The sequence below is a fragment of the Mycolicibacterium gilvum genome (assembly GCF_900454025.1).
Taxonomy (GTDB): Bacteria; Actinomycetota; Actinomycetes; order Mycobacteriales; family Mycobacteriaceae; genus Mycobacterium; species Mycobacterium gilvum.
The window spans coordinates 1-47,649 of sequence record NZ_UGQM01000007.1 but is presented as its reverse complement, the minus strand read 5'-3'; the positions used below and the strand labels follow the sequence as shown (position 1 = coordinate 47,649).

Below are 47,649 nucleotides of genomic sequence, written 5' to 3'. Positions count from 1 at the left end.
GCGGTGTTTTGCGATGCGGGCGCGGAATTCGTCTTGGAGGTCGGTGTGCCGGTGGGTGAGCAGCCATCGTTTGACGCGGGCCTCCTCCGCGAGCGACTTGATGGTGAGTTTGCCGTCGGAGTGCAGCGGCTTGCCGGCGATGAGTCGGTCCATGGCGTCGCGGATCGCGCGGCGCACCCGTTCGTCAGCCTGGTCGGTCATCACGGCTTCTCGTTGTTTGATGCTCGTCGACGATGGTTTGGAGGGTAGTGATGCGTTGTTCGAGTCGGCCGCGTAGCGGTATCGGCGTTGCGGGAGAGGCAATTTCGGCCTGGTGTTGAGCGATGGCGTCCCGGATTTGGTTGATGTTCTGGTCGGTTCGGGCGATGTTGCCGCATCCGGGTTGGCAGTGGGAGACATCAGGTGAGCGGTGCTGGCTTGTCGTGACCTGTCGGTCGGGGTGACATAGCGCCTTGGACTGGTCATAGCAGCAGGTGACGAACTGTTGCGGGTTGTCGTAAATGCGCAGTTGGGGGTTGGTGCGGAGGGCGGCCGCTTGCTTGGTGCTCATGTAGCGGCCGCGGAATTGCCGGTCGAAGAGGTGGATGGCCTGGGTGTATCGAACAGCGGCCGGGCCGCTGACCTGTTCACCGTTTTCGAGGCGTTGATGTGCGTCTTCGAGGTAGTCGGCTCGGGCGAGGGCTTCCTCCATCGGGAAGACGTCTCGGAGGCCGCTGGCGACCCGTGATCCGTAGCCGTCTGTGGTGTAGCCGCGCAGGTGTCCGTACTGCACGCCGAGGGCCACGCGGCCGCCAGGCTTGCGGTAGATGAACCAGGCCAGTGTTCGTCTGAACCGCTTGACGGTCACAGCTTCCTCGGGATCGGCGGGGATCACCTCGTGAGGGCGTTCGAGTCTCACAGCGGCGCGATTGCTCCAATCGATCAAGTCTTGGACACGGTCCCGAACCATCCGGGGATGCACGGCCTTTCCCGCGTTGACACCGCAGGGTGAACCGCCCCGGGGAGTCCGGAGACTTTCTGATTTGAGGACTCAGCCGGCGGCTGGCCTCGCTTGTTGAGCGTAGTAGGCAGCCTCAAGCTCAGCCGGCGGGACGTCGCCGCAGTACTCGTAGAGCCGACGGTGGTTGAACCAGTCGACCCACCGGGCGGTCGCCAACTCGACGTCCTCAACGGTGCGCCAGGGCTTGCCCGGTCTGATCACCTCGGTCTTGTACAAACCGTTGATCGTCTCGGCGAGCGCGTTGTCATAGGAACTGCCGACCGCCCCGACCGACGGTTGGATACCGGCTTCGGCGAGACGTTCCGTGAACCGAATCGACGTGTATTGCGAGCCTCTATCCGTATGGTGGACAACATCTTTCAAATCGTGGACGCCGTCTCGCTGACGTGTCCAGATGGCTTGCTCGATGGAGTCGAGCACCATCGTGGTCGCCATCGTTGATGCCACCCGCCAGCCCAGAATCCGCCGAGCGTAGGCGTCGGTGACAAACGCGACGTAGGCGAACCCCGACCAGGTCGACACATAGGTCAGATCGGCCACCCAGAGCCGATTCGGTGCGACCGGACCGAAGCGCCGCCCGACCAAATCGGCCGGACGCACTGCGGCCGGATCAGCGATCGTGGTCGGTTTGGCCTTGCCGCGTACCGCACCGGACAGGCCGAGTTCAGACATCAGCCGCTCCACCGTGCAGCGGGCCACCCCGATGCCCTCCCGGTTGAGCGCCAGCCACACCTTGCGCGCCCCGTACACGCGATAGTTCGCGGCGTGAACACGATTGACGTGGGCTTTGAGCTCCTCGTCGCGAACCTCGCGACGGCTGGGCTCACTCGCGAGATGCTCGTAATAGGTCGACGGGGCGATCTGCACACCGAGCCGGACGAGCTCATCACAGATCGACTGGACACCCCACCGCAGACCATCAGGACCCTCCCGGTGGCCCTGATGCTCAGCGATGAATCGACAGACTAGTGGTGTGGCCGGTCCAGTTCGGCCGCGAAGAAAGCCGACGCCGTCTTCAAGATCGCGTTGGCCCGCTTGAGCTCGGCGTTCTCCCGGCGCAGCTTCTTAAGCTCGGCGGACTCCTCGGTCGTGGTTCCCGACCGGGCGCCGGCATCGACCTGGGCCTGGCGCACCCACTTGCGCACAGTCTCAGCCGTGCCAATCCCCAGCAACCGGGCGACTTCACCCATCGCCGCCCACTCCGACTCGTGCTGATCGCTGATCTCAGCGACCATGCGCACCGCCCGCTCACGAAGCTCCGGCGGATACCTCCTCGACGAACCACCTGACATGACCCCATCCTTCCCAACAAATGGAGTCTCCGGACATGCCGGGGCGGTTCAGGGCCATAGGGAGAACGCGTCGATCGGAAACAGAAGTTGGGAAGTGGGGTTCAGTGCTTCCATTACGGCGACGGCTTTCGCCACGGGCGCGATGGCCAGCCAGGGTTGTTCTCGTTCAACGCCGGCGGGTATTGCATTGCCCGACTTATCAAGTGCGCCTTTGAAGGTTCTTCCGTGGATGCGGTAGTGGAGTTGCCCGGGCGCGGGGTCAGTGTGGGTTCGGCAGCAGCCGCGCTCCAGTGCGCGGCACTCTTCCCCGCGCATCCCGGTCAGGTACGCGACGACGACGAACGCGGCGGTCGCCAGATGGCGGCACAGCTCCTCGACCTCGTAGAAGTTGATCGCCGTTGTCCAGGCTTTCCCGTCGATGGAGCCTGTGATCTGCATGGGCAATTGCGCTTCGTCGCTCGGTGCCAGGTCGGCTGCCAAGTAATGCGGGCCGATCGACTTGGCTTCTTCGGGAGAGAGACCGAGCTGCCAGCCGATGAATCCCTTTGCCAGAGAGCGCATGTGTGGCCGATTGGGAGCCACCCACCCAGGTACCGTCTGCGACTCCTGACGACGCTTTTCGGCATAGTCACGGAACCGTTGGTAGTACGTGAGCCCTTGGAGTCTCGGCGGGACATCGCAAGGCGTCGCTTTCAGTGCCTTCGCGGCGAGGATGTCGTCGCTGAAGTCGGTGACGAAGCGCATCGCCCAGACGACAAGGCCGGCCATCGTCTGCGGATGAATGGGGTCGTCTTGTTCTCGCTGGACCAGTTCGCGGGGCCAAGAACCGATGCCCGGCCCATCTGGCTGTTCTCCCATGGTGGGCGTGCGAGGCGGTCGGCTTCGGGAAGGTATGGAGCGTAAAGCCAGGCACGGGTGACGGCGAAGAGCATGTTGCCCACGTTCTCGCGTGAGCCGCGGTGTCGTTTGAGGTGCTCGGCATATTCGTCGTAGGTGGCATCGGTGACGGCGCTGAACTCGTGAATGTCCCTCTCTGCCAGCCACGTCATCCATTGCCGCAGGAATCGCGCGAAGATGCACACTGTGGCCGGCGCGAGTTGGCTACGCGCTGCCGAGGAGCGCTCCAGATCCTCGACCGGTGTCGGCTTGTTGATGCTCGCCCAGATCAGTCGCTTGGCGGTGGCGACATAGTGCGGTGGGAAGGTGTCGAAGACGATGCTCAACGTGCCCGACACGGTGTGTTTCTGCACCAGCGGTGTGAGATCCCAACGGTTGTCGCCCACGGTGGAGAAGTTTCCTCGCCGTGCTTCAGGTACGCGCTCGATGTCAGCGATGACCGGATCTGTGTCGTCAAGTTCGAGCTGACTGGTCTGCTGTGGCCATGGGTTGGCTGCTGCGGTGCTCACGCGTCGAGGTTCCTTCCGATGAGCGCAGTGACGACTTCGCGGTCAGCGTCGGTGACGTGGCGGCGGGCATCGCCGATCTCGGCGTTGGTTGCGTTCTGGTCGAGAATCGCTCGCAGCCTGACGTAGTGGTCGCGGTAGTTCGTCTCCCACCGGGCCGGGGCAACGAGGGTGGCGACGTTGTCGAGGGCATCAAGCAGTGTGACCAGGCGCGGTAGATGCGCGGGAGTGATGACAGCGTTCGTGCAGGTAAAGCAGGCGAAGAATGAGGCCGGGCACGGTTCGCCGGCGGTGGCGGCGAACGGGCTGTTCAAGAAGTCGGTGCACGCGGTGGTGGCGGTGTCGAGGTCTCCGGCAAGCAGCAGCTTCAGTGTCGGCACCGGGATACCCAGTTGCGTCGCGGCAGTTTCCGGATCTCTGCGGGCCGCAATCACTTCGGCGGCACTCAGCGAGCGGATCGCAATCGTCGCTCTGGCGTGGGCGACGGCATCGTCCTGTCCATCAATGATGGTGTCGGCGGCCCCTTCTGCGGTGGCCGGGTCTGGGCTGCGGTAGGTGTCTTCGCTGACGGATTCGCTGTTCTGCCGGGCATGTTGGTTCAACACCTGCTCGGACAACCGCAGCCGTCGCAGACTCACACGCAACGGGGTGCCGTCGTCTGCCAGCAGGCCGGCATCGGACATGTAGTGATCGCCGATGCCCGCGGTCAACCATTCCTGCCGGAACGGGCCCTCGTTGGTAAGGTTCTTGTGCCGGTGGGCGATGAGCAACTTCTCCGACGGGGTTCCGAGTGCAGCGAGTGCGGTGCGGCATGGCTCGGTCAAGCGGACGGCGTTCTCCCAGAGCTTTCCGGCCTCGCCGGCGAGGATTTCGGCGCTGTAGCGCTTGGTTCCTCGTCTCGGTTTGTCGGTGTTGACGGTGTATACCGAGTCTTCACCGGCGCCGTCAGATGCCCTAAACGAGGTCACGGTGAGGTTATCCATGACGGAGAGATTGAATCCTCGCTCGCACACGAGAAGGACCATTAAGCAATAGATTTCCCTTATCGATGGGAACAGCGCCTGCGCCGGATTCGACACGCCAGCCAGGTCGAAGCAGCCCTTCAGGACCACACGATTCGCGAGATACTGCGAGGGAAGCATCCCGTTTCGTGACAGATACTCCAGCAGGGATCCGGTGCTCCACCGCGACCCGCCGACCTTGAACGTGATTCCGTCACCGACATCACCAACCTCGCGGTACTGGTGCAACCTCTCGGTGTTGGTCCGGATTCGTCGGAGCGCTTGACGGACCTCACCCTTGGCGGCACTGCGGATCCGTCCGAACTCATCGCGACTGTAGGAATCATTCTCCGGCAGTCGTTTCCGAGGCTTCACGGCCTTCGCGCGCATCGCCTTCCGTGTGGTATCGGGAAGTCGAGGTGACTCCGATAGCACGGTCCGCATAAGGTTCACTTGCCCCGGCCACCGAGACTGGCTCTCCTTGGCGGCTCGCCACGCCCACCACACCTCCGGCCCGAAATCGGCGATCGAGTGGACCTCAGGGAACTCCGTACCCAGGTAGGTGATGAGTTGACGCGCGGCGCTCACCGCCGCGTCGACGGTCGCCAGTGTGCGCCAACGGCCACCGGATTGGGATCCGTTCGCGAGTGCGGTCACCAGGTCATCGATCAGTTCAGCGGGCCCGTGGACGTCCTCGAATGAGAATGTCCGTGTGCGTCCCGCCTCGTCGGTGAAACAGAGTTGCCGAAGCTCAGGGTCCACCGGGTTGGGTCGGGCGTACTTGCCAGCGGGGAGTGCCGCTGCCCTACGCGAGGCCACCGCTCATCGCTCCTCGGTGTCGACGATTCCGGGAGCCGCCGCTGCGATATGCGTGATGAAATCGGCGATCGATGCGTCCTCGGCCATGTCGTCATTGAGGAACAGGTCTACCTGCAGTCCCGACACGGGTTCGAGATAGCAGTTGCGAGTGGTTTCCAAGCTTGCGTGGCCCAGCAATGTTTGAACCAAAACCCAAGGGTCACCAAAGATGTGGCGATACTCGCGCCGTTCGGCAGGGCTGATGCCCATCTTGCGTTCGTGTGCGTAGATCAACGTGACCAACATCCTCAGGGCGAACGAGTGGCGCAGCATATGCGGGTGACAATGGATGTCTACCCCAAGGGTCCGACACCGATCGTTAGCCGTGGAGAAGATCGCCTCCCAGGTGCGATACGGCAACGGCAAACCGGCTTCGGACAGCCACACCATCCACGGCTCAAGCCCGCAATCAGTGGTGATGTAGAAGTTGAGCCGATCATCCGCGTCGAGACTGTCCAGCGGTACCGTCCCCTTGCTGCCATCCCGGTTGGTGAAGTGGACACGGCGGTGATGGTCCACCGCGTCGACGACCTTGATGTCGGTCAATGCGTCGTAACGACCTTCAGAACGGGCCCGGTGAACGGCGGCCGCGCGGGTTGAAATACGGTAATTGTCAATGTGTTTCAGTGCTGCAGTACTGATCCAGAAATCACGGCCGCGGCCTTTCGCGACGGCTTGACCGACTCGGGCCTTGGCGTAACGCACTTGGCTGTCAGCACTGGGGATCTCGCCCAGGACCAGTGTTCCGGCTTCACGCAGTCGCAGCCCGCTCGACCACAGCGCTTCGGCGAACGCCAGGTTGCGACCGTCGTTGCGTCCTCGCCAGGTCGCATCCCGTCGCCCGTCGCCGCGGTAGCCGCCGAGGCCGACGTCGCGCCAGCGTTTATACGCTCGGGGCGTCAGCCATTTCAATTGGACCGAGCGGACAGCACTCGGTTGCAACCGCGTGGAGTCCGAGTCCCCAGTGGAGCTGGATTTGTGCCGGCTGACAGGAGAAACAGCCACGTTGCCCCGCCACTGCTGCCAGTCGTAGAACTTCTTGATCGCCGCCAGATCCCGTGAAAACGTCGCTGCACCAACACGATCCGGGTTCTCCTGGTCGCGTCGCCGCCAGAACTCATAGTCGGCAAGATGCTCGAACGTCGCTGTTTTCCAGTCGATGCCTTGAACGGACAGGAAGGAGAGAAACAGCTGGATGTCCGGAGCGTAGGACTCCTGCGACCCGGCCGCCAACGATTGGAACGCTGCTGACCGGAAGAATTCCAGGACCTCAACGTCCGGTCGACCATCGGCCATCAGGAGGAACGGCTGCCCGGGGCGAATTCCGAGCGCAGCCTCACGCTCGGCTAGGTCCGGGAAGTCTGCAAGGACATCGGACCTCGCCGTGTACGGCCGGCTAGGCTGCCGCGCCCAACACAGCCTCCAGCGGGAGCCGTCGTCGTGTTGTTCCATAGCAACAGAACCTGCCACAACACACCGACATTTTACGGAAAGGCGGATTCCCGACGATCACACGGATGGGTTGGCTCTGCTGGGCGATGATCCGATCGTTGTTCTGAGGGAATAGTTCGGCATCCATGGTGTCGCCGACCTCGGCGATTTGAAAGGTGTCGGTAAGGACAATGCCGTTGAATGGCTGGTACTCACCACCAACGGCACCGTGGTAGGCGGCCTCTATGTTGATGGCGGCGATGTAGTAAGCCAGCAATACGATCTCGTTGGCATGCAATTCGTTGGCATACTTGCGGGCGAGGTCTTCGGTCCTGATGAGTCCGGTCTGGATCAGGCGCACGATGAAGGTGCCAGTCCCGGTGAATGGATCGAGGATGTGCACGCCGGGCTCAGTCAATGTCGTTCCAAATTCGGCGCGCAGTGTGTCATTGGCCGAGCGCAGGATGAAGTCAACGACTTGTGTTGGCGTATAGACGATCCCTAGAGCTTTAGCGGTTCGCGGGAAACCGATCCGAAAGAACTTCTCGTAGAGTTCGACGACGATGCGCTGCTTGCCCTCGGCATTGTCAACCCCGGCCGCGCGCATACGCACTGATTCGTAAAAGCCCTCTAGGCGTTGGGTTTCTGTGTCGAGCGCTTGGTCATGCAGGGTAGCGACCATCGCCTGCATGACCTGTGAAACCGGGTTGTGGTCCGCAAAATCGTAGTCTTCGAAGAGGGCGTCGAACACGGGCTTGGTGATCAGGTGCTGGGAAAGCATCTCCACGGCTTGATCCCGGTTGATCGAATCGTTGAGATGGGCGCGCAGCGCTCCGACGAACTTATCGAATGCTGCTGCGATGTCGGGAGTGCTCTCGTTAAGCAGCGCCTTGATGCGTGTCTGCTGGGCCGTGGCGATTACGGCGACGTCCTTGGCCCAGTCCTCCCAGTAGGTGCGCGTGCCGACCTTATCGACAATCTTGGCGTACACAGCGTCCCGCCACTGGTCGGGGGAGAACATAGACAGCTGTTGGGCGACCTGCGCCGACTCGGCAGCCGCGGTATCGGCAGAGGCTGTTGTACCGTCGCCGGAAGATGTTGAGTCGGTGAGATTCTCGGCGGCGTTCGGTACGTGGCCGACGAGGATTGAGTCCGTGGCGTTCTTGTTGAGTTCGAGTTTGTTGACTGTGGCGTTGAAGCGGTCGTCGTGAGCCCTCAGCGCCTGTAGCACTTGCCACACCACCTTGAAGCGGCGGTTGTCGGCGAGTGCTTGGCTAGGTGCTACGCCCGCCGGTACCCCGACGGGCAGGATGATGTACCCGTATTGCTTGCCTTCGGCTCGGCGCATGACCCGGCCGACAGATTGCACGACGTCAACCACGGAGCTGCGCGGGTTGAGGAAGAGGACCGCGTCGAGGCTGGGGACGTCCACCCCTTCGGAAAGGCAGCGGGCGTTGGCCAGAATGCGGCATTGATTGTCGGGTAGTGGCGCCTTGAGCCATTGCAGGCGGTGGTTGCGTTCCAGGGCGTTGTAGGTTCCGTCGACGTGTTCGACGTCGCAGCGCAGTAGGTGGTCGTCGGCCTGGTCATAGGCGTCGATGACGGTGGCGAACTTCCCTGCGAGCTTCTTAGAGGACTTGATGTCTCGAAGGAAGGCCACGGCGCGTTGCATGGGGCGGGTGTCACCGCCGAAGTCAGCACCGCCGGCGGCTTTGCCAGTTCGTTTGGCGAGGCCGTTCCAACAACCGACGATTTTGGTCGCGTCGTCGAGGTTGAGTTCGCTGTTGACGTCGGCAAGCTGCTGCTGCAGTGGGCCGGCGATGTACTTCTCGTCGACGGTGAGCACGAGCACCTTGTAGTCGGTGAGCAGTCCGCGCTCCACGGCTTCGCCGAATCCGAGTCGGTGAAAAGTGGGGCCGTAGAGGGCTTCGTCGTCCATCGACGCGAGGACCGCGGAGTGTTCGGCGGCCTTGGTCTTGGTTTCCTCCGCGAAAAGCCTTGGCGTTGCTGTCATGTAGAGCCGCTTGGTTCCGGCGAGGAAGGCTGCGTCGTGCACCTTGACGAAGTTGGATTCGTCTCCGTCGACGAGTGTGACGCCGGTGGTTCGGTGCGCTTCATCACACACAATGAGGTCGAAGTCGTCGAGCCCGACCGCCTGTGCTTCAGCGATTACGTTGATGGACTGGTAGGTGCTGAACACCACGGTCAGTCCTTTAGCGCGTTTGCGGTGCGCCATTTGTGCGACCAGCGTGACCGGATCGGTGGTGGCAGGAAGTGGCACGTCGTAGGGGTTAATGTCTTCCACCGCGCGGGAGACCTTGGTGTCCGAGCACACGGCAAAGGACCGCAGGTCCACCTGGCACTGAGCGGTCCATTCGCGCAGCGTTTGGGACAGCAGGGATATTGAGGGCACCAGGAACAGGATCTTGGCTGTTCCGCCGAGGTCGTCGGCGATCTGCTCGCAGATCTTGAGCGCGGTGAAGGTCTTTCCCGTGCCACACGCCATGATGAGCTTGCCGCGGTCGTTTTCGGTGAAGCCGACGATCACTTTGTCGATGGCTTCACGCTGATGAGGCCAGGGGTCCCGTTTGGGGGCGGGGGCCAGCTCAAGGTTCAGTCCGTCGGCGGGGCCGGCGAAGGCCCAGTCGATCGGGGCCTCGGCGATGTCAGCCAGTCCAATGCGCTGAACGGGAATCTGCTGGTTGTCGACCGCGTCTTCAGCATTTTTCCCCCACTTATCCGTTGTGGAGATGATTAGCCGGTGGGCGAAGGGATGCTTTCCTGACGCGGACAGGAACGAGTCGACGTCCGGTTTTCCCAGCACGTGATCGGGTTCGTAGAACTTGCATTGGATGGCCCATAGGTCACCGGTGTCGATCTCCTCAGCAACGAGGTCAATTCCGGTGTCGATCTTGCCGCCCCGCCCAGGCCAGTCCTTCCATAACCAGACCTGCTTAAAGAGTCGGCCGTAGACGGAATCCAGCGGCAGGTACTGCGCCATGAGCTGCTCGAATTTCAAGCCGCGTTCGTAATTGCTAGGGGCACGCCGAAAAGCCTCGAACACCTCATGCACCGACGTCGCCACCCGTCTAACTCCTTTCGCTGAAGCTCGAAGTCACCCTAAACGCGGAACGCAATATCGCAGGGAAGTCGGGCCGGGGCGGGTAACAGGGCTCGTTAGTTCCGCATGTTGGCGAAGGGGCGCCGTCCGTGGTGGGCGTGAAACTGGGCGATCAACGCTGTTTCGGTGGCGGCCGCGGCGGTGTCGTCGGTTACCTGCCAGCCGACGCGCAGTTGGGCGTGGTCGCTGAGTTGCCAGATCCGCCGCCCGCCGCTGTGGCCCACGGGTTGGCCGGCGCCCGAGCGGCGGAACTCATCGAGCCGTTTGCGTAGACCACGGCGACCGGTGCGCCCGGCGTTGGCTTTCCCGATGTAGATGATGCGGGTTCCCGGCACCCAGAGCGCGTGGAGCTCGTCGACCGGCACGGTGGGGTCTTTGCCTTTGAAGTGGCCGGCCGGGGAGGTGTCCAGGAACGTGGGCGGGTCGTCGGTCGGCCGTACGACCACATACACGCCGGGGAGGTCGGCACGTCGGTGTTGGGCAGCTCTGCGAACGGCACCCAGCCCGTGAAGCCACTGAGGTCGATCGGCTCGGTGATCATGGGTCCATACTGGCGCGCCACCGTGCGGGACTCTGTGGCGCTTGCCGCCAGCGCGCCGCTGTTGCCCCGCGAAGGGCCTGTTGTGTCCGGGGGCTGTCGCGGCGCGCCCATAGGCTGGCAACTATGGCTCTGGACTTCGATACGTCGGCTCCGCTGCGGTCACCGCAGAGCGTGACCGCTTTGGTGGAGGCGATTCATCGCGCCGACCCGGGAAGCCAGGAAACCCATTGGCTGGAGTGCAAGAGCACGCTGGATTTCGGGTCCAAGGCTGATCGGTTCGCCGCGGCGCGCGCCATCATCGCGTTCGCCAACCGCGATCCGGTCAGCGCGGGCCGTGACTGCGGTGGGGAAGCCTATCTTGTGGTCGGCGTCGCGCCGGGGCAACTCGTCGGCGTCACCGAGGTCCTTGATGCTGCCGCGCTGCACGACAAGCTGCGGCCCTACGTGGATGGTCCGCAGTGGTCGGTGGACTATTTCAAGGTCGAGGGCCATGACGTCGCGGTGTTCACCGTCGCCGCGCCGCGCCCCGGCGACCGAATCCACTCGCTGGTCACCACCTATGAGAACAACCGGTCGGGCACGGTGTTTCACCGCGGCGTGGCCAGCTCACCCCCGGCCACGCACCGTGAGCTGATCATGCTGCAGGATCGGCTGCTCAAAGATCCGCCCCGCCCGCTGGGCGAGCAGTTCCGTGACGCGGTGGAGCAGGGCAACCCGCTGGTGGTTGCCCGGCTGATGCGCGCCACGGTCCAGCAGCTGCAGGCGGCCCGTGCTGACCCGCAGGTGTTCCCGAACACGTTCGCCAGCCGCCAACCGGTAGAGCAGTTGCGCCAGTATCTGGCGATGGCGCAGAGCTACGAGGAGCTCACCGCCCCGCTGCTGGATCAGCTCATCACCGCATGCGCATGGCCCAACGCCGATCACGAGCGCATCTGGGCGGACACGATGGCTGCGCTGGCCCAACCGGCACCGTTGAGCGACACGGTGACCGGACAGATGCGGGTCGGCGCCACCCAAGCGTTGATCGTGGAAGGCCGTGACGACCGTCTTCAGGCGTTGGCGTTGCTACCGGCCACACTGGCGCTCTACGCGGGCTCGATCTCTGCGGTCCAGGGACGAAACTTCGGTGCCCTGCGGGCGCTGACCACCGACGCCACCGTGCCGTGGTCGATCACGCACCCCAATTTGCGGGTGACGGTGATCGAGAGGGTGGGCCCGTGGGAGGCGCTGTCGCGCGAGGACAGCTTGGCGTTGACGCTGCGGGCGGCCCAAGTCGCCAGCGACGACGCGGAATTGGAGCACCTGCTGGGCGAGATCGCCCAGCATCGACGGCGTAAGCCGCCGTTTGTCGCCTCGTCGTATCTGTTCGACGCGCTGCAACCGCACTTCGCCGGCCTCTACGGCCTGCCGCGCTACGGCGAGCTGTTCGACGAGACCGAGATCATGTTTTCCCTCGTCGTGGCCGACCAGATGGCGCAGGACCGCGTATTCACCGAGCCGTGGCTGGGTTTGTTCGTCACCGACGCCAGCCACACCGCCCGCCTGGAGGACAGCCGCTACGGCGCGGTGCTGGCTGAGGTGAACGCCGCCGGTGACGACTGGCCGCCGCTGCAGGCGGGCTTGTTCGGCGGGTCAATACACCGCCTGTCGGCCGCCCTGCAGCGCGTCACCGAATACACCGAACAGATGCGCCACCGCGTCTTCTGACCGATCAGGGCATCGGTACCGGCGTGGTGGTGACGGGCGCCGCCGGCGTTGCCGCACCGGCGGCCGGGGCTACCTCGGGCGCGGGCAGGGGGGTGCCGGCGCTACCCGCGGGCGTCGCGGTCGGCGCGGGAGCGGCGGCGGGGGCGGGGGTCTCGGCCGGCAGCGGGGTTCCTGTGCTGATGTCGGGGGTTGTCGTGACCGATGGGCTACCCGCTGGGGCTGGGGTGCCGCCGGGCGCGACGGCGTCGCCGGTCGGCAGGGGAGTTCCCGCGCTGCCGGTGGGCAGGGGCGTACCGACACTGCCGGGGGTCAGTGGTGTGCCCACGCTGGCGGGTGCGGGCGTCATAGGCGTTTCGGCTGCCGGCGGGACCGCTGCCGGGGCGGCTTCGGTATCTTGCGCTGGCGAGCTGGCACTGGGGGTTCCCCGGTAGGGGGCCGAGCCGCCGGCCGCGGGGGCTGGCGGTGCGGGCGGCGGGGTCAGCCAGACCGCGAGGTCGCGGGCACCGTCGTTGTAGACGACGCTGTCGGGCTGGGCGCCGGTCACGTCGAAGTAGATTTTTCCTGAGGTCTGCTGCCCTTGGGCGAGCGCGGCCGGGTTGACTCCCTGGGGGGTGGCGACCAGGAACAACGTTCGGTAGGTGTCGCCGTTGCGGGCCCGCGCGTTGAGGTCGGACACGATGGGCTGAACGGTGCCCGCGACCGCCGTGTTGGTGGCGGTGGCTTCCCACAGCGCTCCGCGAACATGCCAGGGGATGACGTCGCTGCTGGGCTTGAGCCCGCTGATTGTCCAGGCCTGCACCACCGACCCGTTGATCAGTTCGGCTGGCTGCCCCAACGTCACCAGGTTCGGAGTGGGGTTGTCGGCCAGCGCGATTGGTGCGCTCAAGACACCGATCCCGGCGGCCGCTGCGGTTGTCGCCAACACGGTCGTGATCTTCACCTGGTGCACTCCTTGCGTCGTTGGCCGCTGGCTCCCCGCAGCAACCGGTCAGGTTCTGACGCTATCGCGCGTTGGTGGCACTGTGCGTCAGCAGATCAGAGTTCGAGGCCGTCGATGTCGCGCCCCCGGTCACGGTCGCGTTCGGCGACGGTCTCGGCGACGGTGGCCATCCGCTGGTAGGCCGCGGCCGCGGCCCGGCCGGCGGCGCTGTGTTCGCGCCATACCGCGCTGCGGGCGCTGCGGCGCTGCTCTTGGGCGATCAGCAGGTCGCTGACGGGTTGGGGGAGTAGGTCACGTTCGGTGCGTTCAGCTTCGGCGTGCATGGTGCGGGGCCGGTCGTCGTTGGCCAGGATGGTGCGGAAGTGGTGGGCGGCAGCCCATTTGTTGCCGCGCCGCAGGACGTGAATGTCAGCCCCGGCGACCAGGCGTGAGTGTTCGTGGTCGGCTTCGCCGCTGATCCGTTGGTAGACGTAGGCATGGTTTTCGTCTTTGGCGCGGGTCATGCCGACATAGGCCATGGCTCGGCTGGAGGTGTCGGCCAGGATGGAGTGGCACACACCGGGAGTGGTTTTGTTGCCCACGGTGACTCCCTGGGCGGAGTGCACGGTCACCGCGTAGCCGAGGGTGACGTTCTGGCGCAGGTAGTCGCCGTCGAAGACGACGCGCGCTTTGTCGGTGAGCCGTTCGGCGGCCACCCGATTGGTCTTCTCGTCGATGCCGGCCACGCGCCACCGGTTGCCGTTACGTACTTGGTCGACGGCCTGGCCGACGGGGTGCTCGGCCCCGGGGTGCACGGGGATGCTGATGTCGTTTTCGCGGCTGATGATGATGTCGCCGACGGCGATGCGCTGGTCGCGGGCGGCCCGCACGGACGGCCCGTCGCCGACGAGGGCGTTGTGAACGCGCTGGTTGAGCGCGTCGGCCATCTCCCAGGAGTCGCAGACCATCAGTGAGTCTTTCCCGGCGGCCCGGTCAGCCAGGTAGGCATCGCCGGCGTCTTTGGCCATCGCGATCGGGTCGCCGGTGTGCAGGCGGCCGTGACTGCGATACCAGCCGACCGCCTTGCGCAGGCGATTGCCGTGCCCGGACCGCAACGCCAGGGAGGCGTCGCGCTCCTCGGCGCTGCGCATCCGCCACACTTCGCCCAGGCGCTGCGACCAGGGCAGGTCCCCGCAGAGATGCTCGAACATGCCGCCGCGGGCTTTCACCGGCGCCAGCTGGTAGGGGTCCCCGACGAGCACCATCTTCGCGCGCCCGGCCACCGCGGCCGACAGCAGTTTTTTCAGCTCGGGGGTGCCGACCATGGAGGCTTCGTCGACGACGACCACGGTGCGCCGGTCGATGGCCAGATTGTTGTCCTCGATGAGTTTGAGCGCCTTGGCCACGGTCAGGCCGCGGTCGCCGGCTTCCTCCTGCATCGCCTCGTCGACGGCTTTGCCGGTGGGCGCGAGCACGAGCACTTCTTTGTTCGCCCGGTGCGCGGCGGCGCGCAACGCTTTCAGTGAGTGAGTTTTGCCAGCACCGGCCGGAGCCTGCAAGGGCTGCACCAGAAATGGGGAGACGGCGATGTTGCGGATGGCGCGCTCTTGGTCGGCGGAGAGGTCCCCGAGATCGGCAGCGCGCACATCGAGACGACTGCGGTTGTCGGAGGTATCCACCATGTCGAGGATGCGGGACTCCTCGAGCATGATCGCGTCGACGGTGTACTTCTCGTGCCCCTCGCGGTGGTGCGCTTCGCGCGGCGCGCTGATGCGCACACCGACGTCGTCGACGAACGCTTCGATGAGCGCGCGCGGTTCCCCGACCGCGCCGACGGGCAGCTGCGCGCCGACGATCTCCACCATGTCCGCGCGCGTGAACGCGGCCTTGTCGATGCGCGCTGCCATGTGCGCGATGCGCGCTCGGTCCAGGGGAGTGCGCGCCTGTGCGCGCCGCGCCTCGCGCGCGGCGAAATGCGCGTCGCGGTCCAGATCCAGACCGCGCGCGTCGGCGCGCCACATCGTTTTGAGTTCGTCCCAGGCGAGCTGCTCGGGTTTAGTGGGCCGGGTGGCTTTCTGCGCGGTCGCCAACTGCGCGGCGGTCGGCTCACCGTCGACGACGACCAGGTTGTCTTTGGCCCATTCCCGCAGCCGCGTCGAACGCTGCGACCACGCCTTGATGCTCGCCGCGGTGACGCCGGCGATCTCGGCCATGCCGGAATGCTCGTCGACGGGCTGCCATTCGAAGCCCCGCTCGGCGTGCAACTCGTGGCGCAGCGTGGCTTGGTAGATGATCCCGGCGGCTTTGGCTTCGTGATACAGCGACTTGGAGTCGATCGACACCAGCCGCCCATCAGCTCTGACCTGGCGATTCGGCACGATGACGTGCGTGTGCAGGTGCGGGTCCCCGCAGCGGCTCGTCTCGTGCTGGTAGGCGATCGCGACCAGCCCGGGCAGCCGCTGGAGGTCTTTGTTGCTGGTCAGCGGGTTGTGCACCCGCGTGTACCCGGCATGTTCATGCAGGTAGGTCATCGCGGCTTCGACTGCTTTGACGTGGGCGTTCTGCATGACCTTTTCGGCCACGTCGTCGGTCAGCGACCGCAGCAGCGACACACTCTTGGGCGCGGCGAACATCAGGTCAAACCCGTGCACCCCGTTGGTCCCGAACGCCCGTCCGGCCTCCCCGTTGGGCGTCACGCCGTCGTCGAGCCACCGTGCCGCTACCTCGGTGTCAGCAAACCCGCCGTCGAGCGCGGCGCCGTCGAGCCCGGTGGCCTCACCGACGGTGGCCTTGTCGCCGACCACGACCCAGGTCGGGACCCGGGTGTCGCCTTCGGAGTAGTACTCGCCCAGGCCGCCGCCGGCGGCCTGACGGTCCATCGAGGCTTGCCGGGCCTGATTGGCGGTGTCGTTGTAGTAGCCGATGCTCCAGCGACTCAGCCGCGAGATCGTCAGCACGGTCGCACCGCCACCAGACCACCTCACCAAGCCGGACAGGCCGCCGCCAGGCGGCCGGGGTTCGGGCGCGCCAGCGCCCGAAGCCGAGTATTGCACAACTTGTGCCAATGTGCCGGAAGTCTGTTAGGTAGGAGCGGAGCGGAGGCGGAGTGGGTGTGCTGCAAGGGGGGAGGTGGTGAGGAATTGGTGCCAGTGTGTGGTGAGGGGCGGGCTTAGGGTGAGGGGGATGGAAAGAGTTGGGGTGTGGGGGACGAAGTGGAGGTGAGTGGGCTTGTGAGGGGTGAAGGGCAGGCCGGCGGCGCCGCGCGAGCGGCGCGAGCGGCGTGGGCGCCGATCCCGGCGACCTGGCGGTCGCTGCGGGCGTGGCAGCGGGTCGGGGCGGACCGCAGGGCGTGGCTGGCGCAGCTGTGTGAGCGGTCAGCAGCTACGGAGCAAAGGGGGTGAGGATGGGCAAGATTTGGGCGGCGCTGGCGGCGGTGGCTGCAGAAGGCGCGGTGTTGGCGTGGCTGGTGGGCGGCCAGCTGTGGGATTGGATGAGCGCGGGGCTCAGCGCCGGCATCAGCTGATGAGCCGGGCGCTGGACCGGAGGAAAAAGAGAGCCGGCACGCTGTCTGTCACGAGGACAGGGCGTGCCGGCTCTCTTGGTGTCTGGGGTCAGCGTGCGGTGTGGACGCTGACGCGGTGGTCGAGTTTGAGCAGTCGGGCCAGTGGCGGCACGTCGCCGCCGTGGCGGGCGGCATGAGTTTCGGCGGCGGCGAGCAGGGCCGCGGTGCGGCGGTAGTCGGCGGCCAGGACGGCGCATTGGGCGGCGAGCACGTAGGCCGCTGCGGCGATCGGCCGCGGGCCCAGGTGCGTGGCGATGCGCTCGTAGAGCGCCGCGGCGCGGGCTTCGTGGCGGTCGGCGACGCCGGCGAGGTGGCGCGCGTGCGCGCCGGTGAGCACGGCGGCGGTGCGCTCGGCGAGGTCGGCGGTTGGTTCGGTGCGCTCGATGAGCGCGGTGCGCAGTGCGCTCAAGGTGTTGAGGGTGTCGGTGTGCGTCATGGCAGTCCTTTCATGGGGCGCGGTGTGCGCTGAGGGTGATGTGCGGTCGGTGATGTGCGGTGCTGGGTGTGCGGTGCACCCCGGGCCCGCGCAGTGCGGGTCCCGGGGTGCGGTCGGTGGCGCCCTAGTGGGTCGGGGCGGTGGCGGCGATGAAGGCTTCGGCGTCGGCCAGGTAGTACTCGGCGTGGCGGAGCTCGTCGGGGCTGGCGTCGCCGGCGAGCAGGACGGTGACGGCGTTGTCGCGGGCCGACAGGGCGTATTGGCGGCGGCGGTGCGAGTCGCCGGCGGCGGCCACGGCGGAGTGGATGTCGGCGCGGGCGTAGGCCAGCACCGCCGTGGTGCTGGGGCCGGCGTTGAGGTTGCTGATGGGGTCGTGGTCGGTGACGGCCCAGGGGTTGGCGGCGAGGGTCATGGCTGTTCTCCGTTCGTCTGCGGTGTTTGCTGCGCCGGTTAGCGCTGGGGTTGCGGGGGACCGGCGGGGTGGCGCGCGCAACCTCGAAGAGGCCGTGACGAGCGGAGCAGGGTTTTCGGCCCGCGAGCGGCAGCGAGCTTGATAGGGCCGAAAAGGTCACTCGGCCTGCGGAGTTCGGCGCGGGTGTGGGTTGCGCGTGACGGGGCCTCGTCGGTCACACTGGGCGACCCAGCTGAACGGTTAAAGGTGAGGGGCTACGGACCACGCCCGCCGCAGGCGGGCCTCCGCCGGTCGCACCTAGTGCGCCGGCGACCGCGCACCGGAAGACACCACACCAGCCGATGCCCGCACCCTGCGCGGACACCGGCCGGGTGGGTGCCGGTTAGGTGCCGGGGTGGGTGTCGGTGAGGACGCGGCGGATCAGGGCGGGCTCGATGCCCGATTCGAGGGCGGCCAGGAGCATGGCGGCCAGGGTGGGCGGTTCGTCGCCGGCGTCGGTGGCCTCGGTGATGGCGATGTCGGCGGCGATTCCGGCGCGGACGGTGTCGTTGATCATGCAGTAGCAGACTGCGGCGATGGTGAGCGCTTCGGTGCGGGGCCGCCCGCGCAGTTGGCGGGCGATGTGGGTCCACACGTTGGTGGCGGCACGCTCGTGGTCGAGGGCGAGGTGCAGCATTGCGTCGCGGAGGGCGGGGTGGCTGGTGATGAGGATGCCGGCGCGGGTGGACAGGGTGGCGCTGATGTAGCGGCTGGCTCCGGTGAGAGCATCGGTGATGTCCTCCATGGTGGTGGAGACCAGGACGGCGTGGTCTCCGACGGCGACGGCGGGGGCGGGGGTGATGGGGTCGAACTCGCGCACGAGGTCCTCGCGGCGGGCGGTGAGGATCGCGCCGTCGTGGATGCGCTGCGCGGTCAGCAGCGAGTCGGTGTAGGGGTAGGTGGTTCCGGTGGCTCCGGTGTCGGGGTCGATCCAGGTACCGGCGGCGGTGACGTCGCGGGTGGTGAGGCGGCGGCGGACGGTGATGCCGGCCTCGGTGAGGGAGTCGCGGATGCCGTCGAGGACCACTGCGGCGTGGTCGTCGAGCTCGGCGCTGCAGACGGCCAGGAGCAGGGCGCCGTCGTATTTGGCGGCGTTGAGGTGGCAGGTGCGGGCGAAGCTGGCAGCTTGGCTGGCGCTGATGGTGATGTCGCAGCGGATGGTGACTTTGATGATGGGGGTGCCGTCGGGCTCGGTGCCCAGCAGGTAGACCACGACGCTGTTGGTGGGGGTGAAGCCCAGTAGGGCGGGGGCAGCGGCGATGACGTCGGCGGGGGCTCCGAGTTTGATGGTCATGGTTGTTCTCCGTTCGTGTACGGGTTGGGTGCGCCGGTTAGCGCTGGGGTTGCGGGGGACCGGCGGGGTGGCGCGCGCAACCTCGAAGAGGCCGTGACGAGCGGAGCAGGGTTTTCGGCCCGCGCGAGCCGGCGCGCAGCGCCCTGGCGAGCTGGCGTTGGGCCGAAAAGGTCACTCGGCCTGCGCAGTTCGGCGCGGGTGTGGGTTGCGCGTGACGGGGCCTCGTCGGTCACACTGGGCGACCCAGCTGAACGGTTAAAGGTGAGGGGCTACGGACCACGCCCGCCGCAGGCGGGCCTCCGCCGGTCGCACCTAGTGCGCCGGCGACCGCGCACCGGAAGACACCACACCAGCCGATGCCCGCACCCTGCGCGGACACCGGCTGGGGGCGGTGGGTTAAGTGCCGGGGTGGGTGTCGGCCCGTCGTTCGGCGGCGGGGGTGTCGAGGCTGCTGATGGCCCAGGGTGCGTCGTCGTAGCCGGGCAGTTCGCCGATGAGGCGGCGTTCGAGGGCGCGGCAGAAGGAGTGGGCTTGGCTGGTGCGCCAGCCGGGGTGCTCGCAGGACTGGTATTCGTAGCAGTGCAGAGCTTTGATCAGCTCGACAGCACTCCAGGTGGTGTGGCGGGGCCGCTGGTAGGCGTAGATATAGGCGTCGTCTTCGTCGTAGCGGTAGTTGACGGAGGCGGCGTTCTCGTCGACAAGCATCTGTCCGACGGTGTCGATTGCGTCGTCGGTGAGCCGGCCTTCTCGGCTGGGGTTGTCGTAGTACCAGACCAGGGGTCCGTAGGGGCTGGTGGGCCGGCTGGCGGCCCAGAGCAGGACGTGGATGTGTTCGGGGTCGACGATGAATGCGCTCATGGTGGGTTCCTTTCTGGGAGTGGGGTTAGACGAGCCCGGCGGCGGTGAGGCGGCGGCGGATGGCGGCGAGACTGACGGTGGAGTCGGTAATTCGGGCCCAGTTCTGCCAGCCGTCGATGGCCTGCTCGACGTCGTTGAAGTCGACGTCGGCTCCGCTGATGGGCAGGGTGTGTCCGTTGTCGGGGTGGTCGAACTTGGCGACGACGGCGATGAGTTGGCCGGTGTCGTCGAACCACCCGTTGCGGCGGAAGCGCAGTTGGTAGGGCCGGCTGTCGTGGTCGTCGAGGAAGTCCCAGGCCAGGCCGTAGTCGATCTCCATGGTTGTTCTCCGTTCGTGTACGGGTTGGGTGCGCCGGTTAGCGCTGGGGTTGCGGGGGACCGGCGGGGTGGCGCGCGCAACCTCGAAGAGGCCGTGACGAGCGGAGCAGGGTTTTCGGCCCGCGCGAGCCGGCGCGCAGCGCCCTGGCGAGCTGGCGTTGGGCCGAAAAGGTCACTCGGCCTGCGGAGTTCGGCGCGGGTGTGGGTTGCGCGTGACGGGGCCTCGTCGGTCACACTGGGCGACCCAGCTGAACAGTTAAAGGTGAGGGGCTACGGACCACGCCCGCCGCAGGCGGGCATCCGCCGGTCGCACCTAGTGCGCCGGCGACCACGCACCGGAAGACACCACACCAGCCGATGCCCGCACCCTGCGCGGACACCGGCTGGGGGCGGCGGGTTAGTCGGTCATGGTGTTGCCGCGGTAGACGTCGCCTTCGATGTAGGTGAGCAGGTCGCCGTTGGTGTCGGCCAGGCACCAGTAGTAGGGGGCGTCGTAGCGGACGACCCGCCAGGTGCTGTCGGCTCGGTCCCAGTAGAGCTTGTCGAGGAGCTGGGTGTCGCCCCCGGAGCCGCCGAAGAAGGCGGCGCCGCTGGAGGGGTTGAAGTGTTCGTTGAGGATGGTGATGACGTCTTCGACGGTGGTGGCCTCTGCGCAGCGGGTCAGGGCGGCGTCGACGTTGGCCCAGAAGTCGTCGAGGGGGTAGGTCATGGTTGTTCTCCGTCGTCTGCGGTGTTTGCTGCGCCGGTTAGCGCTGGGGTTGCGGGGGACCGGCGGGGTGGCGCGCGCAACCTCGAAGAGGCCGTGACGAGCGGAGCAGGGTTTTCGGCCCGCGCGAGCCGGCGCGCAGCGCCCTGGCGAGCTGGCGTTGGGCCGAAAAGGTCACTCGGCCTGCGGAGTTCGGCGCGGGTGTGGGTTGCGCGTGACGGGGCCTCGTCGGTCACACTGGGCGACCCAGCTGAACGGTTAAAGGTGAGGGGCTACGGACCACGCCCGCCGCAGGCGGGCATCCGCGCCTCCGGGCGCGCCGGCCGACAGGGGGCGGCGGACCGGAAGACACCACAGGCCCGCCGGTCCCGCGCGGCTGCGCGGACCCGGGCGGGCTGGTGGTTGGTCAGACCCAGAGCAGGGCGGGCACTTCGGTCCATCCGGGGCCTGGGTGCTGGGCTGCGAGGTAGATGCGGTCGCGGGCCCAGGTGGTGTGGCGCCTGTGTGTGGCGAGGCCGCCTTCGGCGGTGAGCCAGGGCAGGGGGGAGCGCCGGAATCCGTAGTCGTCGACACCGAAGTGGTCTTTGTCGAGGTACTGGCGCTTGTCGGCGTTGCAGATGTACCGGTGGGCCGGCAGTGCTGTGGGCGCTTCAGCGTTGGGGGTGACCGGCTCGTCGGGGTCGATGAGACCGGCGAACCGCACGAAATGCTGGGGTTCGACGAGCCAATACAGCGCATCCTGGTCGTCGTCGGGGTCCTCGTAGTCGCCGGCCCAGACCAGGCGGGCACCGCCGTCGAGGGTGAGCAGTATTTCCACGGCGGCCATGAGGGGCAGTCGGCGCGGGTGTGGGTGGACAGTTTGGGTCCGGCGCCGTAGGTGGCGGGGTTGAGGGCGGCCAGGGGTCGGCCCGTGGGGTCGACGATGACGGGGTTGAAGTATTGGCCCATGGTGGTGTCCTTTCAAGGATGGGTGATGGATGAGCTGGGGTGGTGATCGGGCCCCGCGCCGGGGCGGGGCCCGATCGGGTGGTCAGGACCGGTCGATGGCTGCGGTGAGTTCGTCGGTGGACACGGGGTTCCAGCCCACCGAGGCGACGGCCCAGGCGGTTTCGCCGATGACTACGACGTCGCCGACGGACAGGCTGCGGTGTCCGGCGCGGCGCCATCCGGTGGCCCAGGTGGCGGTGGGTTCGCAGTTGAGCTCGTCGAAGATGTGCTCGAGTGCGGCGCTGATGGCGGTCTGCTGTGGTCGGGTGTCGGTGGGGATGGGCAGGTTGAAAGTTGCGGCGGCGCGCAGCCGCGCGGGTGCGGCGCGGTTGAAGCCGAGGAAACTTGCGGGGACCTCGTTGAGGTACACGGTGGTGGGCACGGTGGGTGTGGCGGTGGTGGTGGTCATGGTGTTCTCCCGTTTCTCGTGGTGAGTGGTGCGCCGGTCAGCGCTGGGGAGCGGTCAATCGGGTGAGGGTGGGCGGTCAACCCCGAAGAGCCGACGCCGGACGGAGCAGGGTTTTCGGCCCGCGAGCGGCAGCGAGCTTGATAGGGCCGAAAAGGTCACTCGGCCTGCGTAGTTCGGCGTCGGTGTGGGTTGACCGGTCGGGCCCCCGGCCGATTAGGCTGCGACCCCTGCTGACGGTTAAAGGTGAGTAGCTACCCAACCCACGCCCGCCGCAGGCGGGCATCCGGCGCCCGCCAGGGCGGCCGCTGCTGCTGGTGAGGTGTGATCCCGGAAGACGCCGGTAGCCCGGTCCCCGCGCGAGGCGGGGCCGGGCCGGGCGGCGCTGCGCTTAGGCGGGCGGCATCCAGGTTCGGATGGTGTCGAGCAGGTCGGTGGTGGTGCTGGTGTCGACGACGGTGATGGGTGTCCGGGCGCCGGCCCGGTTGCGGTAGGTGCCCTGGGCCCGCTCGGCGGCGATGTCGTCCCAGGTGATCTGTCCGACGCGGTTCTGGGCTTCGATCATGGCGTCGAGGAGGCAATCGACGGGCTGGTCGATGGTGGCGATGCAGTCGGTGGTGATGATGGCGGTGGTGATGGACATGACGTTTCCCCTTTCGGTGCGCTGCCGGTCAGCGCTGGGGAGCGGTCAATCGGTGAGGGTGGGCGGTCAACCCCGAAGAGCCGACGGCGCACGGAGCAGGGTTTTCGGCCCGCGAGCGGCAGCGAGCTTGATAGGGCCGAAAAGGTCACTCGGCCTGCGTAGTTCGGCGTCGGTGTGGGTTGACCGGTCGGGCCCCCGGCCGATTAGGCTGCGACCCCTGCTGACGGTTAAAGGTGAGTAGCTACCCAACCCACGCCCGCCGCAGGCGGGCATCCGGCGGTCGCTCCTAGTGCGCCGGCGCCTCGGGGCCGCAGCGCCGAGGCTCGATGATGAACGAGGGGCACCACGCCAGCGGCGCGCGCTGGCGGGTGCCTCGGATGCGACTGGTTACTGTTCCGGTGGCGCTGCGTCGGCCAGGGTGGCGAGGTCGAATTCCAGGTCGCGGTCTCCGACGGTGACGACGATGCGCGCGTTGGCGCCGGCGGCGGCGACGTAGCTGGACAGGGTGGACAGCAGCAGGTCGTGTTGGCGTTCGACTTTGGACACCGCGGCTTGTCCTACTCCCAGGCGTCGGGCGAGTTCGACTTGGGTGAGGTCGGCGGCGTGCCGGATCAGTGCCAGGTTCATGGCGTAGGCGCGGTCGTCGTCGCGCATCTGTTGGCGGATCTGGCTGACGCGCTCGGCGCGTTCGGGATCGGCGAGGAGCTTGGTCAGGCGGGCACCGCCGCGGTCTTCGATGGTCATGATTGGGTGTCCTTCCGTTGTTTCCAGGTCTCGATGGCGGCGTCGGCGCGGGTGCCGACGCTGTTGTAGAAGACGTTTCCGATGCGGGCTTTGTCGCCGGCGAACAGGGCGATGACGGCGTGCTCGTGGTCGGGGAACCACACGATGAGCCGCACGGCGATGTCGGGGTCGTAGGGGTGTGAGAGTCGCCAGACGGGATAGGTCTTGGATTGGCGGACGCGGCGCAGGTGGGCGGTGTCGTCTTCGGGTGGCTCGCCCAGTTCTTGGAGGTGCTGCAGTTGTGCGGTGATGTAGTCGAGTCGGCGGGCGCTGATGGGGTCGGTATCGGCGTGGTCTTCGAGGCGATCGAGCCAGGTGTTGAACTCGTCGGACCAGTCGATCAACATACGTTGATACTACTCTGAGGGAATACGCCTTGCAACGCATATTGTGGATGTGGAGCGGTTCGCATTGTCGGGCCTCCGTGGTTGAGATGTGTTGGTGCAGAGCTGTTTTCGGGACTGCGGGGCCGGGCCCACCAGGTGGCGGTGAGCCCGGCCCCTGACGTTTTAGGTGCGTTCGTCCTCGATGACGCGGTGAGCGATGTGGTAGGCGGCTCGGGTGTTGCGCAGGCTGTCGGACAGGAACGAGGCGATGTCGTCGCCTTGGGGGTTCTCGGCGAACTCGGTGTCGTAGACGTGTGTGCTGGTCAAGGTGGCCAGCGCCTGCTGTGCGCGGGTGAGGGCGTTGATGGCGTCGACCAGGCTGCCGTCGAGGGCCAAGCGGCCTCGGTCGATCTCGATTGCCCAGTCGGCCTGCCAGTCGGCGTCGTTGGTGTTGGTCATGGTGGGTCCTTTCAGTGGGTGAGTGGGTGGATGGGGCCGGGCCCGCCTGGTGGTGGCGGGCCCGGCGGGGTGGGTTATGCGGCGGCGGGTTCGGTGGTGAGCACGTCGTCGATGGCCTGGTGGAGGTCGTCGTAGGCCAGGGCCAGGGGTGCGTGGTCGATGTGGAGGGTCCACATCGGCTCGTCGCCGATTCCGGCGGTCAGGGTGTAGGTGTGGGCGCCGGTGGCGCGGTAGGACCAGGTGCCGGGCACGGCGTGGAAGGTCAGGTCGCCGGCCCGGACTTTCTGGATGCGGGTGTCGGGGGTGGTGTCGAGGTCGGGTGCGGTGGCTTCGATGGCGGCCAGGAGTCCGTAGTCGTCGTTGGCGAGCAGGACGAGGTGGTGTCCCTGTTCGGGGCTGTACTCGTGGACGGTGGTCAGCTGGATCGGTCCGTGGTTGTGGTGCAGGTTTCGGGTGATGCCGTACTGCTGGTGCTGGATGCGGTCGGCGGCTTCGGCGAGAAGGTCGAAGGCGAGTTCGAATGCGTGGTCCATTGTTGTTCTCCGTTTCTCGTGGTGAGTGGTGCGCCGGTCAGCGCTGGGGAGCGGTCAATCGGGTGAGGGTGGGCGGTCAACCCCGAAGAGCCGACGCCGCACGGAGCAGGGTTTTCGGCCCGCGAGCGGCAGCGAGCTTGATAGGGCCGAAAAGGTCACTCGGCCTGCGTAGTTCGGCGTCGGTGTGGGTTGACCGGTCGGGCCCCCGGCCGATTAGGCTGCGACCCCTGCTGACGGTTAAAGGTGAGTAGCTACCCAACCCACGCCCGCCGCAGGCGGGCATCCGGCGCCCGCCAGGGCGGCCGCCAGCACGCGGTGGGTCGCTGTAGGGCGGCCGGCCACCGGTGGATGTCGCGGTGGCCGGCTCGCCGGGACAGTGTTTTTAGATGAGCCCGATGAATCCGGACCCGATGGTGTTGGCCTGGGCCGTCCGTGCTTCGACGTCCTGGTCGATCTCCTCGCGCGCCTCGGCGACCATGATGGCCAGGCCGGGGGGAGCGTCAGCGGTGATCGGCTCGTCGGGGTCGGCGTAAAAGTCCCAGCAGGAGGCGACGTCTCGGCCGTCGGGGGCGACGACGGTGTAGCCGTAGACCTCGCCGTTGGCCCAGGCGTCGTAGGCGGCCACGGTGCCACGTGTGTAGTCCAGGGGTGCTGTCGCGTCGGCGGGCGCCCAGGCCAGACCGTCGATGCTGCGGTAGCGGTCGGCGCTGGGCTCGGCGGTGCCGTAGCGGTCGCCGCTGCGGGTGACTTCCAGGATGCCGGTGAGTCCGCGGGTCAGCCACAGGTAGCGGCAGAGGGCGGCCGCGGACCGGTACTCATGGTCGTTGAGGGAGTCATTGGCGGCGGTGTGCTGGCGCAGCAGGGCGGCGACGTCATGGGCGGCGTCGCCCAGTTGAGCGCTGATGGTGCGGGCGGTGCCGAGATAGACGAATCCGCCGTCGTCGCTGTAATCGGGTGCGGCGGCGTCGATGTCGTAGTACAGGGCGATGACGTAGGTGCCGGCGGTGGTGGGTACGGCGATCCTGTCGAACGGGTCAAACATGGTGGGTCCTCACTGTTGGTGACCGGCGGTGCGCCGGTCAGTGCGGCCGCGTCATGGACCGTGGGGTGGGGCGGGTCAACCCCGCAGAGGCCGCGCCGGGACGGAGCAGGGTTTTCGGCGTGCGCGAGCCGGGCGCGCCAGCGCCTTCGGCGAGTTGGCAGGGCCGAAAAGGTCACTCGGCCTGTGCAGTTCGGCGCGGGTGTGGGTTGAGCCGGCTCGGGGTCCTGCGGTCAGGCTGGGCGGCTGCTGACAGGTAGATAGGTGACGGGTTACGGATATCGGACGTTCGCCAAGCGCCCCGGAGGGGTGCTGCGGCGGGCGGCTAGGACCGGAGGAAAAGGGGGGCCCGGTCACCCTGCGGTGGGTGACCGGGCCCGCGGTGCTGAGTTTTAGTCCCAGCTGGCGGCGATGGTGTCGATGGCGTCGGGGATCGAGGAGTGCGGGATCGCTTCGGAGAGGCGGTCGAGCTCGTCGGCGGTGAGGGCGCGCCCGGCCCAGCTGCTGGCTTGTTCGGCGGTGATGAGCTCGGCGGGTGCGTCGAGGGCGTCGGCGAGCATCGTGAGCAGTTCGGCGCCGGTGGGGAGCGGCAGATTGTCGGCGTGGTCGCGGAGCCGGGCGCATTCCTTGGGCTGGCTGCAGGCGCATTCGGAGTTGGTGGCGCTTAGTCTAGTGCGCCGGCGACCGCGCACGGCGAAGACACCGCACCGCGCCGGTGTGGTGTGCGGGGGTTACGGCGTGAAGGGGTGGGGGCTGTCGTGGTGCAGGCAGGCGAGGAGCTCGGCGGTGCCGGTGTGGTCGGGGCTGCCGTCGACGGCATGGCCGGTCTGGATGATGGCGGCGATGTCGGCTCCGAGGTGCAGTGTGTAGCGCGGCCATTCGTCATCGCCGGCGCGGGCGATCAGGGCCGCGGTGGCGGCCGTGAGCCGGGTGCGTGCGTGGGCGGGGTTGTCGCCGAGACCGATGATGGTCTGCTCGCTGCGGTGGCCGCTGCTGGTCACTGCCCAGGTGATGGTCATGTTCCGATGATCGCCGCCAGGAGGCGGTGGCGGGAGGGGCCGCACTCCCGGTTGTGGATAAGTGCGGCCCCTGTGGATCACCGGGTCGGGCGGTAGCTGGCGTCGGTGGGGTCGAAGCGGTGTTGGTCTCCGTCGAGGCAGACGGCGGCGGCTGTTTTGTGGGCGAGTTGGAGGACTTCGACAGCGCTGCGGTAGGCGGCGAGGTCGACGATCTGGAATGTCACGGGCCGCATGTAGACCTCGACCCAGCGGATGGTGCGTCGCTTGTCGGGGGTGAGGGCTTCGCGGCGGGTGACGGCGTAGGGCGGGCGTCGGGTCCAGTCGACGCCGATGGCGGGCCCGTCGTAGGGCTGTTGGTCGCGCGGGGCGAGGTTGTCGGGGAGCCCGGCCAGCGCCTGGCGGGCGGCTCCGAAGGCTTCCAGCACGCCCTGGGCTGCTTGGGTGTTGAAGAAGGTGAACAGGATGCGTCCCCAGGTGAGGGTGACGCGGGCGTGTCGGTGTGGGCGTGGTGGACGCTGATGTCGGGCTGTTGGGCGCCGCGCAGTCGTACGTAGGCCTGGGAGATCGCTCCGGCGGGAAGTGCGATGTGCGACTCAGGGATGGCGATCTTGGTCATGGTGTTCTCCGTTCGTGTACGGGTTGGGTGCGCCGGTTAGCGCTGGGGTTGCGGGGGACCGGCGGGGTGGCGCGCGCAACCCCGAAGAGGCCGTGACGAGCGGAGCAGGGTTTTCGGCCCGCGTGAGCCGGCGCGCAGCGCCCTGGCGAGCTGGCGTTGGGCCGAAAAGGTCACTCGGCCTGCGCAGTTCGGCGCGGGTGTGGGTTGCGCGTGACGGGGCCTCGTCGGTCACACTGGGCGACCCAGCTGAACGGTTAAAGGTGAGCAGCTACCCAAACCCACGCCCGCCGCAGGCGGGCATCGGCGCCTCCGGGCGCCGCTTGACAGGTGGGGCGCGGGCGAGGTGACGGGCCGTCAGTGGCTGGCACTATAAGTGCCTTCACCCCGAACGGGTTCTGCGAGGCGGTATTTCGCGCAATCGGCACCGTGGCGAGAATGGACCGGGGTTGTTTCTCAGCCCAGCGTGCGGGTTTGGTGGATAGATGTGGGCGGCGCTGCGCGCCGGCTTTTCTCAGTGCACGGGCACCGGCCCGCTCCCGGGGTCAGCGCTGCAGGCCGGCGACGACCAGATCGGTCAGCGATTCGGTCAGGCTGGTGAAGCGGCCGGTGCGGGTGCCGCTGTGGGTGTGGTGCTCGCCTAGCCAGATACCGACGATGGTGGCGGTGCCGTCGCTGGCGGGCTGCCACACGGGCGCTCCGGAGTCGCCGGGGATGCTTTCGGGCATCCCGGTCACGCTGTATTGGTAGCCGAGTAGCCGCCCGTCGAGCTGTCCACAGACGGTCTTGGTGCGGATTCCGCTGCGACACACGGTGATTGCGGGATCTGGAACACCCATGCCGCTGACAGGCATGCCGTTGATCGTGGACACCGATCGGCTGGTGCCGAAGTTGATCAGCGCGAAGTCGTCGAAAAGCGGATCGGGGTCGTTGACGGCGACGGCGACGGCGCCGGTGGCCCCGCTGTCGTGGTCGGATACTGCGGAGCCGCCACCTCGAGTGCAATGGCCGGCGGTGACCCCATAGGTGGTGGCCCCGGCGGTGTAGGTGTAGCCCAGCGTGCAGGTGGTGGACCCGGTGTTCGAGTGCACGGCGATCTCGTCGCCGGCGGCCACGGTGTACGCGCCGGCATGACTGAGCGCGGGTGCGAACAGGCTGGTGATGGGGATGAGGGCCCCGGCGAGGGCGGTCAGTGCTGCTGCTCGGGTGGGCCGCATCGCGAGTCCCTTTCTTCCTGGTGGGGTGCTGCGAATCATTGTGGGCGCGACCGCTGACAACCCAGGTTCGGGCGCAGGCTCAGCGCTGCGACCGCGTGCGTTGCCGCTCGGCAGCGCGGCGGGCGCGGTTGTGCAGGGTGTCGATCCAGGCGTGCGCGGTGCGGGCGGATTGGCCGTGGTCCTGGGCGGCGCAGGATTGGACCGCTTGGCCAGCGCGGGCGGCGATGCGCAGATCGACGCTGACCGGGGTGGAGGTACGGCCGGGGCTCATCACGGCTGGTCCCATCCGGGCTGGGCGGCCGCTTCGGCGCGTCGCCACAGTTCGGCGAGGTCGTCGCGGGCGGTGCTGATGTGGGTGGTGAGGTCGGCACGGTCGGCGCCACTGTCGGCCATCTGCTGCATGCGGATTCCGTGTTCGCGCACCGCACGGCGGTACGCCTCGTCGAGCACGTCGCGCGCGTGGTTGGCTGCTGCGGCGGCGCTGACGGTGTGGGTGTAGAGGTCGGCCAGATGCAGGGCCAGTCGGTGGTGTTGGCCGGCGGTCGGGGGGCGAGTGGGGTCCAGCGACTGGGTGGCGGCGTGTTGGCGACCGTAGGCCAATACGGTGACCGGATCGGGGTCGCGGCGGGCGTCGGTGACGCGGCGGATGATCTCGTAGACCCAGCGGTTCATGGGCCGCCAGATGGCGGTGTCGGGGATGAGGTCGCAGAACGTGCGCGCTCGGGTGTAGGGCATCCACAGCAGGGCTCCGACGAGCTGATTTTCCGGCTCCCAGCGTGCGGCGATGGTTTCGCCGCTCGGCTCAGCGCTGAGCTCGAAGTCTTCGGTGGCCGCCCGGTCGGTGTCGTTGTCGGGGACGACGTGCAGTGGGGCGCGGTGCGCGGCGGTCATGATGCGGTGGCCCCCCAGATCAGCAGGGCATACCACCAGGTCAGGGCGCTGGCTTGGTCGGTAGTGGTGGCGGTGGGCAAAGCGGCGTGCACGGCGGCGGCCAGCTCGGCGGGGCTGGGGTGGGTACCGGCCTGGCTCAGGGCGTGATGGCGCAGTGTCTCCAGAACATGCTGATCGGGTGCGGTGGGCAGCTCGACTCCGGCCAGCTGTGCGGCTTCGCGCCAGAGTGTGCCAGCGGTGAACCAGCAGTGCCCTTCGGCGCGGGCGGCGGTGAGGACCGCCAGCGGGTAGCGCGCTCCGGGGTCGGTGTCGGACCCGTGGTGCCAGGTGTCGTGGTGGTCGGTGATCCATCGCTGCGCGGCGACGGCGGCGTGGTAGGTGGCGGTCTCGCTGGCTTCGTGACCGGCAGGGGCGATGGTGGCGTGTCCCGTGTGATGCGGCCTGGTGGCGCGGCTGTCGGGTTCGGCCAGGGCGAGCAGCTCGTAGCGGGTGGTGTCGGGGTGCGTGGGCAGCGGCCGCAGGTAGTAGTCGGCGCCGATGACGTAGTTGATGAGGCTGCGGTGAGCGTCGTCGCGGTCGGGGTGGTCGGTGGTGGTGACCGACCGGCCATGGTGGTCGATGGATAGCTGGTACATCGTGGGTCTCCTGTCGCGGTCAAAGGTGATCAGGCGCTCAGCGGGTGGGCTTTGCTGACCTCAGCTATGCGGTCGGGCCGGAAACCGGACCAGTGCTGTCCGCCGGCCACCACGACGGGGGCCTGCAGGTAGCCCAGTCCCATCACGTAGTCGCGGGCGTCGCTGTCGACGGTGATGTCGACTTTCGCGTAATCCACACCTGCTTTGTCCAATGCGCGGAAGGTCGCGTTGCATTGCACACAGGCGGGCTTTGTGTAGACGGTGATGGCGGTCATTTCTCACTCCTTAAGGGTTGTCACGAATTGCTGTTATCTATTTCGATTATATCGGCATTTCGGCGTGTCAGGCAACATTTATCGGGCTATTTGTGGGTAAGCTGTGACCTTTTTTGACCGGGCGAAAACCAGCGCGTAATTACGCTGAAGGCAACCCGTTCCGCCGGTATGGCTCTGGCCGGTATCGGACCCTCGAATCGGTCTTAACATGCGTCCGCACAATCCTGTTCAGCTGTGGTGCTGCCTGTTCTTTGGCGCTTTCTCGCATCAATGTCATGGCCGGCGTAGGGCCCAGCGCAGTGCACAGGTCCGGACGGAAAGTTTTCCCCGTGAGCGTCTTTTGCGAGCGGATTCGTGGAAAAGTTTCCGGGCCGTTAGGCCGTATCCGTGGCCTTGCGCGGAGCGGGCCGCCGGCCACAATTGAGAAAAGAGAAAGCGGTCAGAAAAATAATTCAGTAGCGCCGACAGGCGCTTCCGCTGCACTGGTCGCGGCGATGTCGATTTCGTGGATGAAATGCGCGACCATGGTCCTGCTGATGGCGGTCCCGAGCGGGAGGTGGGACCGGCGCTGACCGGCCCCACCTCCCGACGCGGGGGCTAGTCGTCCTCGGCGGGCTCGGACTGCTCGGTCAGCGAGTCATAGAGTGCATCGGCGGTTTGCTCGCCGAGGATGACGCGCTCAATGTCGGCCAGCGGGTAGCCGTTGTCGGCCAGGAAGCGCAGCAGCTCGGCGGCTCCGACGTAGTGGCCCCAGCCGCTGCCTCGCCAGGCGTCCTTGCCGGTACGGGCTTCCAGTGCACCGAGCACCAGCGCCAGCGTGATCACCTGGGCGCGTCCGTCGCCGGTGGCGGGCAGCTCGGCCACCATCTTCGTCACTGCTGTCGAGTCGCTGGCCCCGAGCAGCTCGGCGCTGATCTGCCCGCCGTGGTGTTCCTCGATCAGGCGCACGTCGCGGGTGAGGCAGCTCGCCACGAACATCGCCGCACCCTTGGGGGCGGTCTTGCGGGCGAGGATCTTGTCGGTGATGAACTGGCGACGCACCTGCTGGGCGGCTTCGCCGAGCTTGTTGAGCGCGATGACCTTGCGCCGCTCGCGGCGCGCCGCTTCGGCTGCTGCGGCCTCCCGCGCTTCGGCGTCCTGGTCGCTGGAGTCATCGGCGTAATGGTCGCCGTCCTCGCGGGCGAGGGCTTCCACGCGCTTAGCCAGTGAGTCGCACAAGACCAGTCCGGCGGCGGCGTAGTCGGTGCACAGCCAATCTGCCTCCCACACAACCACTTCGGTGACCGAGCTGGGGTCGCGCTTGCCCTCGGCAACCGTGGCACTGAATCGAGCGTGCCAGTCGATGTCGTGGGCGTCGACCGGTTCGCCGGTCTCGGTGTCGACGTAGCCTTCGACTTCGGTTAGGCAGACCGCCCAGTGTGCAGGGTCGGTGACATGCTCGTCGGTGGCAGCCTCGCCCTCGGGGGTGCGCAGGTAGCGCAGTTCCACGCAGGTCGTGTCCCCGTAGGCGGGGAAGTCCTCGACCACGGTGTATCCCTGCTCGGTGTAGCTGGTGGCAGCTTCCTGGTAGGCCTGTTGGGCGGCGCGGTCCTGGCGGATTTCGGCGACCCGGTGCTCGAATCGGTTGGTTCCGGCCACTTCAAGCAGACGCATGATGGCGTCGGGGTCGTCATCGAACTCGCTGAGCACCGCGGCCTCTGACAGCGACAGCTGCCCCGCGTCGAGTGCCTCCATCGCGGCCTGTGATCCGGCGGCGGTGGCCACGGATTTGACCGTGTCACGCCCGATGGACAGCTTCTTGGCGACCTTGGTCACGGAGGCTCCGGCGTCGAGCATCTGCTGGATGCCGCGTGCCCGCTGGGCCTCGGTGAGTTCGCGGCGTCGGTCGTTTTCCACGATCTGCTCGGAGACCCGTTCGACCACCTGGGCCTTGTCGTCGGTCGCACCGGCTGGGCGCACGTAGACCGGGACGCTGGTCAGACCAGCCTCGCGTGCGGCCAGGGTGCGTCGCTGTCCGGCGCGCACCCGCACCACGCCGTCGTGTCCGCGCACCGCTGCGATGGGGTTGAGCACGCCGTGCTCTTTGATGCTGGCGACGAAATCAGCGTCGAGTGCGGCGTCGTCGCGGACGTTGGTTTCCAGCTCCAACGTGTGCGGGTCGAGGTGTTCGAGGGTGCCTGCCGCCGCGACCTGTGCGTTGGTGTCGTTGTCGGTGACGGTGGTGGTGTTCTCGCTCATGGTGATGGTGACCTTTCATCGATGGGGTGAGTGGGCGGTGGCCGCCCGTTCTTTTTGCCTTCTGGCACTGAAGATTTGGGCCGGCATCAGGGCCGTGGAGTGCAAAGGTCCGGGCGCAAAATTCTTCGCGCGAGCGCAGCGAGCCTCGAAAGAAATTTGCGAGCCCTTGGGCCCGGAGCGCAGCGGAGGCCGTGGCCTTGCACGCAGCGGGCCGCCGGCCATAATCGAAAGCCAGAAGGCAAATAAACTAGCGCCGGGGCCCGCAGGGACCCGGTGTTCAGCAGCGCCGCAGGCGCTTCCGCCTGTGCAGTTCCCCGATGGCATCGGTGCGGGTCGGTAAAGCCGTGGCCGTCGTGCCCGATGTTCCTGCATAGCAGTGCCTTTCGGGATCGTGGGTGATGGGGTGGTCTGGCCCGCGGGACGGGCCAGACCACCCTCGGGGGTTAGAGAGTTTGCAGCATCCGGAAGGCGTTGGTCTTCAGGTTCTGAGCGGTGCTGCCGCCGGTGACTGCGCGCAGGGCCCGTACCGACTGCGGATCTCCTGCGGCGCGGACCTTGCTGTAGTGGTCGACGTACTCGGTGACCGCGTTGTAGGCCGCCCACCGGGTGCCGGCGATCGGGGCGACGGTGGGGCTGGACACCCACAGTTTGACGATCGCGTTGGCGGTGTCGCGACGGTTGCGGGCCGTGGTCTTGGACTCGGCTCCGTCGACGTCGACGAGCTCGCCGACGAAGTGACGGATCTGGTCGAGGTCCATGGGGGCGGCGTAGAGGGCGGCTGCTTCCTGTTCGAATGCCTCGACGTAGCGCCAGCTCAACTTGAGTGCTCGTCGGGCCTCCTGCAAGGCGACGGCGGCCCCGCCGGTGTGGCTGATGCCGAAGCTGGCCGCCGCGCGTGCGATGGCCGCGCTTTGGGTGTTGGCGCATACGATGCGCACCGGCGTCACCAGGAAGCGGAACTTGCTGGACCCGTCGTGAGAGTTCAGCGCGGCCAGGTAGAAGTCGGTGCGGTCCTTGGTGCCGTCGATTCCGTCGAACACCATGGATTCGGGCAGCTTCATGGTCACGAACGTTTCGCGCCCGCCGCGTAGCGCCCCGGCGGTCTCGTAGACCGCACCGCTTTCTCCGGTGAGCGCGTCGAGCAGGTCACACGATGCTTCGTTTTGCATCGGCTCGTACTTGTTGCCGACCACGCCGAGCACGTCGAGGGCTCCGGTGATGGGGTTGGTGCGCACGGTGGCCCACTGGTCGGGCACTGCCAGCGGGGCGGGTGTGGTGACACCGGTTTCGCTGATCACCGGCTCCTGGGGGATAACTAGCGCCATTTTGCGGACGTTCCAGTTGGCCAGGTGGGCGGCGTGCAGAGCCTCGCGGGCGGTCATAGCGTGGCCGACCTGCTGGCCGAGTTGGTGCCAGGCGTCGGTACGCGAGTCGGCGAAGCTGACTTTGCCTGCGGTCTGATCGAGTTCGTGAGCCATGGTGGGTTCCTTTCGGGAGGTGAGTGGGCGGTGGCCGCCCGTTCTTTTTGCCTTCTGGCACTGGAGATTTGGGCCGGTAGAGGGCCGTGGAGTGCAAAGGTCCGGGCGGGGCAGGTCCCGGGTGAGCGCAGCGAACGTTTGTGGGGGAGCTGCCCCGAGCCTGTGGGCCCGCAGCGCAGCGGAGGCCGTGGCCTTGCGCGGAGCGGACCGCCGGCCACAATCGGAGGGCCAGAAAGGCAAAATTCGGTGGGTCGGCGGGCCCGCAGGGGCCGGCGAATCAGCTGCAGCGCCGCCAGGCGCTTCCATTCTGGGTATGCACCACGCCGGTAGCCTGGGTTGATGTCGTCGTGTGAGAGTGCGCTGGTCGATGCGTTGACGCGGCCGATCCAGGGTCCGGTGTCGGAGCCGGTGCTGACCTGGGTGGTCACCGGCGCGTGGCCGCGCCCGGCGATCCCGTTCGACACCGCCTATGCGCAGCCGGCCTGGTCGGACCCGCTGGGGCTGTAGCTGGCGTGCCCCGTGCCGGGTGTCAGAACAGTGCGACATCGCTGGCCACCTCGGCGAACCAGCGCTCGAAGTGGGGTCTGGCCTTGTCCGCAACGACGGCCGGGCAGGCGACATAGAACCGCTCTGCCCATGGCGGCGTCTCACCGCGGCGCAGCGCGATGCTGCGCGCGATGCCGTCGTTGCCGGTGTGCAACTGCCCGGGCAGGCCCAGTAGTGCGGCTGCCATCTCGGCGCGAGATCCACGATCGAGCAGACGCACTGACCGGGCGATGACCGGCCTGGTTCCCGTCCCGCGAACCTTGGCCACCCGGCGCACTTCGTAGATCGCGTGCTCGGTGTCGTCGAGGCGGCGGTGGAACAGGTCAAGGACACCGGTCAGACCAGCAGCAGCGACATCATCGTAGAGGCGGCCAGTCGGGCGCAGGGTCTGCTTGTCGTTGATACAGACCGCGACGCGTTCGATGAACAGGGCCAGCGCTCCGGCCGCGGGATCAGCGGCGTAACGCTGCAGCGTCGACTGCACGCCTCGTGCCGAACTGATCGCGAAAGGGCAATAGCTGCAGGCACTTTTGAGCCATCGGCGGCCCGTGAGGTTGTAGACAAAGGTGTCGCAGTCAGCTCTCGTCCATCCCCATTGGATCAGGGGGTAGCAGCCGGTTCGGGCTGCTGTGTTGTAGGCGGCGTCGCGCTCGGCGCGGACCGTCTCGTCGAGCTCGAAGCCAACGTAATGCTGGTAAGGCTGCCCGCCGGTCAGTCGGGCGATCACCGGGTCGAGGACCGCGCCCTTGGCTCGGGCGCTGCATTTGCGGGCACCGCCGCGCTGCGGCAGGGTGCCGGCGGTGAGCATCTCCGTCGACAGCGCGTAGGCCCCCTCGACGAAGAGTCGGTCCGGTTCGGTGGTGTCGCTGAAGGTGGTGATGCCCTCGCCGGCGGCGGTGGTGAGCAGCTGGTGGCGGCCGACCTGGACGAACCGGACCCGGTGGCGGCGCAGCTCGGGGAGCACGTAGCGCTCGACGTCGGCCCCGGTGGCACTGAACTCGTCTCCGGTCATGGCGGTGATGACCACCAGGTCGGACAGGTCGAAGTCGCGGCTGGACGGGTCGGTGAGCCAGCGCAGTAGGACCGCCGTGCTGTCCAATCCGAGACCGTAGGACAGCACATGCCGGGGGTGGCGGCGTGTGCTGGTGTCGTCGCTGAAGAGGCTGGCCTGTTCATGGTGTGCCTGGGTGCTCATCGTGGGATCTCCCGCCCGTTCTTTTTGCCTTCTGGCACTGGAGATTTGGGCCGGTAGAGGGCCGTGGAGTGCAAAGGTCCGGGCGGGGCAAGTCCCGGGTGAGCGCAGCGAACGTTTGTGGGGGAGCTGCCCCGAGCCTGTGGGCCCGCAGCGCAGCGGAGGCCGTGGCCTTGCGCGGAGCGGACCGCCGGCCACAATCGGAGGGCCAGAAAGGCAGAACCACAGGCAAGGCCCGGGGCGTGTGTCGGGTACGGGCCAGCCGCGGGCACGGCAGTGCCATCTCCCCGACTGGAGTGCAGCTGGTGTGAGCGGGGGAAATCTCTGCAGATCAGAGGCGCCGCGCTCACTTAGGATCGCTGTTATGCCTGTGCAAGTTGATGCGACTCACCTGAGCAAGGTGATAACCGAAGTTCGCGACCTCGCCGAGACCGTCCGCACGTACGGCAGCGGCGCCGACTCGACGATCGCCTTTGGGATCCCGGCGGCCCTGCACGTCATTGCGGCCCGGCTCGAATCGGAAATGCGCAGTTGGGCCCAGACTGAAGGCACGCTTGCCCGGCTGTTCGACGAGCAGCGAGGCGGCAAAGCCATCAGGTTTCCTGAGCTACGGGCGGTGCTGACCTACGTGACGCCGTCGCCGGTGAGCCGCGATGTCCAACTGGCCGAGTTGCGCGGCGCCGGCACCCGACTGCGCGCCCTGGCCGGTGAGCTCGACGCGAATATGAAAACCCAGTCGTCGCCGAAATTCGTCGAGCTTCTCCAAGAACAGGCGGCGGCGGTCATGGAGTTCGCCGATGGTCTCGGCTAAGCCGGCGGGCATGCAATGAGCCGCCGCAAAGCGACCCCGTGGGCGGCACCGGGCCTGCCCGATATTCGCCGGCAGTGGTGCAACGCTCTGGACAGCCTTGTCGACCACCAATCCAGCGCCCTTGCAGAACCGTCCGAGGCCTTGGGAGCTGCGGGGGAGAGCCTTCGGAGGTTGAAGCGGTTGCAGGCGAAGCTGGCCGAGTCGTTGAGCCAGATGAGCGGCGAGGCCGATGTCATCAAACGTGCTGAGCTGTACTGGGTTTCGCGCGACATGGTTGACGTCGCGCTCGATGCCGCCGACTCCCTTCCGGAGTGGACGCCCGCTGTCGCCGCGCCGGCTCCGACCGGGCTGTTGTGTTGGGCAAAGCCGGCCGGAAGTGTGCCATGGAATGCGTTAAGCCCCAACGATCCCACCGAGGTTTCGTGGGACGGGGTGTGGTGGTGGTCTCGCCCCGACGGGGTGCTGCAAATTCAGCCGTTGTCACGGTTGGCTAAGAACCCTGAACTGCTGGCCCCCTACGGGGTGTCTTCGCCACTGTGGGTGACCAACCCGACGCTGCTGCTGCAGCCGTTGGTGCCGCGCACCGCTGAGGTGGCCCGATCGGCTGAGGCGTCGCCGTTGGTGAGTGTCGTCGGGGCGGCCTGGCTCCTGATGGGCCAACCCACCGTCGCCTCCACTCGCGTCCTCGGCAGTGCACCGTCGACGCAGACCGAGGAATCGTCTCGTGCGGCTGCGGACCCGAACCGGGTGAGCATCATTGAGTTGCGGCGACCCATGAGCCCGCCTGGGGAACGCGATGGTTCATTGGGTGACCGTCAGTACCGACACCGGTGGTGGGTGGGCGGTCATTGGCGTCAGCAGGCGTGTGGGCCCAATCATGCCGATCGGCGCCCGAAGTGGATCGCCCCGTACGTCAAGGGTCCAGAAGGCGCCCCACTCAAGACCGACCGCGTTCACGTGTGGCGCCGCTGAGGACAGCCGAACCCCGGGGGCGGAACCTTTCGTAGCTGATCGCGTTGTGTGGGGTGTGGGAACCGAGGAGTGAGTATGCCTGGCAGGGTTGAATGGTCGGAACTTGGTGGCGATGAGGCTGAGACGGTCGTGGCCAACTTGCTTTATAGCGAGCGTAGGTCTTCGACCCGGGTCCGCCCATCGCGTGGTGACTTCGGCATCGACGTGCTAGACCCGAGCAAACGCGAAGCTGGCAAGTACGACGTCTATCAGATCAAGCGCTACGCGAAGACGCTCACTGCCTCGCAAAAGAAGGAGATAGAGAAGTCGTTCCGGCGGGTGCTGGTAGGTCTGGTCCGCAGAGAACCGCCCGTGCCGCTGGGGGATTGGTACCTGATCGCGCCAGTCGACAATACCGTCGACAATCAGCTCGACTGGTTTCATTCCATGCCCGATAACGTCATTAACGAGATGTTCGAGGATGCCGAGCTCGCGCTGAACGAGGACGAAAAGCAACGCATTACCGCGTGGCGTAACGCCCCTGAGCGAGTCATCAAGTGGGAAGGGCGCGCATTTTGCGAGACGCTGGCCGGTGAATACCCCTACGTCATTGACTATTACCTGCACGGTGGCGCCGCGCGTCTCCGCTCGGCGGTGGCTGAGATGTCAGCGATCCTGCGGCGCGACGTATCGGCGGGAGAAGCATTGAGTACGGGAACCGCTGATGACGTGGCGCTCGTAACACCAGCCGAAATTTCTTCGCATCTCGACCGGATATTCAAGGTGCTCGACACTGACCCACACTTTAGATACGAGTTCAGCATTGACCTCGAACCCGGTGAGATTACGCGCCGTGACGGTATGATTGCAGCCACGCAAGAGATCCAACCCGACGGCCGAACACTTACTTTCCGTGTGTACCAACGTTTCTCCGAGTCGCAGCGTGAACGACCGATCCCATTTCGGCTGCGGTTCGCAGCCGAGGATGCGGCTTTCGATGAAGACGCTTACGACAGTTGGCGTAAGTACGGAACGCCGTTGAGTGCGCCGGCCGAGGTCGACATTGATCTGCCCGGGGGTCTGGGGGCTCCGCTGTCCGGGGGGCTCACCGAGGTACTCCTTCAGAGCCAGGGCGAAGACTATGCTGCACGTTTCCGCGTCCGCAGGTCTGACGGAACATACAGCCCCACATTGACCTTCTCGATCACGGCTAGGACCGGCCCCGAGCAGACCGGCGTGTGGGAGTCGGGCACTGATGAGTCGGGTTATCTGACGTTTGACACTCGTACGGATCTCGAAACACGTTTCGGCACATGGGGTTTCACCAGGGCGCGAATCGTCGGTGAGGAGATCGATGCAGTCCTACCCTGTATCGAGTTCCTCCAGAGCATCGCCACTGGCAACGTTTTGGAGGTCGCTCAGCGAGTCGGCCCGTTCGTCGACTACCGTGAGATCCCTTCTCATGAGGCCGCCTTCCCCCGACGATGTCATGGTCTATCTGCGGGCACTGTCTGTCATTCAGACTTCGACGTCTACGCCAGTCCTTATCCCGGATTTGACGACTGTTAGCGCCGCTGATGCTCGCGACGTAGCCGAGGCCGCGGCACTGATCGGTGGTCAGACCGTATTCGGGGACTGGGCATCAATCCGGTTCAAGGACGATGCATCCTCGCCGACAGTAGGACCAAACCTAGAGGAGCGTGAGGTCAGTCTTGACGACCACTATGAGGTCCAGATCATCGAACCGTTGATCGTGAAGATCGGCGACCAAGAGTTGACGCTCGGTGCTGTCGAAAGGCGCTTGCTGTCAGTGGGTTACGAGGTCGACGATGGCGAGATCGTCGGCCGACCGCTCACCAATGACACCGCTTACCGCCGATACTTAAGAGGCCTGCCTGCGCCCGACCGAAACAGCCGGCCGGTGAAGGGAAAGTACCTCGGCACTCGGGCGGAGGCGTTTGACGAGCAACAGTAATGCCCGATCAATAGGCCAGTCTGCTGCGGGAAGCGGCAGTAACAGTGACGCGCTGCCACCGGTGAGTACCGTCGAAGCGTGACCCGCGCTTCGTTGTTCCCCGACCGCCTCGTGGCCCCTGCGCCCATGTTGGCGACGCTGGGCCAGGCCCCGCACGGCGGTCAGTTTGCTGTAGAAGTGAAGTTTGATGGCCAGCGGGGAATGTTGACTGTAGATCCCCGGGTGCGGGTGACGTCCCGCAATGGGGCGGACATCACCGAAACCTTCCCCGAGTTGTCCGCGGTCGCAGCTGCAGTCGGTGGCCGTCGAATGATCCTCGACGGTGAGATCGTCGCCGTCGACGAGCACGGGCGCCCGTCGTTTAGACGGCTCCAGCGGCGGTGGCCTCAGCAGCGTCGGCCCAGCGGGCAGCTCGTGCGTGAGGTGCCCACGCGATATCTCGCCTTCGATGTGGTCAACATCGACGGCGAAGACATCACGCACTGGCCTTACCGGGAGCGCCGCGAGCTGATGGACACACTGATGGTGGTGAAGCGTTCGCCAGCACTGACGGTGCCAAGGCACTGGACCGATGTCGCTCCTGCGGACATGCTCGCTATCTGCGCTGATCAGCACCACGAGGGCATCGTGTGTAAACGACTGGATTCGCCATACCGGTCGGGCCGATCCCTGGGACTGGATCAAATGCCCAGTGCGCGCGACAACCGAGGCGGTGGTCGTGGGGGCGTTCGCCGGCCGTCGCGGTGAGGTTGGGGCCCTGATCCTGGCCGCCCACGACGAGGCGGGCCAACTCGTGCTGTTGGGTCAGGTCGGCACGGGTTTTAGCGGTGCCGAACGTCGCCGCCTGGCCACACTGTTGGCCGGGACCGAGGTCTCCGCGCCGCCGGTGGCGGAGGGGGCGTCGATGTCGGGGGTCCAGTGGTTCAAGCCGCGGTATGTCGGTGAAGTTGCCTACCGCGAGTATCACGCGGGCAAAGGCCTGCGCCACGCGTCGTGGAAGGGACTCCGTACTGCGCCCGTGTCGGGGGTGTGTTTGCCGCGCGATGCCGGCGCGCCGACCAGCTGATTACGAGTGCGTGCCCCACCAGGCGTAGAGCTGGTCCAGCCGAGGATCGTTGGGGCCACCGGATTGCACGTCGGCGATGAGCCGTTGCGCGTCGTTGGTCCACACCACACGCGGCCGGCCATTGCTCAGCCCGCAAAGCACGGTTCCGCGGGTGACGGCGGGGGTGTCGTTGCGTCGCCACGGGCCGGGAGACTGGATGTTGCCGGGGCAGACCACCACTGTCGTGGATTCGACGAGCTGGTCGAACGTGGTGCGCAGCGCCTCGGGTCCGCCGGCCAGGGTGTAGGTGGCGCTGCGGGGTCCACCAGCGTCGGTGTTGGGTCCGCAGGTGATCACCGTCGCGCCATCAGGGGACGGTGCTGGGGTGCATGCGTCGGCGGGATAGCCGGACGGGAGCAGCCGCCGGAGGTCCTCAAGCGCGGCGGGCGGGGCCGCGGTGGTCGTCGCTGGCGCCGCCGTGGGCGCGGTGTCGGGCGGGTCGGAGCGTCCGATAAGCCACACCGACAGGGCGATGATGAGCACGGCGGCGACTGCGAGTGCCGCGATCAGCTGGCGCCGTTGTGAGACGGCACGGGTGTGGGGGAGCAGGCTGATGAAATCCGCTGCTGCGCCGTGGGACTCGGCCCTGCCTAGCTCAGTGTGGGGTGGCGGCTCGTCGCGATCGGCGGGCGGTGCCGCTGGAGCCGAGGGCGGGGGGAGGGTGAGTGCCGCGCTGGCCGCGGCCGCGAAGTCGCCGGCGGTGGGGTAGCGGTCAGCGGGATTCTTGGCCAGCGCCTTGGCGATCACGCTGTCTAGTTGTGGTGAGGCCCAGCTGAGCCGGTCGGACACTCGGGGCGGGGTGGTGTCCATATGAGCTTTTACTGTGGCGCCGACCCCGGCGTCTGTCGGGTAGGGGTGGTCTCCAGTCAGCAGCCGAAAGAGCGTGCATGCGAGGGCGTAGACGTCGGCGCGTCCGTCCAAAGCTGATGTCCCGGTGATGACTTCGGGCGCGCTGTAGGCGAGGGTGGCGCTCATGGGCCCGTCGCCAGCTCCGCGGCTGTGGGGGGACAGCGCGGCACCGAAGTCGGTGAGCACGACGCGGTCGAGACCGCCCGGCAGTTTCTGGGCGGCGATCAGGAAGTTCGAGGGTTTGATGTCTTGGTGCACGACCCCGCGGGAGTGCGCGTAGTCCAGGGCTCGGGCGACCTCGGTGATGATGTGGACTGCGCGCTCGGGCGTCATCTGTCCGTCGCGCAGCGCAGTCTCGGCGTTGGTTCCCTCGACGTACTCCATGGCGATCCACAGTTGGCCGGTGTCGGTCTCGCCGCGGCTGAACACGCGCACGATGTTGGGATGTTCGAGCCCGGCGGTGATGTCGGCTTCGTGGAGGAACTGGGCGCGAACGTGGTCGCCTTTGGCGTGCTCGGGTTGAAGCACTTTGAGCACTTCCCGGCGCGGCAGGGTGGGACTGTGCACCAGGTAGACCGTCGCCATCGCCGTGACGGCCAGGACCCGCTCGACGCGGTATCCGGCGATGTGGGTGGGTGGTGTGGGCAGGCCCTCTGGTGCGGTCATGTCGACGCCTTCCCTGCCAGCCGGTGAAGGCTGCGCACGTGTGTGCTCATAGGCGGAGCCATTCGACGGCTTGTCCGGTGACTTGCGCGATCAGGTCGAAGTCCCTGTCGAGGGCGAGCACGGTGAGGCCGGCCATCTCGGCGACAGCCGCCACCAGCAGATCCGGGATCGCCGGGGCACGGTGCAGCCCACGGCGGCCAGCTGGAGCTGCACGCCCACGGCGCGGTCCTCGGCGGCTGGGGTTAGGTACTCGAGCGGCATCAATGCCAGCGGCGGTGCGCCTGATTCGCTGCGGGCCTGCGGCCCGTTCCGGAACGAGTAGCCGATCTGTAGGCGGGTGACGGTGCTCATGCGCACGAGACCACGTTCGATGCGCTCGACCCAGGCCTGGGCGTCTGGGGAGGCCACCAGTCGGGTGTAGGCCGATTTGTCGATGAGCCAGTTGGTCACCGCCACGCGGCGTCCATGATGTCGGGATCGTCGAGGTCGGTGGCAGCCGCGGCGGCGCGGCGTAGATCGTCGACGGTCATGGTCCGCGCGGGGGCGCCCACTGAACCTTCGGTCTCGAATCTGGTTCGCAGATACTCTTGGCGCGAGAGGCCGCGGGCGGCGGCATCAGCGTCGATACGCGCGATCGCCGCGTCGGACAGCCCGCGGATCAGCACATCGCCCATCGTGCATGACCTCCTGATATCATCGTTATCAGTTTACAGGGCGTTTGGCTGGCCCCCTGCGGCGACACTCATCGCGACGGGCATCCGCGCGGCCGCGCTGACTCCTGCTGTCACCAGGGCTCTGCATGCCCGATAATTGGTGGCGTGACCATTCAGCTTGAGGCGGCCCAGGCGCTGGCGGTGGTCGAACGCGCCCGCTCGCTGTTCGGTACACCCGGGCCTGTGGCGACGTCAGGCGCTCCTCTGCAGACGGCCGCGGAATCCGTCAGCGGCGCGGGCCAGCAGATGTCGGGCCTGTCTGGTCAGCTCGTCGATCGGCATGCGTCGGTGGTACAGCAGCAGAACCGGGAGCTGGTCACCGCCGGCCGTACCGACTCCACCTTGGAAGCGCGATTGGCCAACGCGGCGCAGATCACTGAGGGCGGGGCGCGCCAAATGGACACGATTGTCGCCCAGACACGCTCGATCGCCGAGGTGGCCGGATCGGCTCGCACGCCGGCGGCGGAGATGATGGTGCTCAAGGCCCTGCGGACGCAGGTCGCCCGCGCCCAGTCGGTAGTGGTCTCGACTCAGCAGCAGTCCAGCCAGGCCGCCGGCGAAGTGAGAGCGCTCAGCTACGGCTCCGGTGAGTTGCCCCAGGCTCCGGCCGAGCTTCCTACCGACAAGCCGGGGGAAGACCCACCGCACGGTGAAGATCCGCGGTACTGGCTCGATGTCACCAAGTTGACCTACGTGGGTGACGGAGAGCTCGCGCCACCGAACTACAAGCAGGTGGGCCCCAACCTCTGGTATCCAGACCCTGAGGGCGGCCTGGGGTATGTGCCGCCCCCGCCGCCGGCAAAGTACCCCCTCGATCTGAGCGACGTTCGGGTGATCGACCCCGACTCCGGTGCGCTCTTCCCGCCGGGCTATCAGCAGGTCGCTCCGGGAATTGGTGTCCCACACCCTGATTCCTATTACGGTGCGCAGCCGCCGTGGCCCAAGCCGCAGCAGCCCATTGATATCCGCGACGTGGTTGAGATAGCGCCAGATCAGCTTGCCCCGTGGGGTTACGTGGAGTACATGCCCGGGTGGTGGGTTCCCGATCCGTCCAGGCCCTAGCGAGGAAGCCACGGGGTTCGGGTTCGTAGTGTCAGATCAATCGCGGTCGGCCCTGGTGGTCCTCGACGATGCAGCGTTCGCGGCGCAGTACCGCGTCCAGAAGGGCGTTGATATGCGCGACGGCGCGGTCGTCGAGGCGGACGGGCCCGTAGATGAAAACATGACCGGCGCCGGCGGTCAGTCCGACAGTCTCCGGATCACCACCGGCACGTACATGCATCTCCCAGTGAATGCGCGACCCGACATCATCGGCGCGCGCATCGAGCAAGGCAAGACTGCTCGCTGAAACCCCCACCGGAAGATCGTAAGGGCACCTCAATACGTTGCTGAGCAACAATTTTCACTGCGCACCCGCTACCGCGCGTAAGACGGTGGGTCGTGTGGTGACGCGCTCGGGCGTGCTGACCAAGAGATTGACCACGGTGTCGCAAACGCGCCCTAGGCGCCATGCTTAGTTTCTGGGTTATCACGTGGGCCGGATCGCTTCTCTTCGCGGCGTTGGGTGTTGAGACGTACGTGAAGCGCCGATGGCCATCCCGCAGCACACTGGGGCTGGGCGCGGTCGTTGGGCTCAGCGCCATCCTGTTCGCGTTCGTTGGCATCGGCGCCCTCGTCGAAGGCGCCCTTCACAGTGCGGCATGGCTGCGCGACGACGAGATGGCGCTATGGGTCGGAATCTTGTGCATATGGTCCATCTTCGTGTTTGGCGCCCTCCGAGCGATCCCCTGGGTGGTCGCGCAGCGGAAGTGAAGATGACAACGCACTTCCAGCTAGCCTGCTGGCCTGAAGACTCAAATGTTCAGCAGCACAGAAGAACTGAGACCCGCGTTAACTACCAGCTCGAACGGCGAACACCTCGTCTGCGACGCCTGCCAGGGCGGCGCGCGCATCGTCGAGATAGGTGAACATCGTCGCCCGGCCGACCAGGGCCGGGTGGCCGGGAATTCCTGTGAGGCCGACGTCGAGCCAGTCATGGTCGAGCCGGTCCGCCGACACCAATTGACGACCAGGCCGGCCGGCACTGTCGAGGGCAGAAGCAACCGCCATGCCTGAGTTTGTCGGCAGCATCGTATGGATGACCTCGGCCACCGACCAGGGGCGCAGCCGGGAGGCGGGCATGAGGTCGTCGACGATCGCGGCCACCACCGGCAGAACGGTGAATATTGGCATACCGTCGAAGAATTCGATGTGCTCGTCGAGCGCCGCCTCAAGTTCCCCTCCGTTGAACAGCTCTCCGAAACGGGCCTCCCGAGTGCCCAATTGAGCGAGACGGTCAGCGACCGGCTGGCGGCTCTGTCCGAGCTGCACCAGCACAAAGTCCACCGCTCCAACCGTCACCGCGGGGGAGGCGACCTCGGCGGCCAGATCGGTCATTCGTATCTCTGCGCGCCAATCGCGACACCAACTGACCGTGGCTCTGTCGAGGCTTTCGAAGTGCAGCACCGGCAGGCTCAGCTCCGCGGCGCCCCGCCGCGCCACGTGCGGCCGGCGTAGGTACTCGTCGAGGTCAACAGCAGCTGGTGCGCTCATCTGGTTGCACAGTCCGTGGCAGTGGTCGGCATCCTCAATTCGTCACTGTGACGAAATAACGCTACTGGCCCGCAGTAGATGTAGTGCGGTCGACGGGGGACGTGACGGGCACCCCAGTAGAGAACGGCTGAAAATTCACTCGATCGCTGCCGGGCGCCATTCATGCCGGGCGGATGCACTGTCGGTGACCGCAGGCCCATTCCGCGGCCGGCGCACTCGTGACGCACACTATCGACCGAGGTGATCACCGCCGTGACGCTACCGGGCCGACCCCGGACATTGCTTGTCCGGACCTTCCGGGTGATATCCGGATAAGCAGCGGCAACACGCGGATATACATCCCGATCACGTCGATGCTGCTCGTCTCCGCCGCGCTGAACGTATTCCTATGGTTGTTCCTGTCGCTGTTCCGCCGCTGATCGAGGTCCAGTGGTTCATGCGCATCAGCTTGATGATCGGCATCGGAGCTGCGGGGACGGCGGCTCACGGATCGACCACCACGTCGACGAGCTTCCTGCCGCGCGACGACGGGTTCGGGCCGCGTATGGAGTTTCTCAGCTCCCCTGGGATGGAGATGACGAACGGCACCCTCAAGCAGGTCGACCAGGGCCTACGGCTGTACTCGTCGTCGAGTTCGTGAGTCGTTTCGTTGATGGCGCGGGCAACGGCCCCCTGCTCAGGTTCGTATACCCGACCGTGGCCCCCGCGGCGTGCTGCGGTGGTCGTCGGGCAGGCGCTCGGCTTGTTCCGAGTCCTTGCCGACGCCGCGTAGGACGGCTGCTTGCGATTTCATAATCGGCACACCTTCATCCCGAACCGGTGCTTGGCGGTGCTTTCGACTCTGTTCATGTCGGGGTCCCTTCCAATCCCGCGTGTCCAATCCCGCGTGGGACGTTTCGACTGTGCGATCTGGTGGGGCAAAGACCATCGGCCAGGACGCGTAGATGTGCGACGTGGGGGTCGTAGAGTTGCGCGATGTGAGCGGCGGTTATACAGCTTGCGCTGATGTATTGCCACTCGCGGCTGCCGGATGCTGGCTAGCGTGAGCGAGATTGATCCACTTGCGGATACGCCGCCGTTGGAACTGGAGCGATCTGGGCGTCAGCGAGTTGCTGCCGACGGGCACGGTGACGATGCTTCTGGCGGACGTCGAGGGCTCCACGCGGCTGTGGGAGGCCAACCAGACGAGATGGCGGCCGCGGGTGGCGCTGCTCGATCGCACGGTGCCCGAGGCAGTCGCCGCCCATGGCGGGGTACGGCCCGTCGAGCAGGGCGAGGGCGACAGTTGCGTGGCCGCGTTCGCCCGCGCCGGCGACGCGGTGGCCTGTGCTTTGCAGCTACAGCGGGCACTGCTGGCGCCGATCCGGTTCGGGGTGCGCACCGGCGACATCCAGCTGCGCGACGGAGGCAACTACGCCGGTCCGACAATCAATCGGACGGCACGGCCGCGAGACCTCGCGGACGGCGGACAGACCGTACTGTCGGGCGCGACAAGCTAAGTGGCTATCGATCGACTGCCGGCCGATGCCTGGTTGACCGATCTGGCACACATCGAGCGCCCCTCGGCGGCATTATCTTCGTCGGCGCGGCGCGGCGCGGCGCGGAAGACCTGACCGCGACCTCGCTACAGCGAGGCGAGAATGCCCTTCATGGTGTCGATCTCCTGCTGCTGGGTGGTCACGATCGACCGCGCCATCGCGACCGCCGGTGGAGACTGACCTTCCTCGATTTCGGTCTGCGCCACGCTGATTGCGCCCTCGTGGTGCGCAATCATCTGTGTCAGGAAGAACCTGTTTGCGTCGACGCCCT

51 protein-coding genes and 4 pseudogenes are annotated in these 47,649 nt (G+C 66.8%); 14 read left to right on the top strand and 41 right to left on the bottom strand.

Annotated features, from left to right (window positions below; genetic code table 11):
- From DYE23_RS29940 to DYE23_RS31145, 9 genes and pseudogenes are all read right to left on the bottom strand, one after another.
- Positions 1 to 201, bottom strand: a pseudogene (locus tag DYE23_RS29940) (hypothetical protein); the annotation flags it as partial.
- Complete coding sequence (locus DYE23_RS29935; RefSeq protein ID WP_174905253.1) at positions 185 to 874, bottom strand: hypothetical protein; 690 nt, start codon at positions 872 to 874, stop codon at positions 185 to 187. The gene DYE23_RS29935 and the pseudogene DYE23_RS29940, both read right to left, overlap by 17 nt.
- A gap of 156 nt (positions 875 to 1,030) precedes the next feature.
- Positions 1,031 to 2,292 (bottom strand): IS3 family transposase gene (locus tag DYE23_RS29930; RefSeq protein ID WP_115329285.1). Its coding sequence is split into 2 segments (ribosomal slippage): positions 1,031 to 2,004 and positions 2,004 to 2,292, totalling 1,263 coding nucleotides; the frame shifts between segments, so codons are not numbered across the junction.
- 48 nt (positions 2,293 to 2,340) lie between these two features.
- The gene (locus tag DYE23_RS29925; RefSeq protein WP_147292311.1) at positions 2,341 to 3,060 is read right to left on the bottom strand and encodes a hypothetical protein; all 720 of its coding nucleotides are present in this window, start codon (positions 3,058 to 3,060) and stop codon (positions 2,341 to 2,343) included.
- Complete coding sequence (locus DYE23_RS29920; protein ID WP_115329283.1) at positions 2,985 to 3,698, bottom strand: hypothetical protein; 714 nt, start codon at positions 3,696 to 3,698, stop codon at positions 2,985 to 2,987. Before DYE23_RS29920 ends, DYE23_RS29925 begins: the two co-directional genes overlap by 76 nt.
- Complete coding sequence (locus DYE23_RS29915; RefSeq protein ID WP_235660699.1) at positions 3,695 to 4,945, bottom strand: hypothetical protein; 1,251 nt, start codon at positions 4,943 to 4,945, stop codon at positions 3,695 to 3,697. The genes DYE23_RS29920 and DYE23_RS29915 overlap by 4 nt, the downstream gene beginning before the upstream one ends.
- Before the next feature lie 573 nt (positions 4,946 to 5,518).
- Positions 5,519 to 7,006, bottom strand: coding sequence for a tyrosine-type recombinase/integrase (locus DYE23_RS29910; RefSeq protein WP_235660698.1), 1,488 nt, complete (start codon positions 7,004 to 7,006; stop codon positions 5,519 to 5,521).
- 37 nt (positions 7,007 to 7,043) lie between these two features.
- A pseudogene (locus DYE23_RS29905) lies at positions 7,044 to 10,070 on the bottom strand (restriction endonuclease); the annotation flags it as partial.
- 92 nt (positions 10,071 to 10,162) lie between these two features.
- Entirely contained in the window at positions 10,163 to 10,558 is a 396-nt protein-coding gene (locus DYE23_RS31145) for a hypothetical protein (RefSeq protein ID WP_235660696.1), read from the bottom strand.
- 212 nt (positions 10,559 to 10,770) lie between these two features.
- On the opposite strand from DYE23_RS31145, the gene DYE23_RS29895 reads away from it, so the two are divergent.
- On the top strand, positions 10,771 to 12,354 hold the full coding sequence (locus DYE23_RS29895) for an RNA-binding domain-containing protein (RefSeq protein ID WP_115329281.1): 1,584 nt from the start codon (positions 10,771 to 10,773) through the stop codon (positions 12,352 to 12,354).
- A gap of 4 nt (positions 12,355 to 12,358) precedes the next feature.
- Here the strand turns inward: DYE23_RS29895 and DYE23_RS29890 are convergent, their stop codons facing one another.
- The 26 genes from DYE23_RS29890 to DYE23_RS29765 all read right to left on the bottom strand — a co-directional run bounded on the left by DYE23_RS29890 (position 12,359) and on the right by DYE23_RS29765 (position 34,440).
- Positions 12,359 to 13,294, bottom strand: a complete 936-nt coding sequence (locus DYE23_RS29890) for an MPT63 family protein (RefSeq protein ID WP_115329287.1) — start codon at positions 13,292 to 13,294, stop codon at positions 12,359 to 12,361.
- A gap of 95 nt (positions 13,295 to 13,389) precedes the next feature.
- Positions 13,390 to 16,230: a MobF family relaxase gene (gene mobF, locus DYE23_RS29885; protein WP_115329280.1), complete on the bottom strand. Its 2,841-nt coding sequence runs from the start codon at positions 16,228 to 16,230 to the stop codon at positions 13,390 to 13,392.
- Between the two features lie 654 nt (positions 16,231 to 16,884).
- The gene (locus tag DYE23_RS29880) at positions 16,885 to 17,271 is read right to left on the bottom strand and encodes a hypothetical protein (protein ID WP_115329279.1); all 387 of its coding nucleotides are present in this window, start codon (positions 17,269 to 17,271) and stop codon (positions 16,885 to 16,887) included.
- Positions 17,272 to 17,395: 124 nt separating this feature from the next.
- Positions 17,396 to 17,683: a hypothetical protein gene (locus DYE23_RS29875; protein WP_115329278.1), complete on the bottom strand. Its 288-nt coding sequence runs from the start codon at positions 17,681 to 17,683 to the stop codon at positions 17,396 to 17,398.
- A 382-nt stretch (positions 17,684 to 18,065) separates the two neighbouring features.
- Entirely contained in the window at positions 18,066 to 19,016 is a 951-nt protein-coding gene (locus DYE23_RS29870; RefSeq protein WP_115329277.1) for a DUF4192 domain-containing protein, read from the bottom strand.
- Positions 19,017 to 19,412: 396 nt separating this feature from the next.
- Positions 19,413 to 19,874, bottom strand: coding sequence for a hypothetical protein (locus DYE23_RS29865; RefSeq protein WP_115329276.1), 462 nt, complete (start codon positions 19,872 to 19,874; stop codon positions 19,413 to 19,415).
- Positions 19,875 to 19,899: 25 nt separating this feature from the next.
- The gene (locus tag DYE23_RS29860; protein ID WP_115329253.1) at positions 19,900 to 20,193 is read right to left on the bottom strand and encodes a hypothetical protein; all 294 of its coding nucleotides are present in this window, start codon (positions 20,191 to 20,193) and stop codon (positions 19,900 to 19,902) included.
- Between the two features lie 396 nt (positions 20,194 to 20,589).
- Entirely contained in the window at positions 20,590 to 20,901 is a 312-nt protein-coding gene (locus tag DYE23_RS29855) for a hypothetical protein (protein WP_048469560.1), read from the bottom strand.
- Positions 20,902 to 21,304: 403 nt separating this feature from the next.
- Positions 21,305 to 21,724: a hypothetical protein gene (locus DYE23_RS29850; RefSeq protein ID WP_235660695.1), complete on the bottom strand. Its 420-nt coding sequence runs from the start codon at positions 21,722 to 21,724 to the stop codon at positions 21,305 to 21,307.
- Positions 21,725 to 21,928: 204 nt separating this feature from the next.
- Entirely contained in the window at positions 21,929 to 22,294 is a 366-nt protein-coding gene (locus tag DYE23_RS29845; protein WP_115329275.1) for a hypothetical protein, read from the bottom strand.
- A gap of 388 nt (positions 22,295 to 22,682) precedes the next feature.
- Positions 22,683 to 22,934, bottom strand: coding sequence for a DUF7280 family protein (locus DYE23_RS29840; protein WP_115329255.1), 252 nt, complete (start codon positions 22,932 to 22,934; stop codon positions 22,683 to 22,685).
- A gap of 387 nt (positions 22,935 to 23,321) precedes the next feature.
- A complete protein-coding gene (locus tag DYE23_RS29835) occupies positions 23,322 to 23,678 on the bottom strand; it encodes a type II toxin-antitoxin system RelB family anti-toxin (RefSeq protein ID WP_115329256.1) in 357 nt (118 codons plus the stop codon).
- Positions 23,675 to 24,064, bottom strand: coding sequence for a hypothetical protein (locus DYE23_RS29830; RefSeq protein WP_115329274.1), 390 nt, complete (start codon positions 24,062 to 24,064; stop codon positions 23,675 to 23,677). The genes DYE23_RS29835 and DYE23_RS29830 overlap by 4 nt, the downstream gene beginning before the upstream one ends.
- A 162-nt stretch (positions 24,065 to 24,226) precedes the next feature.
- Entirely contained in the window at positions 24,227 to 24,502 is a 276-nt protein-coding gene (locus tag DYE23_RS29825) for a hypothetical protein (RefSeq protein WP_011767738.1), read from the bottom strand.
- A 74-nt stretch (positions 24,503 to 24,576) separates the two neighbouring features.
- Positions 24,577 to 25,035 (bottom strand): hypothetical protein, encoded by a 459-nt coding sequence (locus tag DYE23_RS29820; protein WP_115329273.1) that lies wholly within the window; start codon positions 25,033 to 25,035, stop codon positions 24,577 to 24,579.
- Between the two features lie 382 nt (positions 25,036 to 25,417).
- Entirely contained in the window at positions 25,418 to 26,077 is a 660-nt protein-coding gene (locus DYE23_RS29815; protein WP_115329272.1) for a hypothetical protein, read from the bottom strand.
- Between the two features lie 389 nt (positions 26,078 to 26,466).
- On the bottom strand, positions 26,467 to 26,634 hold the full coding sequence (locus tag DYE23_RS31600) for a hypothetical protein (protein ID WP_235660694.1): 168 nt from the start codon (positions 26,632 to 26,634) through the stop codon (positions 26,467 to 26,469).
- A gap of 171 nt (positions 26,635 to 26,805) precedes the next feature.
- A complete protein-coding gene (locus tag DYE23_RS31815; RefSeq protein ID WP_115329271.1) occupies positions 26,806 to 27,093 on the bottom strand; it encodes a hypothetical protein in 288 nt (95 codons plus the stop codon).
- 77 nt (positions 27,094 to 27,170) lie between these two features.
- Positions 27,171 to 27,518, bottom strand: a complete 348-nt coding sequence (locus DYE23_RS29800) for a hypothetical protein (protein WP_115329270.1) — start codon at positions 27,516 to 27,518, stop codon at positions 27,171 to 27,173.
- Between the two features lie 733 nt (positions 27,519 to 28,251).
- Complete coding sequence (locus tag DYE23_RS29795; RefSeq protein WP_099962864.1) at positions 28,252 to 28,923, bottom strand: chymotrypsin family serine protease; 672 nt, start codon at positions 28,921 to 28,923, stop codon at positions 28,252 to 28,254.
- A 79-nt stretch (positions 28,924 to 29,002) separates the two neighbouring features.
- Positions 29,003 to 29,194, bottom strand: a complete 192-nt coding sequence (locus DYE23_RS29790; RefSeq protein WP_006247565.1) for a hypothetical protein — start codon at positions 29,192 to 29,194, stop codon at positions 29,003 to 29,005.
- Positions 29,194 to 29,814, bottom strand: coding sequence for a hypothetical protein (locus DYE23_RS29785; protein WP_115329269.1), 621 nt, complete (start codon positions 29,812 to 29,814; stop codon positions 29,194 to 29,196). Before DYE23_RS29785 ends, DYE23_RS29790 begins: the two co-directional genes overlap by 1 nt.
- The gene (locus DYE23_RS29780) at positions 29,811 to 30,449 is read right to left on the bottom strand and encodes a hypothetical protein (RefSeq protein WP_006247567.1); all 639 of its coding nucleotides are present in this window, start codon (positions 30,447 to 30,449) and stop codon (positions 29,811 to 29,813) included. Before DYE23_RS29780 ends, DYE23_RS29785 begins: the two co-directional genes overlap by 4 nt.
- Before the next feature lie 29 nt (positions 30,450 to 30,478).
- The gene (gene nrdH, locus DYE23_RS29775) at positions 30,479 to 30,724 is read right to left on the bottom strand and encodes a glutaredoxin-like protein NrdH (RefSeq protein ID WP_006247568.1); all 246 of its coding nucleotides are present in this window, start codon (positions 30,722 to 30,724) and stop codon (positions 30,479 to 30,481) included.
- A 597-nt stretch (positions 30,725 to 31,321) separates the two neighbouring features.
- Entirely contained in the window at positions 31,322 to 32,962 is a 1,641-nt protein-coding gene (locus DYE23_RS29770) for a ParB/RepB/Spo0J family partition protein (RefSeq protein ID WP_115329268.1), read from the bottom strand.
- A 443-nt stretch (positions 32,963 to 33,405) separates the two neighbouring features.
- Entirely contained in the window at positions 33,406 to 34,440 is a 1,035-nt protein-coding gene (locus DYE23_RS29765) for a DUF932 domain-containing protein (RefSeq protein ID WP_115329267.1), read from the bottom strand.
- A gap of 339 nt (positions 34,441 to 34,779) precedes the next feature.
- Here DYE23_RS29765 and DYE23_RS31050 point away from each other — a divergent pair, with 339 nt between their 5' ends.
- The gene (locus DYE23_RS31050) at positions 34,780 to 34,947 is read left to right on the top strand and encodes a hypothetical protein (RefSeq protein ID WP_013470241.1); all 168 of its coding nucleotides are present in this window, start codon (positions 34,780 to 34,782) and stop codon (positions 34,945 to 34,947) included.
- A 22-nt stretch (positions 34,948 to 34,969) separates the two neighbouring features.
- On the opposite strand, the gene DYE23_RS29760 is transcribed toward DYE23_RS31050, so the two are convergent.
- Positions 34,970 to 36,181 carry a hypothetical protein gene (locus DYE23_RS29760; protein WP_115329266.1) on the bottom strand — a complete coding sequence of 404 codons (1,212 nt, stop codon included), beginning with the start codon at positions 36,179 to 36,181 and terminating at the stop codon, positions 34,970 to 34,972.
- 361 nt (positions 36,182 to 36,542) lie between these two features.
- Here DYE23_RS29760 and DYE23_RS29755 point away from each other — a divergent pair, with 361 nt between their 5' ends.
- The 6 genes from DYE23_RS29755 to DYE23_RS31870 all read left to right on the top strand — a co-directional run bounded on the left by DYE23_RS29755 (position 36,543) and on the right by DYE23_RS31870 (position 40,981).
- Positions 36,543 to 36,989 (top strand): hypothetical protein, encoded by a 447-nt coding sequence (locus tag DYE23_RS29755; protein ID WP_115329265.1) that lies wholly within the window; start codon positions 36,543 to 36,545, stop codon positions 36,987 to 36,989.
- A 15-nt stretch (positions 36,990 to 37,004) separates the two neighbouring features.
- Positions 37,005 to 37,961, top strand: coding sequence for a hypothetical protein (locus tag DYE23_RS29750; RefSeq protein WP_083741790.1), 957 nt, complete (start codon positions 37,005 to 37,007; stop codon positions 37,959 to 37,961).
- A 75-nt stretch (positions 37,962 to 38,036) separates the two neighbouring features.
- Entirely contained in the window at positions 38,037 to 39,509 is a 1,473-nt protein-coding gene (locus DYE23_RS29745) for a hypothetical protein (RefSeq protein WP_147292310.1), read from the top strand.
- Positions 39,496 to 39,915, top strand: coding sequence for a hypothetical protein (locus DYE23_RS29740; protein WP_115329263.1), 420 nt, complete (start codon positions 39,496 to 39,498; stop codon positions 39,913 to 39,915). Before DYE23_RS29745 ends, DYE23_RS29740 begins: the two co-directional genes overlap by 14 nt.
- A 78-nt stretch (positions 39,916 to 39,993) precedes the next feature.
- The gene (locus tag DYE23_RS29735; protein WP_308160681.1) at positions 39,994 to 40,662 is read left to right on the top strand and encodes an ATP-dependent DNA ligase; all 669 of its coding nucleotides are present in this window, start codon (positions 39,994 to 39,996) and stop codon (positions 40,660 to 40,662) included.
- Complete coding sequence (locus tag DYE23_RS31870; RefSeq protein WP_308160680.1) at positions 40,634 to 40,981, top strand: ATP dependent DNA ligase; 348 nt, start codon at positions 40,634 to 40,636, stop codon at positions 40,979 to 40,981. The genes DYE23_RS29735 and DYE23_RS31870 overlap by 29 nt, the downstream gene beginning before the upstream one ends.
- Here DYE23_RS31870 and DYE23_RS29730 read toward each other — a convergent pair whose 3' ends face one another.
- From DYE23_RS29730 to vapB, 3 genes and pseudogenes are all read right to left on the bottom strand, one after another.
- Positions 40,982 to 42,535, bottom strand: coding sequence for a serine/threonine-protein kinase (locus DYE23_RS29730; protein WP_115329262.1), 1,554 nt, complete (start codon positions 42,533 to 42,535; stop codon positions 40,982 to 40,984).
- A gap of 46 nt (positions 42,536 to 42,581) precedes the next feature.
- Positions 42,582 to 42,991 (bottom strand): annotated as a pseudogene (locus DYE23_RS29725) (PIN domain-containing protein).
- Positions 42,982 to 43,209, bottom strand: coding sequence for a type II toxin-antitoxin system VapB family antitoxin (gene vapB, locus DYE23_RS29720; RefSeq protein WP_006247311.1), 228 nt, complete (start codon positions 43,207 to 43,209; stop codon positions 42,982 to 42,984). Before vapB ends, DYE23_RS29725 begins: the two are co-directional and overlap by 10 nt.
- 144 nt (positions 43,210 to 43,353) lie before the next feature.
- Here vapB and DYE23_RS29715 point away from each other — a divergent pair, with 144 nt between their 5' ends.
- The 3 genes from DYE23_RS29715 (at position 43,354) to DYE23_RS29705 (ending at position 45,060) form a co-directional block, all read left to right on the top strand.
- Positions 43,354 to 44,310, top strand: a complete 957-nt coding sequence (locus DYE23_RS29715; protein WP_006247310.1) for a DUF4226 domain-containing protein — start codon at positions 43,354 to 43,356, stop codon at positions 44,308 to 44,310.
- A gap of 55 nt (positions 44,311 to 44,365) precedes the next feature.
- The gene (locus tag DYE23_RS31045) at positions 44,366 to 44,596 is read left to right on the top strand and encodes a hypothetical protein (protein WP_172527971.1); all 231 of its coding nucleotides are present in this window, start codon (positions 44,366 to 44,368) and stop codon (positions 44,594 to 44,596) included.
- Between the two features lie 161 nt (positions 44,597 to 44,757).
- Positions 44,758 to 45,060, top strand: coding sequence for a hypothetical protein (locus tag DYE23_RS29705; RefSeq protein WP_235660690.1), 303 nt, complete (start codon positions 44,758 to 44,760; stop codon positions 45,058 to 45,060).
- A 78-nt stretch (positions 45,061 to 45,138) separates the two neighbouring features.
- Here DYE23_RS29705 and DYE23_RS29700 read toward each other — a convergent pair whose 3' ends face one another.
- Positions 45,139 to 45,684 carry a hypothetical protein gene (locus DYE23_RS29700; protein ID WP_235660688.1) on the bottom strand — a complete coding sequence of 182 codons (546 nt, stop codon included), beginning with the start codon at positions 45,682 to 45,684 and terminating at the stop codon, positions 45,139 to 45,141.
- A 374-nt stretch (positions 45,685 to 46,058) separates the two neighbouring features.
- On the opposite strand from DYE23_RS29700, the gene DYE23_RS31965 reads away from it, so the two are divergent.
- From DYE23_RS31965 to DYE23_RS29685, 3 genes and pseudogenes are all read left to right on the top strand, one after another.
- Positions 46,059 to 46,259, top strand: a complete 201-nt coding sequence (locus tag DYE23_RS31965; RefSeq protein WP_115329259.1) for a DUF2905 domain-containing protein — start codon at positions 46,059 to 46,061, stop codon at positions 46,257 to 46,259.
- A complete protein-coding gene (locus tag DYE23_RS29690) occupies positions 46,229 to 46,480 on the top strand; it encodes a hypothetical protein (RefSeq protein ID WP_115329258.1) in 252 nt (83 codons plus the stop codon). Before DYE23_RS31965 ends, DYE23_RS29690 begins: the two co-directional genes overlap by 31 nt.
- A 493-nt stretch (positions 46,481 to 46,973) precedes the next feature.
- Positions 46,974 to 47,336, top strand: a pseudogene (locus DYE23_RS29685) (nucleotidyl cyclase domain-containing protein); the annotation flags it as partial.
- Positions 47,337 to 47,464: 128 nt separating this feature from the next.
- Here DYE23_RS29685 and DYE23_RS29680 read toward each other — a convergent pair.
- Positions 47,465 to 47,649 (bottom strand): DUF305 domain-containing protein (locus DYE23_RS29680; RefSeq protein ID WP_115329257.1); only part of this gene is annotated, 185 nt, incomplete at its 5' end.

Coding starts and splice junctions, on each gene's coding strand:
- DYE23_RS29760 (WP_115329266.1), bottom strand. CDS start 36,181: ATGAGCACCCAGGCACACCATGAACAGGCCAGCCTCTTCAGCGACGAC.
- DYE23_RS29730 (WP_115329262.1), bottom strand. CDS start 42,535: ATGACCGCACCAGAGGGCCTGCCCACACCACCCACCCACATCGCCGGA.
- DYE23_RS29780 (WP_006247567.1), bottom strand. CDS start 30,449: ATGTACCAGCTATCCATCGACCACCATGGCCGGTCGGTCACCACCACC.
- DYE23_RS29705 (WP_235660690.1), top strand. CDS start 44,758: ATGCTTAGTTTCTGGGTTATCACGTGGGCCGGATCGCTTCTCTTCGCG.
- DYE23_RS29750 (WP_083741790.1), top strand. CDS start 37,005: ATGAGCCGCCGCAAAGCGACCCCGTGGGCGGCACCGGGCCTGCCCGAT.
- DYE23_RS31815 (WP_115329271.1), bottom strand. CDS start 27,093: ATGACCATCACCTGGGCAGTGACCAGCAGCGGCCACCGCAGCGAGCAG.
- DYE23_RS29795 (WP_099962864.1), bottom strand. CDS start 28,923: ATGCGGCCCACCCGAGCAGCAGCACTGACCGCCCTCGCCGGGGCCCTC.
- DYE23_RS29825 (WP_011767738.1), bottom strand. CDS start 24,502: ATGACCAACACCAACGACGCCGACTGGCAGGCCGACTGGGCAATCGAG.
- nrdH (WP_006247568.1), bottom strand. CDS start 30,724: ATGACCGCCATCACCGTCTACACAAAGCCCGCCTGTGTGCAATGCAAC.
- DYE23_RS29830 (WP_115329274.1), bottom strand. CDS start 24,064: ATGTTGATCGACTGGTCCGACGAGTTCAACACCTGGCTCGATCGCCTC.
- DYE23_RS29880 (WP_115329279.1), bottom strand. CDS start 17,271: ATGACGCACACCGACACCCTCAACACCTTGAGCGCACTGCGCACCGCG.
- DYE23_RS29790 (WP_006247565.1), bottom strand. CDS start 29,194: ATGAGCCCCGGCCGTACCTCCACCCCGGTCAGCGTCGATCTGCGCATC.
- DYE23_RS29755 (WP_115329265.1), top strand. CDS start 36,543: ATGCCTGTGCAAGTTGATGCGACTCACCTGAGCAAGGTGATAACCGAA.
- DYE23_RS29845 (WP_115329275.1), bottom strand. CDS start 22,294: ATGACCACCACCACCGCCACACCCACCGTGCCCACCACCGTGTACCTC.
- DYE23_RS29840 (WP_115329255.1), bottom strand. CDS start 22,934: ATGTCCATCACCACCGCCATCATCACCACCGACTGCATCGCCACCATC.
- DYE23_RS29745 (WP_147292310.1), top strand. CDS start 38,037: ATGCCTGGCAGGGTTGAATGGTCGGAACTTGGTGGCGATGAGGCTGAG.
- DYE23_RS29865 (WP_115329276.1), bottom strand. CDS start 19,874: ATGAGCGCATTCATCGTCGACCCCGAACACATCCACGTCCTGCTCTGG.
- DYE23_RS29785 (WP_115329269.1), bottom strand. CDS start 29,814: ATGACCGCCGCGCACCGCGCCCCACTGCACGTCGTCCCCGACAACGAC.
- DYE23_RS29690 (WP_115329258.1), top strand. CDS start 46,229: ATGGTTGTTCCTGTCGCTGTTCCGCCGCTGATCGAGGTCCAGTGGTTC.
- DYE23_RS29875 (WP_115329278.1), bottom strand. CDS start 17,683: ATGACCCTCGCCGCCAACCCCTGGGCCGTCACCGACCACGACCCCATC.
- DYE23_RS29860 (WP_115329253.1), bottom strand. CDS start 20,193: ATGGAGATCGACTACGGCCTGGCCTGGGACTTCCTCGACGACCACGAC.
- DYE23_RS29925 (WP_147292311.1), bottom strand. CDS start 3,060: ATGGCCGGCCTTGTCGTCTGGGCGATGCGCTTCGTCACCGACTTCAGC.
- DYE23_RS29765 (WP_115329267.1), bottom strand. CDS start 34,440: ATGGCTCACGAACTCGATCAGACCGCAGGCAAAGTCAGCTTCGCCGAC.
- DYE23_RS29770 (WP_115329268.1), bottom strand. CDS start 32,962: ATGAGCGAGAACACCACCACCGTCACCGACAACGACACCAACGCACAG.
- DYE23_RS29910 (WP_235660698.1), bottom strand. CDS start 7,006: ATGGAACAACACGACGACGGCTCCCGCTGGAGGCTGTGTTGGGCGCGG.
- DYE23_RS29815 (WP_115329272.1), bottom strand. CDS start 26,077: ATGTTTGACCCGTTCGACAGGATCGCCGTACCCACCACCGCCGGCACC.
- DYE23_RS29895 (WP_115329281.1), top strand. CDS start 10,771: ATGGCTCTGGACTTCGATACGTCGGCTCCGCTGCGGTCACCGCAGAGC.
- DYE23_RS29835 (WP_115329256.1), bottom strand. CDS start 23,678: ATGACCATCGAAGACCGCGGCGGTGCCCGCCTGACCAAGCTCCTCGCC.
- DYE23_RS29850 (WP_235660695.1), bottom strand. CDS start 21,724: ATGGCCGCCGTGGAAATACTGCTCACCCTCGACGGCGGTGCCCGCCTG.
- vapB (WP_006247311.1), bottom strand. CDS start 43,209: ATGGGCGATGTGCTGATCCGCGGGCTGTCCGACGCGGCGATCGCGCGT.
- DYE23_RS31600 (WP_235660694.1), bottom strand. CDS start 26,634: ATGCTCGCCGACGCCCTCGACGCACCCGCCGAGCTCATCACCGCCGAA.
- DYE23_RS29870 (WP_115329277.1), bottom strand. CDS start 19,016: ATGACCATCAAACTCGGAGCCCCCGCCGACGTCATCGCCGCTGCCCCC.
- DYE23_RS29820 (WP_115329273.1), bottom strand. CDS start 25,035: ATGGACCACGCATTCGAACTCGCCTTCGACCTTCTCGCCGAAGCCGCC.
- DYE23_RS29855 (WP_048469560.1), bottom strand. CDS start 20,901: ATGACCTACCCCCTCGACGACTTCTGGGCCAACGTCGACGCCGCCCTG.
- DYE23_RS31050 (WP_013470241.1), top strand. CDS start 34,780: ATGTCGTCGTGTGAGAGTGCGCTGGTCGATGCGTTGACGCGGCCGATC.
- DYE23_RS29700 (WP_235660688.1), bottom strand. CDS start 45,684: ATGACCGATCTGGCCGCCGAGGTCGCCTCCCCCGCGGTGACGGTTGGA.